This window comes from Veillonella atypica KON, assembly GCF_002959915.1.
Lineage (GTDB): Bacteria > Bacillota > Negativicutes > Veillonellales > Veillonellaceae > Veillonella > Veillonella atypica.
The window spans coordinates 115,344-173,014 of record NZ_PPDE01000008.1 but is presented as its reverse complement, the minus strand read 5'-3'; the positions used below and the strand labels follow the sequence as shown (position 1 = coordinate 173,014).

The window sequence follows — 57,671 nt, the reverse complement described above, 5'->3', positions numbered from 1 at the left end:
TTGCAAAAGCAGTTTCTGGAGCTTGACTTTCTTCTAAAACAGATTTCCCTATATACTTATTTAATAAAGCTGATTTGCCTGCACTAAAACTACCTACTACTAATATATGAGCACAATAATCTCTATTTAATATTTCAAAACAATTTAATTTATCAATAATATCTATTAGATTATATTTCTCAGCAATTTCTTTTAATACTAAAAGACGTTCTTCATTTTTACTTTTATCTATCATTATAATTTCTCCACTATTAATAAAATAAGATCATTAGATTTTTAGAAAATATGACTTATAGAAAATATTATAAATTTTCTAAGTAAATAATTATATTCGGCAGTTATTATCTTAAGCCAAAAACTAATACATCTCCTTACTCGCGATTATAATAACTATCAAACTATTTATTTTATCTATATATTACCAATATAATATAATCTCTTTTATAAATCTTCATTAATTCTTCATAAATTTTTTTCATCTATTTTTCACAAAAGTAAACATAAAAGGCTACATGAATTCATATGTAGCCTTTCTTCTTATATCAATTAACTAACTAATTTTTAGTAAATCATAATATCTCTTATATAACTTCTTTTATTTCCTTTCTTATAATTCTGTTTCTCTCATTTTGCATTTAATATTCTTTAGATTAATTAGAAGGTTGTTAACTTTATTCTTCCTTAAATAACACCCCCCCTTATCTACAAACAGACTTAAACTTATAGAAATTAATAATATTAATATTATCAAGTCAAAGAGTTATATAGCTCTTTACCTTTTTCATTAAATGTATTTACATGTTTATTTTTGATATTCCAATTGATTGACTTCGCATAATACATTACATCACATTCATAAGGACTACCAGGCAATAGAGCAAGTAGTTCTTCTATAGGATTTAAATCATCTAAGTACAAATACTCCCACTCGTCCTCTAAATCCACATAATATTCAAAGGAATGAGCATCACTGTATTCAACTTTTTCTGGCAAATTTCGATCTAATAATGTAAACACATTTGTGTATATGAGTTTTAATTCATCTGTAAATGAGCCTTTCATATAGAAGTCATTAGTTAAAAAGGCTTTCATCACTAGTAATTCTTCACACCATGTTAAAAGTGGTACTACTTCTACATCATAGATATTAAGAATTCTTTGGTCATGGTCTTCTAATGCTTCTTCTAGATTACGTTTTACTTTTTCTTCAGCTTCATCTCTTGAGCCACTTTCAGAGGAGACAAAAATTTTCATCCATGCAGCACATTCGGATGCTTCTCGAGTAATTTCAATTTCACGAAGTTTTAGCTCCTCGTTAATAACAGCAATGTAAGTTGCTATATCTCCCCAGATATCAATGACCCAATCTTTGAAAGTTTCCTTATTGGTAAAAGCATCATTAATTTCCTTACGATATTTCTTTAAGCCTTTTACCTCCCATTCAGCATGTAAACGATCATATCGTTCACCAAAATCTTCATCTTCAATAGGTTCTTCCATAAGTGCATTTAAGATTTCTTCTTTAATGTCTTTTGCTGTAATTACATGTTGTTGTAAAGTTTCCATAATGATCTCCTTTATATAATATAAACAAAACAAATTCATATGTTCTTTGATGATTGTATTATACAAAGTCAAATGTGTAATTTTTTACACAAAAAAAGCCACCCAACCTAAGTTGAGCGGCTTTCACCATTCTGTTCAGAATTGTATGTAGTTTACATAGTCCCAGTACTACCGATACCACCTGTACGTACGCCTGTTGCGTCGTCATCGTTGGTGATAAGGTATTTAGAGAAGATGCCTTGTGCAACGCGTTCGCCTTTTTCAAGGGTAACAGGTTCGTTGCCAAAGTTTAGGAGGGCGATCATGATATGACCTTCATTCTCCTCATTATTGTAGTAATCGCTGTCAATAATGCCTGTGCTATTCACAAGAGCTAGTTTGCGTTTGATAGCCATGCTAGAACGGATGTGGATAGCAAGGTATTCGTCGTATGCCATGAAAGCCTTAAGACCTGTTGGCACGAGAACTACTTGATTTGGTTCTAATGTAACAGCTTCAGCGCATTCAATATCATAGCCTGCGCTTTCTGTGGTTTTACGTGTTGGTAAATTGATATTTTGTTCTTCAAAAGCAGAAACTACTTCAAAGCCACGAATATCCATGTAACACCTCTTATTTCAAACAATCTTTACGGGACAAGTTAATACGGCCTTGTTTATCAATTTCGATAACCTTAACCATAATTTCGTCGCCTACATTTACAACGTCTTCTACATTTTCAACGCGTTCTTTTGCAAGTTTGGAAATGTGTACAAGACCTTCTTTACCTGGTAATACTTCTACGAAAGCACCAAATGCCATCAAGCGAGTTACTTTACCAAGATATACTTCACCTACTTCAACCTCTTTAGTAAGGTTTTCGATGATTTGTTGCGCTTTTGCAGCACCTTCTTGGTCTACAGAAGCGATAAATACAGTACCATCATCTTCGATGTCAATTTTTGCACCTGTTTCGTCAATGATGCTACGGATTACTTTACCGCCAGAACCAATTACGTCACGAATCTTATCTGGATCGATTTTCATTGTAATGATGCGTGGAGCGTATTGGGACATTTGTTTACGAGGTTCAGCAATGGTATCTAACATAATGCCCATGATATGCATGCGACCTTTATGAGCTTGTTCCAATGCTTCATGAAGAATTTCACGAGACAAACCAGAAATTTTAATATCCATTTGGATGGCAGTTACACCCTTAGCTGTACCAGCCACCTTGAAGTCCATATCGCCAAGAGCATCTTCCATACCTTGAATATCTGTTAAGATTGTGTAGTGTTCACCTTGTGTTACAAGACCCATAGCAATACCAGCTACAGGAGCTTTAATAGGCACACCAGCATCCATCAAGGACAATGTAGAACCACATACGGAAGCCATGGAGCTAGAACCATTAGATTCTAATACTTCAGATACTAAACGCAATGCATATGGGAATTCATCTTCGCTAGGAATGACAGGTACCAATGCGCGTTCAGCTAAAGCACCATGACCGATTTCACGACGTCCAGGACCACGAGAGGAACGAGTTTCCCCTACGGAGAAGGATGGGAAATTGTAGTGGTGAATATAGCGTTTTTCTGTTTCTAAACCGATGCCATCAATTGTTTGTTTTTCAGACAATGGCGCTACAGTAGCTACGTTCAATACTTGCGTTTGACCACGTGTGAATAGACCGGAGCCATGTGTACGAGGCAATACGCCTGTACGACAAGAGATTGGACGAACTTCATCAAGTTTACGGCCATCTGGACGGATTTTTTCAACAGTGATCATATGACGAACGATTTCCTTCGTCATCGCATCAAATGCTTTATTTACATCAGCTAAGTTATCTGGGTAGATGTCTGCGAAATGTGCTAATACGTCTTCACGTACTTCAGTTTCTTGTGCATCCCGTTGTTGTTTATCTGCACAACGAACGGCTGCGTCAAGTTTATCGTGACCATATGCGCGAACTGCATCAGCGATTTCAGCAGGTACATCTTTGCTTTCAAATACGCGTTTTTCCTTGCCTACTTTAGCTTTTACATCTTCTTGGAATGCAACGATTTTCTTAATTTCTTCGTGAGCAGTCATAATAACTTCAAGAATTGTTTCTTCTGGAACTTCTTGCGCGCCACCTTCAACCATGAGGATAGCATCTTTAGTACCAGCTACTACAATATTAAGATCAGTTTCTTCTAATTGTGCTTTTGTTGGGTTAACGACAAATTCACCATTTACACGACCCATGCGAACGCCAGCAATTGGGCCAGCCCATGGAATATCGGAAATAGATAATGCTGCAGATGCACCAATCATACCACAGATAGCAGGATCACAATCTTGATCTACGGACATAACTGTAGCTACAACGTGTACTTCGTTACGTACACCTTTATCAAATAGTGGACGAATAGGACGGTCAATCAAACGGCTATTCAAGATAGCAGATTCAGGTGGACGTGCTTCACGTTTAATAAAGCCACCTGGTAAACGACCAATAGCATACATTTTTTCTTCATAATCTACTGTGAGTGGGAAGAAATCGATATCCTTCGCCTCTTTAGAACCTGTAGCGGTAACGAGTACGCGTGTATCGCCATAACCAACCATTACGGCACCGCCAGCTTGTTTTGCAAGTTCCCCAGTCTCGATCGTAAGCGTACGACCAGCTAGGTCCATTTGGAATTGTTCCATTCCTATTCCTCCTAAAAATCTTCTTATACGTATACCTTATTATTATATATCATCAGTAAAAAATAAGCGAATTATTATAATATACGTTTATTCATTCTATTATGCTATACTTAAAATGTTGCTAACTCCTAATCTGGCAACAGAAAGGAGGTGTTTCTATGGTAGATTATGTTGTTTCCCTTATAATCACTATCATAGGTGGTGTAACTTGCCATTACGTCATCAAGTGGCTAGATAGTAGATTTAAATAGCAACTAGCACAATAAAAAGGACAGAGTTGCCGCTCTGTCCTTTTTTCTGTGTTTCCACAATAGATTATCGGCAGTTGTTTCCCTTTGCCTAAATTCATTATAACACAAGGAAATAAAATAAAAAAGCCGTCCAAATGGACGGCTAATTGTATTATTTACGAAGACCAAGACGTTCGATAAGGGAACGGTAACGTTCGATATCTTTACGACGAAGGTAGTCAAGCATGTTACGGCGTTGACCAACTAATTTCAACAAACCACGACGGGAATGATGGTCTTTTTTGTGTTCTTTCAAGTGTTCAGTTAAGTATGTGATGCGGCTTGTCAAAATCGCAACTTGTACTTCTGGAGAACCAGTGTCACCTTCATGAGTAGCGTATTCTTTAATTACTGCTAATTTAGCTTCTGTAGTTAACATTAATGTTACCTCCTAAAAAAATAATAATCCCGATAAGCTTAAGTAACCGTTGGAGATTCGAATACTTCGCTTACGATATGTCTTATGACTTAGTTAAGTATACAGTATAATCCCCATAGTGTAAAGGTTTTCATGAAAAAAGAGAGGATAATATCCCCTCTTTTTTAAACTATATTATTTAGGTACTTATTTTGAACCGAGCATCATACGGTCGCTTAAGGCACCTTCGCCAGCTACTTCAAATTTTTGTAACAAATCAGCAACTGTTAATTTTTTCTTTTCTTCCCCTTTTACATCATAGATGATACGACCAGCGTCCATCATGATAAGACGATTACCAAAGCGCAATGCATCACGCATGTTATGAGTAATCATAAGGGTTGTTAGATTATGTTCTGAAACAAGTTTATCTGTTAATTGCAATACATTTTCAGCTGTCTTAGGATCAAGTGCTGCTGTATGTTCGTCCAAAAGTAATAAATCAGGACGAAGCATAGTAGCCATAAGCAATGTAATGGATTGGCGTTGACCACCAGATAATAGGCCCATCCGTGCAGATAGACGGTCTTCAAGGCCTAGACCTAATAGTGCAAGGCGTTCTTTAAAGAATGCTTGTTCGCTATCTTTAAAAGCCCATTTAAGACCTAAGTTTTTACCACGGCGCATCGCAAGAATCAAGTTCTCTTCGATTTGCATATTGCCTGCTGTACCAACCATAGGATCTTGGAATACACGGCCGATGTATTTAGCACGTTTGTATTCTGGCATTTTTGTTACATCAATATTATTGATGGTAATACTGCCTTCATCGACAGGAAATACACCAGCGATGGAGTTTAGCAATGTACTTTTACCAGCACCATTACCACCGATTACGGTACAGAAATCGCCTTCTTCTAAACGAAGGTCGATGCCTTGTAGTGCAGTTTTTTCATTAATTGTGCCCTTAAAGAAGGTCTTTACCATATTTTTTACTTCTAACATAGTGTCCTCCTTAACGAGCTAACCATTTGGCTTTCAATGTAGGCAAAGAAAGCGCGATGGCAACAAGAATAGCAGTGAATAATTTTAAATCGTTTGGTGGCATACCCATGTAGAGTACAGCAGCGATAACGATACGATATACGATGGAACCAAGTACTACAGCAATGAGGCTACGAACAAAGGATTTTGTACCGAATACAACCTCACCGATAATAACGGATGCCAAGCCGATTACGATGGTACCAATACCCATGCCTACGTCGGCAAAGCCTTGGAATTGACCGATAAGCGCACCGGACATACCAACGAAACCGTTGGAAATTAATAGGCCAAGAACGATCATATTATCTGTGTTCACGCCTTGGGCGCGAATCATTTGAGGGTTAACGCCTGTTGCACGTAATGCGGTACCAATTTCAGTACCGAAGAACCAGAACAGTAATAAACATACAACAACAGCTACGATAACACCAACAATGGCAGCAGACCACATATTTGGTGTATGAAGCACGCTACCAATAATTGTATAAATTGTATCCATGCGAAGTAAGGATACGTTGGCTTTCCCCATAATATGAAGGTTAATGGAATATAAAGCAATCATCGTTAAGATACCAGCTAACAATGCAGGAATCTTTAATTTTGTATGGATCCAACCTGTTACGGCACCGGCAGCCATGCCACCTACGCCAGCAATCAAAATAGAAAGAATTGGGTTCATACCAGTTGTAATCAAGATGGCGGAAATGGCCGCCCCCATTGGGAATGTCCCTTCAACAGTCAAGTCGGCCACATCAAGAACGCGGAAGGTAATGAATACACCGACCGCCAACAAGGACCACAAAAGGCCTGTTGTTATGGTGCCTACCACTAAATCTAACATCAAAATCTCCTCTTTTATTTCATATCTTTACGAAGTGCATCAGGAATTGTGATACCTAATTTTTTAGCACGTTCTTCGTTGACAGTCAATTTAATATCCTTTTGTGTTTCGATGGCCATATCGCTAACTTTTGCTTCGCCAGAAAGAACTTTAGCTGCCATCAAACCTGTTTGATAACCTAATTTATAATAATCTACAGAATATGTTGCTACACCACCAGTCATTGTCATACCTTCATCAGCTGCAAATACTGGAATTTTAGCAGCATCTGTAATTTGTGCTAAGTTAGCCATAGCAGATGCTAATACATTATCTGTTGGTGTATAAATAGCTTGTACATCTTGATTTACAAGATTTGTTGCTGCTTGTTGAATATCGTTTACGTTGGAAACGGTAGCTTCTACAACTGTAATACCTTTTGTAGCAGCATAGGCTTTCATTTTTTCAACTTGTAATTGGGAGTTGATTTCAGAGGATGTGTAAATAGCACCAATGCGTTTTACATTTGGCACTAATGCGATGATAAGATCGACCTCTTTTTCAACAGGTGTCATATCGGATGTACCAGTTACATTGCCACCTGGGTGTTCATTGGATTGAACGAGTTTAGCGGTTACATAGTCTGTAATAGCTGTACCTAAGATTGGCATATCATGAGATGCATTTGCCATCGTTTGAGCCGCTGGCGTTGCAATCGCTAGTACTAAATCCTTTTTATCAGATACGAAACGTTGCGCAATACTATTCAAATTAGATTGGTCAGCTTGTGCATTTTGTTGGTCGATTTTAATGTTTTCTCCATCTTTAAAACCTTTAGATGCAAGACCATCTACAAAGCCTTTATTAGCAGCATCAAGGGATGGATGTTCTACTAATTGAATAACGCCAATTTTCTTTTGGTCACTAGTTGTAGTAGTATTGGAACCACAACCAGCTACCATTGCCATAACAGTGATGGCACTAAGTGCCACTGCAATACCTTTTTTCCAGTTCATGTGTAACTCCTTACCAGTTAAGTATTAAATCATAGTTGCTTTGTTCATCAAATCCTCTGGTAAGGTGATGCCCAATTTTTGTAATTTATCTTTATTTACAACTAATTTGAATTCTTTTTGCATTTCAATCGGCATATCTTCGACTTTAGCTTCACCAGTTAAAACCTTAGCCGCCATCAAGCCAGTTTGGTAACCAAGTTTGTAGTAGTCTACAGATAAGGACATAACCGCACCGCCTTTTACGTGGTTATCTTCACCGCCGAATACAGGAATTTTTGCAGGGTCGGTAATCGCTACAAGATTGCTCATAGCAGATGCTACCACATTATCTGTTGGTACATAAATGGCATCAACACGTTGAGATACAAGGTTTTGTGCCGCTTGTTGAATATCGTTTACATTGGAAACAGTAACCTCTTCAACCTTAATGCCCTTTGTCGCTGCGTAAGCTTTCATCTTTTCAACTTGAATTTGAGAATTTACTTCGCTAGAGCTATAAATCGTACCGATCGTTTTAGCATTTGGCAATACTTTTAAAATCAAATCTACTTGTTGTTCTACAGGGTTCATATCAGATGTACCGGATACATTACCACCTGGATGTTCATTAGATTTAACAAGTTTAGCAGCTTCGTAATCAGTAATAGCTGTACCTAAGATTGGAATATCATGAGTTGCATTCGCCATGGATTGAGCCGCTGGCGTAGCAATTGCTAAAATCAAATTTTTACGATCAGATACAAAACGCTGTGCAATACTATTCAAATTAGATTGGTCAGCTTGTGCGTTTTGTTGATCAAAGGTAATTTTATCAGATAAGCCCTTTTCCTTAAGAGCATCAACAAAACCTTTATTTGCCGCATCTAGTGCTGGATGTTCTACGAGTTGTACAACACCAACCTTATACTCTCCATTAGATGTAGTTTCATTTGTGCCACAGCCTGTGAAAGCCATCAATGCTGCCGCCGTGAGCGCGAGGGCAATGCCTTTTTTCAAGTTCATTGGGTCTTCCTTCCTATATTCGAAATAATAATACTTCTATTATAAACAACTTTGTGCACTACATCAATGTATCAGACTAAAGTATTTTACATTTGTCCTTATGTAGAGCACATATTGTATTCTAACAGATTTATTATTTATCTAGAGAAGCTAGCATATCCTCTGTCAATTCATTGGCTGCTAGAATGTATTCTTTTAGTGTCCCCTTATCGAGGGCCACCTTCATTACGGGCACTTCAAATGGGTCAAGGATGACACACATTAAAATTTCTCCCGTTACATAATAGCCCACAACGGCTTCCCCTTCATCTTCATCTAAGGTTTCCCGTTTAACAGTCACACAATATGGTTTCATGACCTCCATAGCAGCTTTAGCTACCTCTTCGCGGGTAGCGATGTATTCTTTTGCCTTTGTTTCAGGAATATCAAAAATATCGACCTTTACAGTCTTAACCTCTGTTGCCTCTCCCTTCGCAGCCTCGATAGCAGCGCCTAATTCCGTTTGTTTCATCCTATACCTCACATAACATGGACTTTCACCAATGGTGAAAGCCCCATCATACTAGATTGTTTCATCATCTGCATTCAAAAATGCTACGTAACAACGTTTTGCTTCATAAATATCGGCCTTAGATGTAACCTCCCATGGTGCATGCATGCTAAGAACAGCAACGCCGCAGTCGATTACATTCATACCATATAAGGCCATGATATACGCAATGGTGCCACCACCGCCAAGGTCAACCTTGCCAAGTTCAGCCGTTTGGTATGTTACGTTATTAGATTCCATTACACGGCGGATAAAGCCCATATATTCTGCATTGGCATCGTTGGAACCGGATTTACCACGAGAACCGGTAAATTTATTAAATACGACGCCCATACCTAGGTAAGAAGCATTTTTCTTTTCAAAAGCAGATGCATACAATGGATCATATCCAGCACTAACATCAGAGGATAGCATACGAGAATTTTCCAATGTACGGCGCACATTTACTGAATTAGGTTTACCCATCAATGTTAAGATTTCTGCTACCGCATTTTCAAAGAAGCGAGATTGCATGCCTGTAGCACCAACGGAACCAATTTCTTCTTTATCTACCAATAAACAGCAAGTCGTACGTTTTACCTTATCAACTTCGAGCATAGCCACCAAGGATGTATAAGCACAGACACGGTCATCTTGGCCGTATGCTAATACCATGGAGCGATCAAAGCCCATATCGCGCGCCTTACCAGCTGGTACAATTTCAAGTTCAGCAGATAATAAATCGCGTTCTACAAATCCATATTCTTTTTCAAGGAGGTTATTAATAAATTTAGTAACCCCTTCTTTTTCTTCATCTTTAACAGGACGACTACCGATGAGAAGATCAAGAGCCTCACCTTCAATCACCTTGGCTGCATTCTTTTGCATTTGTTCTTGTCCTAAGTGAGGCAATAAATCTGTAATGCAGAATACAGGATCAGACTCTTTATCACCAATATTAATGTTGATGCGTGTACCATCTGTTTTTACTACAACCCCATGAATGGCAAGCGGCATAGCTACCCAGTGGTATTTTTTTATACCGCCATAGTAGTGTGTATCCCAAAACACCAAATTGCTATCTTCATATTGAGGGTTTTGTTTTACGTCAATGCGCGGAGAATCGATATGAGCACCAAGGATGTTCATACCGAGGTCTAAATCATCGGTACCGATATTAAATAGCGCAATAGATTTATCCATATGAGTATAGTAAATCTTATCGCCCGCTTTAATTGGCGTGTTAGATTTAATCAAGTTTTTTAAATCAACATAGCCAGCTTTTTTGGCAGCTTCTACAGATTGAATGACACATTCGCGTTCTGTTTTACCATTATCCAAAAATTGACGATACGAGTCACCTAATGACATCACGTCTTGTAATGTTTGTTCGTCATAATTATGCCAAGCATATTTACGTTCCATAATTTCATCCCTTTCTATATAAGCATACAGCACAATATATCGTGTGTTATGCTTTTGATTTTTCTAATAATTCTTTTTGACGGCGTTCATAGTAGAGCCGCTCTTTCTCTCGGTTAATTTCCGATTTTTCTCTATATAGTTTATCGATTTCATCAGTACTATGACTCAATACCTTTGTTACATAAAACTTGGTAATTCCCGACTTAATCGTATATTTTCCTACTTTTAACTGAATGGCAAATGCTCCATGTTTCGGACAAACGCCAATGGCTAAGTGCTTATCCCCTTGTACCCGCTCAGGGCGTGTTGTTTCCAACCGGCTTTGGCAATAGGGACAAAAGGATAGTCGCACCCGTCTATCATAAACGATGCGTTTCTTTTCTTGAAAGTTATCGTACATAAAGAAGGTCAAACCCGGTGGATATAAAAATGGATTTGGCGCCTCTTTCCGTATGGAATCATAATGCAATAATGCTGTTGGCAAATCTAGCTTTTGGCAGATATGTGCTGTAAATATAGCATCGTGAAGTGCATTATGAGCAGATAATTCTTCAGATGATATGTGTAAATCCTCCATCGCATGAGCTACGGAGTACTGTTGTGTCGTGCCATATCGTTGATAGCTGTATAGCATCTGTGCATCCGCCCAAGAATCATAGTCGATACTCTTTAATTTATGGAGCAATAAATTTTCTCGCAATATAAGAATATCGTCAGCGCCCCAAGATAGGAGCATATAATCCTTGCCACACCATTGTTGAAAATGACTGTAGGCCGCCCTAAATGGGACACCGCGATTCAAATCTTGATTAGTGATTCCTGTAAGGGCCTTTACATGCTTATGCATATGTGGTAAATATTTAGGTTTTACATACATTGTGAACGAATCCACAATCTCTAAATTCTCATTGAGCTTAATAGCTCCGATTTGAATGATTTCACCGGTCAACGGCATCCGTGCTCGTTTCATAAAGCTAATGTCGTTGCTATATGGTTGATTCCACTCTAAATCAAAAATAATATAATCCATAACTTACGATTCCTGCAGTAATGTTTCAGCTGCCTTAATCACTTGTTCTTCGGTAATAACAGAAATACCTTTGTACTTGCCTTCTTTAATAACCTGTTTCATGCTTTTACCAATTTCATAATGGTCCATCGACTCAAGTACAATAGATTTTGCTTGGTACGGACCATAGAAAAATGGATTAGACGGTCCATAAAGGGCTACGATAGGAACACCCTGACTAATGGCTACGTGCATAGGTCCAGAATCATTCGTAATCAGCAAGTCACACCATTTCATGGCCGCAGCTAAAGGGCCCAATTTAAAAGCACCTGTAGCCACGATTGGCGACGTCTTCATCTGTTCTACAACAGGTTTTACCATGTCCAAATCCATGGGGCCCCCAAAGAATACAGTTTTATACCCTTTATTGCCAAAATAATCGGCTACATCTGCAAAGCGCTCTGCGGGCCATCGTTTTTCAGGCACTGCACTGCCAATATTAAAACCAATAATCTTATCACGAGGCATAACGCCTTGGCTTTTATAAAAACGGAATACCTCGTCATTCCATTCCTTACTAGTCTCTATATGTAATCCGTGATTAGCTACGTCGGTGACGCCTAATTGCTCTAATACGTTAATGTACATATCAGCAGCATGACGTGTCTTGCGATCAAGACGGGTATATTTCGTCATAAATGGTCTAAATAAGAAATGACTCATCCCTGTCGTTACCTTACCGTGAATTTTCCATGCCAAATATGATGTACGTTCATTAGGATGCAGGTTGATAACGATATCTGGACGACCTTGGTCGTTAATGCGACGAGCGATCTCATTTAACCCTTTAATGCTATTATGACGTCCTTTTTTATCGACCGTAATCAAATCATCGATATAAGGATTGTATTTCATCACATCTTGTAACTTTTCATCAATCACATAGGTGATATGACTATGAGGTGCTGCTTTACGCAACACCTCTAGAAATGGAGTCGTTAATACTACATCGCCTAAATGCATGAGAAAGGTTACGACAATACGTTTGTAATCAAGTTCCATCATAAATCCTTTCTCAACATTTCAGAATACACATCCCATACCGCATCTACTGGAATTTGTGCCATACAGTGGGGATCATCTACTAGTGGCTGTTCAGGTGTAGCCTTAGATGTAGGGGAAATAATAAGATGCACATGACTGCCCCCATATGGGCCCGTTCTATGCGGTGATGTCGTACCAAACAATGCAATTAATGGTTTCTTTAATGCATTGGCAATATGTAAAGGCCCCGTATCAGCGCTGATGAAAATATGGCAGTGACGAATCAACTCGATTAACTCAGCCATGGTCGTTTGACCAACTAAATTAATGAGATTATCGCTCTTCACATAGTTTTCTATAAATTGACCTTTTTCACTATCATCAGACGAACCTGCAATGACCACCTTTTTACCACTTTCACAAAGGCGAATACATAATTCACCAAAATTTAATAACGGCCATTCCTTAACAATCCATCTCGCACCAGGTACAACGACAACATAATCATCGGTTACACCTAGTTCAGACAGCCGGTTGCGAATCTTCCCTTCTGCTGCATGGTCATGAGGCATTGGAAATTCCACGCCATCCACTTCGCCACCTAAGGCACGTACCGTATCGAGATAGCGCTCAATAACGTGATCATATTTATGAGCTCCTACTAGAGCTTTATTAACTAATTGACTGCCTTCGCGAAGTTCCCAATAGCCATATTTCTCAGGAGAACCAGATAGTAGAGATACAATGGCACTTTTGGCGATACATTGTAAATCTAAGGTCATATCGAAATGACGACTATGTAGTTCTTTACGAAGATTCCATAAATAAGACGGCGATTTTAATTGTTTCTTATCGATGACAATTACTTCGTCCACCCAAGGGGTACCTGGCAAGAGGCTCGCAAATTGTTCATGTATAGCCCAGGTAATTTTTGCGTGCGGCAAATTTTGGCGCAATGCATATAATGTTGGCAATGCGTGAATGACATCACCTAAGGAACTCATTTTTATGATGAGTATATTGGAATAGTCCTTCATAATAACCCCTCTATGAACGAAGAATACACACAAATGTGGTTCATCCAAAAATTAGTGTTTTAAAATCTTTTTCATGAAATGTAATAGATTGGGTTCTGTAAACAGATATCCCTTTACCCCTGCGGCCTCAGCAGCATCTACATCACGTTGGCTATCACCGATAAGAAAGCTATGTTCTACATCAACATCAAAATCCTTGATAGCTTGCAAAATCATACCAGGCTTTGGTTTACGACAATTACAATCGACAGCATAGCGTTCTACAGTGCCATCCTTGTGATGTGGGCAATAATAGAAATGCAAGATAGGGGCACCCGCTTTAAATAGTTCATTCCCCATATAATCATGTAGGATTTGTACATCGGTTTCCTTATAATAACCTCGTGCCACACCACTTTGGTTTGTTACGACTATCAGTTCATAACCAGAATCATGGGCTAATTTCAATGCTTCTTTTGCACCATCAACCCACTGTAGATCCGCTATCTTATAGAGATAGGAAACATCCTTGTTGATAACCCCATCTCTATCGAGGAATAACACCTTTCTCATACTACATCCTTTACAATTATCAAAGAATTGACATTAATCTGTCACAACAAATTAACGCAAGTAACCTTCGTTATTATCTAATAATTCACAATATTCTTTTACGGCATCAGCTAATGGTGTAAAGCCTTTATCATAGCCAGCAGCCATCAATTTAGTCGTGTCTGCTTCGGTAAAGCTTTGGTATTTACCAATCAACACTTCTGGGAACGGAATGTATTCAATGCGACCTTTACCATTATAGTCAATAACAGCTTGCATGAATTCATTGAAGCTATGTGCGTGACCTGTACCGCAGTTGAATGTACCAGAAATTTCAGGATGTTCCCAGAAATAGAAGTTTACATTTACCACGTCTTTGACATAGATGAAATCACGTGTTTGACCACCATTTTCATAGCCATCTGTGCCTTCAAACAAATTGATAACGCCTGTTTCTTGGTTTTTATAGAACATTTGGCGTACTAGAGATGCCATTTTATCCTTATGTGCTTCATTAGGACCAAATACATTGAAATAACGCAAACCTACCACTTGCGCTGTATATTCGCCCTCAAATTTACGTACATAGCGGTCAAATAATAGCTTAGAATATGCATACGGATTTAACGCTTCTTCTGCTTCTGGCGTTTCAACAAAGCCATTTGTACCATTGCCATACGTAGATGCAGAGGATGCATAGATAAATGGAATAGCACGATCTTGGCAATAGTGGAATAGATTTTTGGAACCTTCGTAATTGTTCTTCATCATATATTTGCCATTGTATTCCATCGTATCTGCACATGCACCTTCATGGAAAATGACTTCAATAGGACCTACATTGAATGTGCCGTCTGCAATGGCAGCATCAAAATCATCACAGTCAATGTAATCTAAATAATCTAAATTTTGGAGATTGCGAATTTTACGACCATCTGTTAAATCATCAACGATTAAAATATCATTGCGACCGCGTTTGTTTAAGGCTTTCACAATATTGCTACCAATAAAACCGGCACCACCAGTTACAATAATCATAATTTCCCCTCCTTAGCCATCGTGGCTATTTTCTTTACGATATCCGATGTAGAGTATCCTTCTTTAAATGAAAGTACCTCTACTTCATCTACAGATTCTCTACCAACGATATCCTCTTTTTTATAATCGCCGCCCTTAACAAGAATATTAGGGCGTAAGTACGCTAATAATTCGGCAGGTGTATCCTCCTCAAAAAGGACAACACCATCTACACATTGTAAGGCGCTTAATAAGGCTGCTCTATCCTCTTCGGATACGATAGGTCTTGTTTCACCCTTTAAACGTCTAACAGATGCATCAGAGTTAAGTCCAATAATGAGGTGAGCCCCAAGTTGTGCCGCCTCTTGTAAATACGTAATGTGCCCTCGATGCAGAATATCAAAACAACCATTTGTAAATACAACGGTTTCGTCCATGCTTTGCCATTTATCGATTAACGCCTTCATTTCTTCTTTCGTATATAAAGGACTAGATGTTGTCAATTGTCGTACAGAGCGCCATAACTCAATCAACTCTTGGCGATGAATTGGATATGTTCCCACCTTAGATACGACGATGCCAGCAGCGCCATTGGCGATATGTAGGGCTAAACGCATGGATAAGCCACTGGCTAAGCATGAAATCATCATAGCTACGACCGTATCACCAGCGCCACTCACATCGAATACATCCTGTTGTGTTGCTGGATTATGCCAAGTTCTACCATCCTTAGCCACAACGGTAATCCCCTTAGCGGAACGAGTACCAATAATATATTTAATATTAACCTTATTAAGTACTTCCTTAGCTGCCTCAATAACTGAGGTATCATCATTCGAAATCACACGACCTAAGGATTCACCCAATTCTTTTACATTCGGTGTAATACATGTAGCACCATCATATTTGGACCAATCAGCACCCTTAGGATCTACGATGGTCTGTACTTGATACGTGTTCGCCAACTTGAATACATGTTGCAACAATGTCGGTGTGCATACGCCTTTTCCATAATCGGATATGACGATGCCTTGTAATCCACGTTGACAAAGCTCTTCTAGCCAACTGATTAATTGTTCTTCTTCAGCAGCTGTAATAGGTGTAATCGTTTCAAAATCGAGGCGCATCATTTGTTGACGGTCACCTAAAATACGCATTTTAGTAATCGTAGACCGACTTTCATCATGGATGAGACCGGATGTATCAATATGATCAGCGGCCAATAAGTTATCGAGCACTCTACCATGGTCATCGACACCAGCTACGGCCCCTAAATAGACATGGCAATCGAGATTGGCTAAGTTAGACGCTACGTTACCTGCCCCGCCAAGCACTTCTTTCACAGAGGATACGCGATTGACCGGCACAGGAGCCTCTGGTGAAATACGGCTCACATCGCCAAATACATAACGATCCACCATAACATCACCGATAACTGCAATGTTTAGGTTCGGTAATGAATTTGTCAAAAACTCATTCACTGTTTTTGTAATCATAGGTCCCCTTTCAAGAAATCTGTGATTTCTTCCCTATCTCGATTAATAATCTTCTTCAATAAGTTCGCAAATGATATGACCAGCTAAAATGTGCATTTCTTGAATACGCGCCGTAACAGTACTTGGAATAGCTAGTGTAAGATCGCATAATTCTGCCAATTTACCGCCACCTTCACCGGTGAAAGCAATCGTGTGCATACCTGTATTTCGTGCCATTTCCACGGCTTTCACAACATTTTTTGAATTACCCGATGTGGAAATACCGATAAGTACATCCCCAGAACGGCCTAAGCCTTCAACTTGACGCGCAAACACTGCATCATAATCATAATCATTGGCAACAGCTGTCAAAATAGATGTATCTGTGGTAAGCGCAATGGATGCAAGAGAGCGGCGTTCTTTTTTAAAACGTCCAATAAGTTCTGCTGCAAGATGTTGAGAATCCGCAGCGGAACCACCATTACCACAGAATAAAATTTTATTGCCACTATTCAAAGCCACAATACAGCGGTTAGCAATTTCTTGAATAACATCCATCTGATCCATTGTTTTACTAAACACATCAAGATGGTCTGTAAATCGATCCGCAATGATTGGATTTATATCTGTCATTATAAAATCTCCTTTAGTAGGCGATCCGCGTTTTTCCAAAATAGTTTTTCCGTTTGTTCTTCTGAAAGCCCGGCGCCTCGAAATGCATCATACAAACGATGCATATCTGAAATATCCTCAATTTCTGTATTTGGCTTGATACCATCAAAATCAGTGCCTAGAGCGATTACATCTTCACCGCCCTTATTGATAATATACAATCCGTGCTTCACAATATCATCGATGCGACTGATAGGTGAAGTCCCTAAGAAGGATTGAGCAAAGTTCAAACCTATAACGCCACCCTTTTCGCCAATTAAACGAATCAAGTGATCCGGCAAATTACGACGATGAGCTGTCACTTCTCGCGCATTAGAATGAGATGCAATAAAAGGCACATCAAGAATATCACCTAATTGTTCTGTTCCCCCATCATTAAGATGAGAACAATCAACAATCATGCCTAATTCTTGCATCCGTTCTACAAATGCAATGCCTGTTTTAGTCAATTTCTTATGAGAATCTCCAGTATTAGGTTCCCCCAATTCATTAGGATAATTCCAGGTCAATGTAATAAGTCGAACACCATCAGCGTAAGCCTTGTCTAACTTAGCTAAATCGCCTCCAAGGACTCCACCTTCTTCAATGGATAATAAAGCAGCTACTTTATGATTTTCATAACACGCTGTAATATCATCATAAGAACGCACATGACTGATATAGTCGCTATATTTTTGTATCTGACTATCGAACAATTGGCGCATAGATTCATATCTACCATACGAATCGTCTTGTTCTTCTAAGTCTACAAATAATGCAAAATCCTGCAATCGACTATGCCCTTTGATAAGGCGCTCAATATCAATTTTCCAGTTATTAGAAAATAAATCACCATCATGAGGGTGGTCAATTAATTGCATTATCGTATCACAATGTAAATCAATCATATATTCACGCTATTTCTTTGCTTTTTTAGCATCTAATTTTTTTAATGCTTTAAGTTCAGCCATAAAGCTGTCAATATTATCAAACTTACGATATACTGAAGCAAAACGTACATAGGCAACTTGGTCAATATCTTTTAATTGTTGTAATACAAGTTCACCAATACGATCTGTAGAAATCTCTTGATTTACTTCATTGCGAATGTCTCGCTCTACATTATTGACCACTTCTTCCATAACGGACATAGGCACTGTTCGTTTGTCACAAGAACGTAACAAGCCATTTAACAATTTACCACGGTCAAATAATTCACGGCGACCATTCTTCTTTGCTACCATGAGTGGTACTTCTTCGATGATTTCATAAGTAGTAAAGCGGCGTCCACAATTAATACACTCCCGACGACGACGGATACTATTTCCTTCATCTGTCGTTCTTGAGTCTGTTACCTTCGTGTCTGTATGTTGGCAATAAGGACATCTCATTAGCTAATACTCCTTTTCTAATCAGTCAGTAATCATGAAAAAGGCACAATACGCCTATTTTCTTATACCTTATATAGTACCATATTTAGTAGGAAAAGTCCCCCATATAATACAAAGGAGTATTATATGGGGGACTTTTTTATGCACTTACGCGCTAAATCGTATGAAATTAACGTTTAATAGCATCTTCAATGTGTAACAAGCAATCACCGGATTCGATACGGCTGCCTTCACGAACAAGAATTTCTTCAACGATACCACCGATAGGAGCTGTAATTGTTGTTTCCATCTTCATAGCTTCTGTTACGATTAATGGTTCACCTTTAGTTACGGATTGACCTTTCTTAACTAGAATCTTAACAACGGAGCCAGACAACGTAGCACCAATTTCACCAGGGTTGGATTCATTTACTTTACGACGAACAACGCCAGTTGTTTTAGCATGTTTATCATGAACTTTAATAGAACGTGGTTGGCCATTGAATTCAAAGAGAACGATGCGATTACCATCTTCATCAGGATCGGATACACCATTCATCTTGATAATTAATGTTTTACCTTTTTCAATAGTAACTTGAATTTCTTCACCACGTTTCATACCAAAGAAGAATGTTGGTGTATCTAGTACAGATACATTACCAAAGTCTTTAGTAAATTTAGTGTAGTCTTTAAATACTTTAGGATACAAGCAGTATGCACTTACATCTTCATCAGTAGTATTAGCACCCATTTCGTTTAATTCATTACGAACATGTTCGAAATCAGTTGGAGGTAATACAGCACCAGGACGAACAGTAATAGGGCGAGCACCTTTCAAGATGATTTTTTGAAGTTCTTCAGGGAACCCTTGATATGGTGTACCTAGACGACCTTCGAAGAATTCTACTACTGATTGAGGGAAATCAAGAGTATCACCTTTTTCATAGATATCTTTTTCAGTCAAATTATTTTGTACCATGTACAATGTCATATCACCAACGACTTTAGAAGAAGGTGTTACCTTGATGATATCACCAAACATCATATTAACTTGGTGATATACTTTTTTAATGTCTGTCCAACGATCACCAAGTCCAACCATTTTAGCTTGTTGTTGCAAGTTGGAATATTGACCGCCTGGCATTTCATGTTGGTATACTTCTGTATTTGGATATTTTTCAGCTTTATCAACGCCTCTGTAGTAAGGACGAATACTACCGAAGTAATGAGACATTTCTTCCATGTAGTCAATATTCATTTGTGGTTGACGTTCAGTACCAGCTAAAGCGTAATACATAGAATTCATGCTTGGTTGGCTAGTGCCATTAGCAAATGCAGAATATGCTAAGTCAATAACGTCAACACCAGCATCTACAGCACGTCCATAAGAATAAATAGTATTGCCAGAACCTTCATGAGAATGCAAATGAATTGGTACTGTTACAGCATCTTTCAAAGCGGATACTAAGTTGTATGCAGCTTGAGGTTTCAACAAACCAGCCATATCTTTAATAGCAATGATATTGGCACCAGCATTTTGCAATTCTTTAGCCATTTTTACATAGTAATCAAGATTGTATTTAGGACGATTGCTGTCGAGGATATCGCCTGTGTAGCACAATGCAACTTCAGCAATCTTATTTTGATTGCGAACTTCATCAATAGCAACCTTCATATTGTCAAGGCTATTCAAGCTATCAAATACGCGGAATACGTCGATACCATTTTTAGCGGACAATTGAATGAAATTACGAACTACATTATCAGGATAGGATGTATAACCAACGGCATTAGCACCGCGAATCAACATTTGAAGCAATGTATTAGGCACTTCTTTACGGAACATGCGCAAACGTTCCCATGGATCTTCGTGCAAGAAGCGATAGGATACGTCAAATGTTGCACCGCCCCAACATTCTAAGGAGAATAGATTTGGTACACCTTTAGCGGCATCGCCAGCTACGCGTGCCATATCGATGGTACGCAAACGTGTAGCAAATAAGGATTGGTGAGCATCACGCCATGTTGTATCTGTAAAGAATACTTGTTTTTGGTCAGCCAACCATTTACTGAAACCTTCTGGACCTAATTCGTCGAATTTTTGTTTTGTACCAGGTGCAGGAGATACATCTAATTTAGATGGCAATTGCATTGGTTCAAAATCAGGTACCTCTTGAGGGCCTGCACCGGAGTAACCATTGATTGTAGTATCCGCAATGTAGCGAAGCAATTTAGTGCCACGGTCGCGATCTGGTTTTAATTCGAATAATTCAGGATGGTCTTCAATGAAGTTAACTGTGTAGTTACCGCTTTGGAATTCAGGGTTTTCAAGAACGTTAATCAAGAAATGAATGTTTGTTTTAACGCCACGAATACGGAATTCTTTCAAGCAACGAAGCATTTTACGAATAGTTTCTTCGTTGTTAGGACCGAATGCAGTAGCTTTTACCAATAGGGAATCATAATAAGGTGTTACTACAGCGCCTGTGAAAGCATTACCAGAGTCAAGGCGAATACCAAAGCCGCCGGAACTACGATATGCTAAGATTTTACCAGTATCTGGCATAAAGTTGTTCTTAGGATCTTCTGTAGTGATACGACATTGAATTGCAGTACCTTTACAAGGAATTTCATCTTGTTCAGGAATGCCTATTTCTGGGCTGTGCAAATCATAGCCTTCAGCGATACGAATTTGAGAATGAACAATATCGATGTCCGTAATCATTTCTGTTACGGTATGTTCTACTTGGATACGAGGGTTAACTTCGATGAAATAGAAGGAACCATCAGAAGTTACCAAGAATTCAACAGTACCAGCATTAACGTAGCCAACATTTTTCATGATTTTTACGGCTGCATCACATACGGCTTTACGAGTTTCTAATGGCAATGCAAAAGCTGGTGCCATTTCAACAACCTTTTGGTGACGACGTTGTACAGAGCAGTCACGTTCATGTAAATGAACTACATTACCATGTTCATCACCTAAGATTTGTACTTCAATATGTTTAGGTTCAACGATGAGTTTTTCTACGTAAACATCGTCATCACCAAATGCTGCTTTAGCTTCGGATTTAGCGCGGTCATAAGCATCGCGTAAATCTTCTTTGCGGTGAACTTCGCGCATACCACGACCGCCACCACCGTTTACGGCTTTAATCATCAATGGATAGCCGTGAGTTTCAGCAAATTCTTCTAATTGTGCAAAATCACGCAATGCCCCATCAGAACCTGGAATCATTGGAATGTCTGCCAATTTAGCTTGTGTACGAGCATTAACCTTGTCGCCGAACATATTCAAATGTTCTACGTGAGGTCCAATGAAAATGATACCTTCTTCACCGCAACGACGAGCGAACTCTTCGTTTTCGGATAAGAAACCATAGCCAGGATGGATAGCATCAATGTCATGCTCTTTAGCAATGCGGATGATATCTTCAATATCCAAATAGGCATCAACTGGTTTTTTACCTTCCCCAACCAAATATGCTTCATCAGCTTGGTTACGGTGCAAGGACAATGTGTCTTCTTTAGAATAGATAGCTACTGTTTTAATACCCATTTCGTTACATGCACGAAATACGCGGATTGCGATTTCGCCACGATTGGCTACCAAAACGGATTTAATTTTCTTCATAATTGCCTCCTACCGAGTCCTATCGAATGATAGGTTCGTGTGCATTGATATACATTGTATATATGCATATCGAAATACATGTTTTACTTAAACATTTATCACTTTTTTTGATATCCGATTATGAATCAAATATACTTATATTATACAATAATTTTCAGATATTAAAAGCATTAATCATCAATATGGTTATATTTATAAATTATTTAACCTAATATAGAAATTATTCTATTCATTAATTTTTCATATGTATTTTTACATACACCAGATGTTGAATAAGATTATATTTATGTAATTTATTCATCACCCAAGAAATGTTGCATTAAATGATTCAATTGTTCTTGGTCACGAGCCCCCATCGTTTCAACAGCGGAATGCATAGCCAATAATGGTAAGCCAATGTCCATCGTCCGCATTGGTAACATAGCTGATGAAATAGAACCTACAGTTGAGCCGCCTGGAATATCAGAACGATTAACATAAATCTGGTAGGCTACATTAGCTTCCTCACAAAGGCCTTTCACAATGGCAATAGCCTTTGCATCGCCTGCATAAGATTGGCTACAGGCCTGTTTTAATGTAACCCCTCCATTGAGTACCGGGAAATTGGTAATATCATTTTTCTCTGGATAATTTGGATGCAATCCATGGGCTACATCAGATGAAATCATGAAGCCACGAGCCACATCTAAATCCATATCATCACGGCTTAATCCTAAACTGCGATACACACGTTCTAATAAGTTTGGCAATAACATTCCTGCTCCGCCTTGTTTAGTACGGCTACCCACCTCTTCATTGTCGAATAGGATTGCACAGCGAATACCATCAACTTTATTTTTCTTTGCCTCTACAATACCCGCAAGAACACCGAAGCAAGACGTTAAATTATCAAGTCTTGGAGAACTAATGAAATCGAAATCTGTACCAACTAATGCACCTTCTGTTACAGGATAGAGTGTAATTTCATAGGATAAAATTTCAGATGAATCACAATTAATCTCGTCTGCTAAAAATTGATTCCATACCTCTTCCTCAGATTTTGTCGTATCTCCATCTGGTTTCATCATGATGATAGGTAACATTTCTTTTTGGCGATTTAAGGTTACCCCATCATTCACACTACGGTTCATATGAATCGCTAAATTAGGGATAATAGCGATTGGCCGCTTCGTATCAAATAGAACAGAATCAACATCATATGAATTTTCACCCTTTAAGACAACTGTTCCGGCGGCCCCTAAAGGTCGATCTAACCAAGTATTTTGAATTAATCCACCATACATCTCAACATTGAGCTTTGTGTATCCTTTCACATCTGTAATAGGATTTGGCTTGACCCGTATAGCAGGAAAATCTGTGTGAGCCGATGCAATGCGTAAGGAATGACGATAGTCCTCGCCTATGTGAAAGGCAAATAATGTCGTACCAAATACATTAACCACATAATTTCCAGATGTTAGATTCCAAGGTTCTTCTAAGGATAACTCTGTAAATCCTGCATCTAATAATAGTTGCAAACTAGTATCTACCGTATGATACGGAGATGTACATCCTTTGATATATTTTATTAATTGAGGATTATCAAATTTCATATGACCTCCTACTTAATTATTACATGCAAATTGTTATGTAATATACATAATCTATTGTCATTGTAACACAAAAACGCCGTCCCACAAGGGACGGCGTCATGTATACATAATCGTATACGTTTATGTAATTGTGTTTTACCACATACCAATTGCTTTCATCCAAATAGAACCTAATCCTACAAAGATGATTAAGTTGATTACGGATGAGAAGAAACCAAGTTTCCACCATGCATTTTGAGGAACATATCCAGTATTGAAGATAACTGGAGATGGGCCTGCAGCATAGTGAGTCAAAGACATACACATACCTCCTACATAGGAAAAAAATTAAACTTTGTATGAAAAAAGCTGTGCATCTAAAACTATGCACAGCTTTCATCGTCATATATATCCTATTCAGGCAAAGATACATCCTCTAAATTTGTTTTGTCGATAGACTCAATATCACCTTTATCGCAAAGGTTTGCGATGTTTGGATCAATTGGCAAACGATTCAACAATAAAAGACCGTATTTTTGGAGGATTTCTTCAATGTGGCTTTCACCAAAGATTTGGTAATCCTTACCGTTATCTGGGCAATGGAAGTACGAGTAGTTTTCCACTACACCAATAATAGGCACTTGCATTAAATCAGCCATCTTAACTGCTTTTTCAACAATCATGGATACCAAGTCTTGAGGAGATGTAACAATGATGATACCATCCAATTTCAAGGATTGGTATACAGTAATCGCTACGTCACCCGTTCCTGGTGGCATATCAACGAATAAATAATCGATGTCTTTCCAAATAACATCACTATAGAATTGTTTTACTACATTGCCCAAAATAGGACCTCGCCATAAAACAGGATCTGTATCATTTTCAAGCAACAAATTAACGGACATTACATCAATCCCATATTGCTTAGTTTTAACAGGATACATACCAACTTCGTCAGCGTAAGCCTTTTCTTTGATACCAAACATCTTAGGAATAGATGGACCAGTTATATCAGCATCAAGAATACCTACTTTATAACCTTTACGAGCCATCGTTAAGGCCATCAAGCTTGTAACGGAGGATTTACCTACACCACCCTTACCGGATACAACACCGATAACATGTTTAACGGAACTCAATTCATGCAATGGCGCCGTCATATCTTGAGGCTGTTGTGCACCACCGCAACCTGCGGATTTGGATGGACAACTATTGCAATCACTACTGCTGCTACCGCAACCCATAGTAAACACCTACTTTCTTCGAGGACTTCCCTCAACAATATATAGTTAGAAAATTATTATCTCATTGTAAATATCGTTCATTGTGAAAGCTCTTTCTACAACTAACACACATCATATATTTACAGTGTTATTGTATCATGGTAGTTTAATAATTTTCAATATACCTATACGCTTTAAACGACTAAATTATTCACCACAATAGTCCTTTGTAAGAGCACAGAGGATTTCCATCCCCTTCTCAATTTCTGGAATTGTTGGCACCGTATAGCTCAAACGGAATGCATGACCATTTTGTACACCATCCGCTGCAAAAGCACCACATTTAATAATGCCTACATTTTTATTCATGCACGCTTCAAAGAATTCATCACAATCAACAGTATCCGGCATTGTCATCCATGCGAACATACCACCTGTAGGTTGAGTCAAATGAACCTTGGAACTACCTTTTTCTTTAAAGACACGCATCATAGCATCACATTTAGATTTATATACCTTCCGTACATTTTCTAAATGTGCATCGTAATCGATATGGTCTAGTACGTGTGCTACAACCTTTTGTGTAACTAATGGCATTTGTCCCGCCGTATTATTTTTTAACGCTTGGATAGTGCCGATAACATCTTCTGGGCCCAACAAGAAACCAACACGCAATCCTGCCGATAATGTTTTAGAATACGATCCTGCGTAAAGAACACGGTTTTCCGTATCAAAGGATTTAAAGGTCGGTACATGTTCACCAGCAAAACGAATTTCACCATATGGGTCATCTTCATAGATAAACAAATCATATTTTGATGCTATGGCGTAAATCTCTTTGCGACGTTCTAGTGGCATGGTAATGCCTGTTGGGTTTTGGAAATTTGGAATTAAATAGATATATTTCCCCTTGCCTAATTGAGCCGCTTTTTCCAACGCACTTGGAATCATACCGAATTCATCAGTTTTGATGCCGACTGCCTTAGCCCCCATATTGCGTACAGAATTGATAGCACTTGTGAAAGTATAATCATCCATGTACACTTCATCGCCAGGTTCACACACAGTAATTGGCACCAAGCCCAATAATTGACCAGCCCCATTAGAAATAATCAAACCTTGACCCTCTAAATTCATATGGTGAACTTTTGATAAACGCTGTAAGGTCAATTCTGCTAATCGCGCATCCCCTTGCATCGGACCATATTGTAATAAACTCATAGGATTATCATGAACGATGAAATCAAAGGCATCTTCGATAACTTTCACAGGAATTGCCTCTGGTGCTGGATTACCAATACCAAAACTGATAAATCCAGGTACACCCACACCACGTTCAAATACTTCACGGATGAAATTAGGCCCTTTTAATATTACGCGTTCAGGAAGTGAAAAACTCATAGTATCGCCTCTTTTATTTTAATTACATAGAAATACATGTTTATTAAGCATTAGGATCATGTTCTCGTTCTGCATTACGTTTATTAATATATCGTTTATATACCTTCCATAGAATAAAATATACAATGGCTGCTACGACGACAATAATACCTAGACGCCCCATATTTTCTTGAAAATTTACAATATCTGTGCCAATAGCAACTTCAAGGGCTGTAGACGGAAATTTACCAATTAAATTTGCTAAAATATAGTCACGCGGTTTAATCTTACTGATAGCCCCTAGCGCAGTGATGACACCAGATGGAAAATAAGGTAATGATCTAGCAAATAACATGACCACAAAACCATTATTACCGGAAAAATCATCAACCTTCATCAATGTGGTACTCTTAGAAATTAGCTTATCCGCCGCATCTCGTAAGAAATAACGCATAATGTAAAAGCTGATGACTACCCCAATGGTTTCAGCGAGCCATGAAATAATAATGCCAGGCCACATGCCAAACACAAGGCCATTCGCTGTGGAAATAAAGATGGATGGCAAAAACCCTACAGCATTGACAAAAATATCAAGGAGCATGCTCACCACCATGGCCATAGGACCATAGCCTTGAATATACTCGGCAATTTCCTCCATAGAACCACTCGTTGCTAGATGCCACATAGTTGGGTAAAATGTAGGATCTACAATATTAATGATGATTAGTAGTACGACAAATAATACGCCTGCTATTACCTTCACCAAGCCTTCACCAGAAGGCGAAAATTTTCGTTCTTTCATAGTTACCTCGTTTAATAAAACTAGTACTATTATAGCACGGATTCTATAGAGTCTGTATAATTAAGTCTATTTTAGGAATAATAAATTTTATCATTACAAAATTAGCATATATACTCATAAGAGTTGTATAATACAAATATATTCTAGTTCATTACGAAAGAAGGTTTACTATGATACAAGTTGGTCAATCTGCGACAGCAACAGTTACAGTTACAGAATCTAATATTGCAAAAACAATGAAGTCTGGTTCTCTTGAGGTATTCGCTACTCCTGCTATGTGTGCACTTATGGAAGAAGCGGCACAAGCAGCGGTACAACCAGAATTAAATGATGGTGAAGGCACGGTAGGCATCTCCCTATCCATTAGCCATGATGCTCCTTCCCCAATGGGTGCTACAATTACAGCCACTGCTACAGTAACAGCTGTGGAAGGACGAAAAATCTCCTTTGCCATCGAAGCATCCGATGGTGTTGGAATTATTGGTAAAGGCACACATGAACGATTTGTCATTAACAACGAGAAATTTATGACTAAGGTCAGTGCACGAAAAACATCAAACTAAATCGATAGATCCAATCAAATAAATTCTATAAGCGCAAACATCCTCCACAATCTTCTGATTATGGAGGATGTTTTAATATTATATTATTGTATATTACTTAAAGATTAGCAAATCTTAACTACCCAACCTTCTGGAGCTTCGATTTCACCATGTTGGATACCAAGTAATGTATCATATAATTTTTTAGTTACAGGGCCCATATCATCCATGCCAGCTGGTACATTGATAGTGCCTTCTGGAGTATCGATTTGACCTACTGGAGAAATAACCGCTGCTGTACCGCATAGACCCATTTCAACAAAGTCTTTTAATTCATCTTTATAAACAGTGCGATGTTCTACTTTCATACCAAGATAATGTTCTGCTACATACATCAAGGAACGACGTGTAATGGATGGCAAGATACTATCAGATTTAGGTGTTACTAATTTGCCATCTTTAGTGATGAAGATAAAGTTTGCACCACCAGTTTCTTCTACATGTGTACGAGTAGCCGCATCAAGGTACATGTTTTCTGCATAACCTTTGTTATGAGCATCAGTGATAGCATATAAACTCATCGCATAGTTTAAACCAGCTTTAATATGGCCAGTACCATGAGGAGCTGCACGATCAAAATCAGTGATACGAATTTTGATTGGTTTAGCGCCACCTTTGAAGTAAGGTCCTACTGGTGTAGTAAATACGCGGAATTGATATTCATCTGCAGGTTTTACACCGATAACGGAGTTTGTACCCATCATGTATGGACGGATATAAAGGCTTGCACCATGACCATAAGGAGGAACAAAGTCTTTGTTTGCTTTTACAACTTCTTTTACAGCTTCAAGGAAGCGTCCTTCAGGTAATGTAGGCATTACAAGGCGTTCCGCAGATTGATTTAAACGCTCTGCATTAAGATCTGGACGGAAACATACAATGTGACCATCTTTAGTGTAGTATGCTTTTAAACCTTCGAATACAGTTTGTGCATATTGGAATACACCTGCACATTCATTAAGAACAACGTTAGCATCAGTAATTAATCCGCCTTCGTCCCATTTACCATCTTTATATGTAGTCAAATAACGGTAGTCGGTTTCTACATAACCAAAACCGAGATTATCCCAATCGATATTCTTGCTCATAACAATAACCTCCATGCTTATTAATATACTTATAATCTTAACACTATGAGCAAGTTATTTCAACATATTCTATAGAGGTCGGAAGTTTATCTATAATAAATTTAGTACGATTCAAATCATAAGGTACGTCGTAACGCGTATGATATGAAATAGATTCTACACGACCAGTACGAACCGCATTATCGGATCCAAACGGAACTTTTACAATATCTCCTTTATATATATCATTTCTATCAGTACGATAATAAAATTCCTGGTTTATCTTAAAAATATATACAGAACAATACGTATAAATTCTTCTATCAGATGTATGATTTGATTGTAAAAACTCTTGTAAAGATTTATCTCTTGTATGAGCATGTATAAAATTAATTAGATTTTTATACCAAGTTGGCACATACTGATTAGTTATATTTCCTATAAACAATGTATCCTCTTTATGCGCCCATTTAATACGTACTGTTACTATACCACCACGAGCAGGGTCTCTATCAAGGTCATGACTTTCACTAAGACTAAAGGAATCTAGACTATATAGCGTTTCGCCAATGTGAAAGTCAATATCTTGCTTCAATTGATGAATCATTTGATTATCTACATACTCGCTATGACTATGGCTAGAGTGACCAAATTGCTTACTATTACAATCAATGAAAATAGACGGATCATTCCAATTAAAATTCAATGTATTTACGTCACCATATTCTTGGTACATATTTTTTTGCACTTCAATATGAATCTCTTGAATTCTATCTTTTTCTCGATTTCCATCAAATAAAAGTAATATAGACATACCTAGAATTTGTCTGAATAGTATAGACATGGCCCTCAGGGTATTATCAAAAGGAAATTCATATATAAATTCCTGATCCTCGGTGTTGATGAGCTGCACTTGGACAGCACACTCATCCTCATCATATAGGTCAATATCATCGGAAAATCTACGCCCCATAAGCTCTAATAGATATTGTTTTTTAGATTCGTCAATTGAGTACTCCTTAGTAGTTAAGGATTCTATTTTACCCTCTACAGGTTTCGAGATATGCTCCCATTTAATGCCATAGGTAACACTTATGGTTTCCTTAATAGAAATATGTTGTATCTCTTCAATATAGTAATCTTTACGATTTAATTTCACTTCCTTTGGAACGCCATCTGGTAAATCACCATACCAGCTACCCGTACTTATAATGTCACAAGATACTACGGTACCTATAAATTTATCTGTCACATTTCTATGCATATACATAGGGACTCCTCCTTTTATTACTTTGTTTAAGTATAACAAACAGGATGTGACAAAAATGCCTCTATATAATTATTTCGTCAAAAATATTCTTTACATACCGATTTATATTATAATTAACTTACAATATATGTATCTCATCTCGTAAGGAGGTATCTCTCATGAAAAAATCTATGACGATTTTGATTTTGAAAATGCTACCATTACCACAACAGTAAATGGTGAAGTGCGTCAACAAGCTAAATTAGAACAAATGCTATTTAAACCAGATGCGATTATCGAATTTGTATCTCAGTATATTACACTACAGGAGGGTGACATTATCTTTACCGGTACACCTAGTGGTGTTGTACTTGGTAAAAATGAAAAACGATATGGTTGGTTAAAATCAGGAGATACCGTATCTATATCGATTAGTGGCATTGGTACCTTAGTAAATCAATTTAAATAGTCCCCCCTATATATACCAAAAGAGATTACCTATGATGTGTCTATCCATCATGAGTAATCTCTTTCTTCTTTTTCTATAAGTCTATTTAAATATGATTTTACAATCTAATATGTACTATTTATGTTTCGCTTCAAGATCTAGCAAATATTTCTTACGTTCAATACCACCTGCATATCCGGTCAATTTACCATTACTGCCAATTACACGATGACACGGAACAATGATAGATATAGGATTATGTCCTACAGCACCTCCTACAGCTTGAGCAGACATTTTATCTTTTCCTTGTTTTTCAGCAATCTTCTTACCTATTTCACCATAAGTTGTCGTTTCACCATAAGAGATAGTTTGTAATACAGACCATACAGACTTACGGAACTCTGTTCCTTCTAATTGTATTGGTGGAGTAATAAATGGTTTTTGACCTTTAAAATATTGATCTAGCCACATAATGGTCACTTCAAAAGGGCCTGTTAGTTGTTCAATATATTCTGCATCATCATAAGTAGGAGCATGGCTTTCATCTACAAAAAATAAATCTGTTAAATACGTTAATGTACCAAGCATAATCATAGTTCCTAATGGGCTTTCATAGGTGTATTTATAATTCATAGTACATTAACTCCTTTTTAAACTAACAAATCATTCATAACCTTTTGTATGTCATTATTAAATGATACAGTATTTTTATGAATTTCAAAAGGAGTATATTATTTATCCCAATAATTTGTTGTAGATGTCATAATCTATATCCTTAAACACATTAAATACCACTTGTATTTTACTATTTGTTTCTTTTAAATATGTTCGTACCGTATCTATGGCAATCTGTGCTGCTTCTTCATTAGGGAATCTAAACTCACCAGTAGAAATACAACAGAATGCAATGGAGTGTAAGTTAATGGCATTATCGATACATTTATGATTTGGAGCAAAACATCCTAATAATTGATTATTGGCTGCATTTACAATAGCGTCTACAGATAATCGAGTAATGTCTCCTTGCCACAGATAAATCTGAGTCTCTCGCTCTTCCATATCATTAATGGTTACGATGCCCTTTTCATGAGCCAATATATTTAAATATTCAGCCTCTATCTTCATCCATTCAAGAGGCATTCCACCAGCAGGGCGAATATTACATAAAGATCTAAAGAGAGTAAATTGCTCTTCTTCAATCACAGGGATCTCTATATGTTCGTTATGCTTCTCTTTGTATTCTGCTACTAAGCCTTCCACCAAATAGCGTAACCGTTTTTGCTGTGTCATATGTAACTCCTTTTAGTATAGACTATACGTTCATCTATTATGTAACAAAAAACTGCTAGCACATACATATGCATACGCTAGCAGTAACTTTACTGTTTATAATATATCAAAAGTTATGGTCTTACAAAATCTTGACCACCATGATTGACCAAGATATCCCCATCTAATACTTTTGTGGTAACGTTTTGTAGATTACCTTGAATTTGGCTCATCATGAAACGATATCCCGGACTATTTACATGTTTATTGAAAGCTGATTCATCGCTATAAATTTGAATTACATACCAGTGAGTTTTATTATTTCTTTCACGTAATACATAACCTGCCTTATAACCCGCATCATCACGAACGGCACGTTCAATATCTAATTGATATTGTTTTTGTACTGTATCAACTTCATTACCGTCTACTGTAAAATCTGTTAAGGTCACAACAGATTGACCGTCATTAATCAAAGATAACGCATTTGGTTTTTCAATCAATAACAAAGGCTGTACATCATACAATTTACGATTTGTCAGTTTAGAACCAACCTCGTTAATATAGTTTTGGAAATGCTCGGATTTGCGGTGTGTTTCTAAGGCAGCCGTATCTTTATATACCTCCACTACGTATGACTCAGATGGATTACCTTTTACATGAGCCACATTCATAGATAATGTATTAGATTCTTTCTCCATAGAGGTTGTTAAATTCTGAACACCTACAGTATTATACGCACCTTGTAATTCAGCAGGTACTTGGAAACGATACAAACCTACAATAGGAGCTGTATCGACTTGTTCTTGTTTATCAAATGTGAATGCTGCTAACGATGTGCTAACGCCTAATATGGCAATAGCAGAAGTTAGCAAAATTCGTTTTATCATTCTCTTATTCATTAGTGACTCCTTTACATATATCTTGATAATTTTTCAGCCCATAATCCAATACGTTTATAAGTTAAAAGTTCACATACTTTTGATGTAAAATGGCCAAATCTACGATAAAAGAAATTAAAGGTCAAATAGGCTGGTATCGTTCCGATAGTCTTAGGCATACGACGGAATATATTTCTTATGGAATATAACTCTTGATATATCCAAAGATATCCTTCTTCTAATTCCTCTTTAGACATACCAAGCGGCGTTACAACTACATGAGACGTATTGTATTTAGATAAATCATGATCAAAAATTCTATTCTGAGCTTCCATTCTCTTGTAAAATTCAGTCCCCGGATATGGAGTTACAATATGAGAGGTAATGGTATCAATTTTCTGGCTAATAATCCAATCTAATGTATTTTTAAATGTCTCTGGCGTATCTCCATCTAGACCAAATACAAAGCTAGCATTGACCATAATGCCACGCTTATGTAATTCGTTAATAAGTCTTTCAAACTCTTCACGATTGTTTTGCATTTTATGAACACTAGATAAAGACTGAGGACTGATACTTTCAAAACCAATAAATAAACTCTGACAACCAGTTTCTTTCATCAAATCCATTAATTCAGGGTATTGTCCTATTTTCATAGTAACCGCTGCATTCCAGTTTAATTTTAAAGGTTTAATACGCTCTAAAAACTGTTTAGTCCAAGAAATATTACCAATAAAATTATCATCAATAAACATAATATGCTTTGTGCCTAAACTTTTAATATCTGCTAACACATCATCTATATTACGATTTATATATTGATGAGTTCCAGAACTATTATAGCAAAAATCGCATTTATGAGGGCAACTGCGACTTGTAGAAACAACGTTATACCATAAATAATCGGTCTTATCTATCATGTCATATGCAGGCGCTACAATATCATTCCCAGAAGTTAAAGGCTTAGATACATATTCAGATTGTAATCTATTATGTTTCATGTCCTCTATAATTTGAGGCCATGTATTTTCTGCAAAACCAATACATAAGCTATCAAATGCATCCTTTGGCACAGAACTAGATGCAGTGGTAATATGTATACCACCAGCAATAACCTTAACACCTTTTTGTCTATATATAGATGCAATTTCAATAGCTCTAGGTAAAACATCTACAGTAACTGCTATGCCTACCAAGTCAGGCACATCATCAAAATCAATGGGTCTAATATTTTCATTTTCAATTGTAACTTCACAATCATGTCGAATAATATTAGCCACCGTCAACAAACCTAAATGAGGGGACATGCGTATTTTTAAATCTGTATCCATAGGACGTTTTAACATACGCGGTTGAATCAATTTAACTTTCATGTAAAACCTCTTATGTTACATCTATATTGTTATATATTCAATTATTGTACCATGCTCCTCTATAAGCTTAACAAGGTCTTTTCCTTGTAACCACACGATCGCATCATTTTGATTTGGATGGATACCAATGAGATTATCCTTATAATCCGCATCAATGTAGTAATGCACCTTACGCTCCTCATCGTGGAGTAAGCAGAATGGTGATACATGACCTGGTTTAATCTTCAAAATCTCCCATAACTCTTCTTCAGAACCAAAGGAAATCTTTTTAAGATTGTGTTCCTTACGGAATTGTTTTAAATCTACACGCTTTGAACCGCGTACAGTAATTAAATAGTAATGCTCTCGCTTATGGTCTCGGATAAATAAATTCTTCGCATCCCATTCTGGATATGGCAGTTCTACATCTGGTTTATCGTCCATACTAAATAGCGGTGCGTGATCCGTAACTTCAAAATCGATATGATGGTCACGCAAACAATCATATACGCCTTGTTTATCTAACATGTAATACCTCTAATACATATATTGTTAGTGAAAGTAGCACTTATATGCTATATCACTACATTTATTCTGGAACTTTATAGGTCCCATCAAATACAAATAATTCAGGATGTGCATGTACGAATGTGTCTTCATAGATTCCATCATATTCATATACTACATCATCTTTTTTATCAAGGAAATCGAACAGTTCATCCTCATTTTCCCAATCTTTTAAAATGTTCCATCGTTCTTCCCTATCAAATGGAACTGAGCCACCAAAATAATCGATGACAGATTGTAAATTATCCGCTAGTATATCCATCTTAAATAGTCGTAAACCTTCTAGAGCATCTTCCCATACAATACCGGTAGAGTTATAGAAGAATTGATGATGACCACCATTATTAACCTCTGCGAAGTACCAAGATATAGCATTAAGATAGCGTTGCTCTAAGGTGAAAGGTTTTGCGGATTCTATATAATCATCATAAGATCCATATATATTGATGGTCCAATACATGGGTTCATTAATGGTCCATACATCATCGGTAGCTTGTATCTCTTCAACAGTGATTGTCCGATGACGAGGTACACCTTTACGTTTCTTCTTTTTCTCTGCTACGTATTCATTATAAGCAGAACACAAGTCAGGATAATCAGATTCACATGTTTCAAAATCCATTTGCAAATAGCACATATCAATGACTTCAAAACAGTACGATTTTATATCATCTAGTTTCGCTTCTGTAGCTAAACGTACACCTTTATCTACTAATCTTAGCATCTGTTGCATAGTATTCGATGTGTACCCGTCACTATTATCCAAAACAAGGGCTCCATACGCATAGGCACAGCGATAATACCACACCGCATCACGATACTCTTCATCAATAGTTTCTAATACCTTAATAGCCTCTTTTTCATTGCTATTATTGTTATAAGCTCTACCAAGCTCACCTAATAGAGGTACGGATAAATTTTCCATGCCCATATCAGTTAATATATTAATAATAGTTTCTACATTCCCAGAATTATTAAGCTCTTTAATGGTTTGTAATTGCTCCGCATCAGAAAATGCTTTAAATTGTTCAACCGTTAATGCCATTATGTCACATCCTATCATATTTCATATATAGTCTTAAAATAAACATTATCTAGAAGCTAGCTACCACAAACAATATAGAATACAGGTATACCGTCTTCGTTATCTATGAGGCCATACCCTTCACATTCATGGCCTTCGTATTCAATACCTTCAAAGAATACATGATCGCCCAATTCTTTATTGGCCATCAAATTGTGCAATTTAAAGAGTAATTCTTCTCTAGTAAAATATGTGCCATTATCCGCCACAAGATGAGCCATAATTTCTACCTGCCACATGCCATCTTCTTTATCTTCTTCCAGTAATTCTTCGTCGGTAACACGTTCATTATCAAAAAGTTGGTCTTCACTTTCAATCCAAGCTTCATAGGTTACTAGAATTTCAGGTTCTTCTAATCTATCATCGTCATCTGCTTGATTATCATCTACATATTTCTTTACATTTTCATTGTATTCTTTGGAAAATGCTTCTCTGCTATATGTTTGCTTATTAAATACCCAATGTGCTACATCATATGTAGGATAGTTATCTTCTTCGTATTCATTATCGTCTTCAATATGGTTATCTTCTATAGTCTCTTTATTATTTTTATTATCAAAGAGATTCTTAATGGTTTCAAATATCACAGGATAATCCTCCTTGTACTCTTTTGGCTTGATTTGAGTTAATAGGTATTTTACAACTTCACAGCACCAACCAAGTTGTTTATCTAAATGGGCTGCTTTCGTCATTTTTATGCCCGTCTCTATTAACTGTAATGCTTTTTGTACATGTTCAGAATCATAGCTTTCACCACACCCTAAAGATGCATGAGCATAGCCACAACGATAGTACCAAGACCAATCGCGATGTGCCTCATCTATACGATTAAATAAATCGATAGCCTCTGCTGCGAGGCCATTATTGTTATACATACGTCCTAAGGCACTTAACAATATAGGCGACAAATTATCAATGCCTATGTTAGTTAATAACTCCATCGCACGCTTGAAATCGATGCCCTCTTGTTCATTAAGGAGCTTAACCTTTTCTGTATCACTTAATTCTTGAAACTCTGCATCCGTAATTTCTTCTATACTGAAATATAAGTTCTTAATAAAGTCACCAAAATTATCTGCTAACGGCGTAATTGAGTAATCACATTCTTGATCTACACGTACAACCTTAGGCTCACCGGTAGGACCACACTCACGATAATCGAGGAAAATCATGTCGTGACCGCCGGAAATTGTATCGGCTACAACGATACCGATAGGGGGATATTTTACTTTTGAAATCCAAAATTCATTACCCATCTCACCTAAAAGAGAGTATTTTTTATCTCTATCGATGCCATATATTCCTGTTATATATACACAATCGTCATCATCGTTAATAAAACAATTCTTATTTACTACACCACCATTATGGTTTTTAAGTAGTTCAATATATGCTGCAGGCAATGTATAGCCTAGTTCAGCTTCAGCATTCTTAATATCCTCATCGTTAACAGGTTTACCGATATAGGACTCAAATGCATAATCGGTGTCTTTCCAAAATCCAGTCCAATTGAAATCTTTTAGATGACTCATAATACTCTCTCCTATTTTAAACCGATACAATCTAAATTTTTAAATACTCCTTCATAGAATATGTTTTGATTAAAGCTTTCACCTCGCGTCGTATCAATATAGTATCTACAATATAGGCAATAATTATATAAGGAAATGAATTTATAATCGCTAGGGGCATTAATATGACTGCTGCCCGCAATAGATCTAAAGAATAGGCATACCACGTAATATCTATGGTATTTAAAATGGGTATAACATTGTATATTACCCGTATTTCCCATTGCATTAACGGGTTTAATTCCTCACTGGTTCCTGCTATCCAAGCGAAAGTGACTCCAAAAATCAAGAAATATAATATACCAATAGGAATTAATATTTTTGCTCTCTTTTTTAATAGATTGCGATAAATTTCATCTTCTTCCTCTGGTGCTATATCATATAACATATTACATTGAATCTGAATCCGTCTAAATCGATAGCGAATATACTTATACAAAAGGTTATTCGGTGTATATAACATAATAGACTCCGCATGCTATTGGTAGTAACTAAATCATTAGAGAATATATTATCCATCTATGGCAAAGTAATGTAAATCTTTGAATTCATCATCCCAAAACGTAAAGGAAAAGATGTGTGTATCATCAAAGGTTTGCTCACAATAGGTCACAGCATCTCGCTCTGGCTCAATAATAGGCATACCTATCCGTGTTTTCACTTCATCAATAGTGACATCGCCATACCAATCTAGAATTTCGTTATGAATGAAAGTAACAATGGAATCTATATTCTTATGATAATTAGTAGCTAATAATTTAGCAGTATCTACATTAGCATCTGTTGGCTTCTCATCCCAACAAAATTGTATGCCTTCATAGGACCAGGTATATTGCTTTAACCGTTCATCATATTTTACATCATTAGTCATTTTCGGAACCCTTTACATAACTTTCCATCTTAGGTCTTAAATCTAACACGATGTCCCAATCATCTAATGTTGGAACCTTATGATGTGCAATAAAGTCTTCTATGATCTGTAACACCTCTTGGTGGCCTAGTTCATTTTTACCATATATGATGGCGCCTCGGTCACCATCATTAGTTACACTAAGCTCTATATGTAATAAATCGGTATCTCGATCACTACAAACCTGTACAAAGCTATATAGTTTATTATCTATGGAGATTGCCTTTGATGGAGAAATAACTACAAAGTCTTGCTCTTGGTCCTCAATAGCATACAGATTTTGTTCAACTTCATTCAGTGTAATACCTTCATATTTATAGGTGCCTACATCAATGGACCAATCCGTATATGTTTTCTCAAATGTATCTGTCATATGTATTGCCTCTCCTTTACGATATACATTAAATAAGGTTTCTAATTGACCTGCCATATCTGCTATAAACTCATCAAATTTACAGAGCTCTCGTAGTTCTTGATGTTCCATATCATAACAGGAAATCTTTTTAGATTTATGGTCCCAAACAATTTGATAATCGTTGTACTCACCTAGCTCTTTAGATAAACGTAATAGTTTACGACGACCCCATTTAAATGGAACTGTATCAAGTAAAGGTAAGAACTCTATAGAGATAAAATCTGAGTCTGGCAATTCAAAGTAAAGATTATCTCCCTCTAAAAAGGATATTAACACTTTTGGTAGTTTAAATGGTTTTAATTGATCCATTTTATTCTGTTTATCATGGTACTCAGCAGGCTCTAAATTTTTAAAATACTCTGCCATTTCCATATCGCCTTTTTCAATGGCAATACTATAGGGACGCATTCCATCCTTTTCTGTGATGGTTACATCTGCACCATGTTCGACCAACCATTTTACACTTGGCAAACAGTCCATTACTAATGCTAATTGTAGAGGTGAATACTCACTATATTTACCAATTTGTACAGGTTCATCTATATCCCAACCACTATTTAATGCGCTTTCAAGAGCAGTTATATTTCCATTTATAATATCTGTCACTAAATCTGGTACAGATTCAAAACTGCCTAAGTCCTTAAGATGTATCATATCCCTCTCTCCTATATACTATTTACTTATACCACAACTGGTATAAACTTCTCTTCAAAGGCAGTCAATATACCTAACAGTTTAGTATCTAAAAATGACAGAGCCTGTTTTCTAATATCCGTTGGAATACCATAATATGCCTGTGCTACACCACCACAAATAGCAGCAACAGTATCACTATCACCACCTATTGAGATGGCATTACGAATGGCAGCTTCAAAATCAGTGGATTCAAAAAAAGCTTGCAATGCTTGTGGCACGGTTCCTTGACAACTTTCATTAAACCTATAGGTATCTCTGATTTCATCCAATGTGAAATCCATGGTGTAATAATGCTGATTAATATAATCTCTGATTTCTTGTATATCTTTACCAGTTTTAGCTAAGTATACGGCAACTGCTGTCGCCTCTGCACCTTTCATGCCTTCTGGATGGTTATGAGTGACCTCAGTAACTAACTTAGAAAGAAGCTTTGCTTCGTCCAAACTATGTGCTGCAAATCCAGCAGCACTAACTCTCATAGCAGAACCATTACCATAACTATTATATGGCTTTGGATTCTCTGCAAAAATCCATCTATAGAACCGATCGCCATATCCATAACCTGGATAGCATCTCCCAATCGTCTGCATACATTCCACTGCATTTTTTGAAAGATTTCTGTAATTTGGTTGACTCATAAGAATTGCCTTTGCTACAGCAAGTGTCATGATACTATCATCAGTTAACACACATTGATCTGTAAAGAAATCAAAGTCCTTCCGTCTAATATTATTAAATTCGAATCGTGAACCAACTATATCACCAATGATTGCTCCTAACATGTTAATCCCTCCCTGAATTTGTTGAATTTATTATTTAGCTAATTTTTATCGTATTAACTATATACATAAATGTTCCGCCAATACTATCCATTTAGTTTAATTATATTACATTTATAAGTATGAGTGTATAGTAAAAGCCCTTTGCACAAGCAAAGGGCTCTATTTATATAATCCTTATTTAAGCTTTAATGTATATAGAATTATTTCTTTGAACGCTCTAATTCTTGAATACGTTTTTCTAATTGAGCAATTCTTTCATCGGTGGATGTTGTATTTGATTTAGATTCAGGGCCTACTTTAAAGCTAAGCCCACCATTAAAGCCTTGGTTACCATTGCCTACCACAGTACCTACATTAAATTGTACATTGCGGCTTGGGCGATAGTAAGCGCCTAAAGCAGTAGCTGTTTTTCCATGATAATGACCAAAACCAACGGCTACACCTAATCCAGTTTCTCCTTCAGAGAAATTTGGTTGTAATGCAGCTAATGCATAACTTGAGGCTGTTGCCTTATTAACTGTAGTTTCTAAATTCGATCCTACCGATTGAACTTGGCTTATAGTAGATTCTAATTGACCTACTGTAGCTGCATCATGTGCATCAACGCCATCAGCTACTTTCACCAAACGATTATATTTAGCATCTGAGTATGTAGTAGGTGTTACTGTCGGTTCTTTATCATAATCTGGCACAGTCTTTTTATAACCTAAGTGTGTGGTGATTTCTTTATCTGGATATTTTACTGTGTAACCAGAAACATCACCAGCATCATGACCAAATGCAATAGTACCTTCTTCGGTAGCTACGCTTTCATAACCAATGGCAGTGCCATATTTGACAGTAGCACCTGCCTTATGACCTAATGCCAAACTGTTCTCGGCCTTAAAACCTGTAAAACCACCACCTACAGAAGTAGAAGCAAGACCAAGTGTTAGACCATTAGATCCACCCACAACGGCACTACCATTTCCTACGGTCATAGCATCTCGTGATCCAACAATGGTGCTATACTCACCATTGGCAATATTTTTATGGGTCACAAATTTACGACCTGTAAATTCACGACCGCCACCACCAAGGATAGATGCTCCAGTGCCTACGGCTTCATTCTTACTGCCCCCAAATACGGATGACCACATACCAACACCAGTATTCCCTAAACCGCCTGCAAGTGTACTCCCTTTACCATCTGCATTGTTTTGAGAACCGCCTATAACAGAACCAATTTCACCAGCTGCATTATTGCCACGACCACCAGCAATAGAACTATGTAATCCATACGTACCATTGGAATTACCACCTGAAATAGATGAGGACTCACCATACGCAATATTATCCTCCCCACCGCTGATAGTTGCATAATTTCCTACTAAGGTTCCTACTGCTTCAATTTGATTTTTCGTACCACCAAGGATGGTACCATTTTTTATTTCTTCGTGAACAATATTTTGAAAGCCCCCTACAATAGCGGTATAAGGGCCTTCGGTCATATTTTTTGTTCCTCCAAGGACTGCACTATTTTCACCTTCTGCTAAGTTAGGTGCCTTATCCTTACCACCACTGACAACCACACTACCATCGCCTAACGCTTGGTTACCAGCCGTATAACCACCAATTACTTGGCCTGCAGCCCCTACAGTTAATATATTTAACATAACACCTACACCAAATGTTAATGCAATTACACAAGCAGTTGCGGTTGTACTAAAGCACTTTACATTCTTAGGATTATAATTTTGGGAATTCATCTTACCAGTTAACATCTTTTGTACTTTATTCATTTTCTCTTCTCTCTCATCTCTCTATGAATATACAAAATCACAAACAAAAACAACTATACTATTACCCCCTTTCATACTATACACAAGATTTCATATGTATTTTCATTCATGAAAATATAATATTTAAATTAATTATAAACTAATTTCGCTATTTTTATAATTATCATTACTTATAATCATATAACTAGTATTCATAATGTTTTATTTTTTTCAATGCTATACTAAAAATGATGTGTTTTAACTATTTATCAGTGTAGAGGGTCATAAATATGAAAAAAGGTAAACGAAAGAAAACAGTAACTAGTTTTAAACAAACTAATACATCAAAAATCATATTATTTTCAATGATTTTAACGGCTATGAGCGCATCCATTGTATATGCAGCAGATACCAACGTGGCCGATGAACCTAAAGTATCACATACCATCACGGTAACTGCTACTAGAACTATGGAGGATATCATAAAAACACCAAGTGCTGTATCTGTTGTAACAGACAAAGATATTGAAACACGAAGAGTTGATACCGTAACAGATGCCCTACAAATGTTACCTGGCGTGTATAAAAGCCAAAAAGCAAACGGTGGATTACAAATTCGCGGCTTTGATTCTACTGACACCTTAGTATTACTCAATGGTGTACCAATGAATAACACCTTTAATAATGGTGTTGATTGGGAAGCTATACCAGTACATTCTATTGAAAGGATTGAATTAGTACGTGGTCCTAGCTCCTCTTTATATGGTGGCAGAGGTGTTGCTGGTGTTATCAACATTCAAACAAAACAACAACAACCAAAACAATCTGTAAAAGATATCCATTGGCATGGACAAATTGGATATGGATCTCATGGGACACTAAATAATGAGTTAGGGTTTGATGCACAAGTATCTAATCGTATTACTGTCGGTATGTCTGCAGAGCAAAGAAAAACAGATGGTTATCCAGGTTTCTTTATTACCGGCAGAGCTGCCAACATAAGGCCGTCTACTGTAACAGTTACACCAGATAACCCAGTTCCACAAACCAAAGATGGTTCCTATCTATTAGGTAGTCGAGGAGATAAGTCATTTAATAATAAGAATCTATCTGCGTATGTAACGATGAAACTCCGTGATAGAGAATCATTAACCTACTCTTATCTATATACGAAAAATAGATATGCTTATGAGAATCCAATGAGTACCATAACCGTAAATGGTGCACCTATCTTCTCTGGAAATGTCAAAATTAACAATCAAAAATATGTAGCACTTAGAACAAGTAGATACTTAGGCTATGATGGATTAAAAGAATATCATGCTCATAACCTACAATATAAAAATGACAAAAATAAGCTACAAGTTACTTTCAATATATTAGATCGAAAAAAAGATGGATTCTCTAGCCCTAGCAATCCAAATACACCTAACTACAGCGGCCCTGGTGATGATTCATTCTATCCTGGAAAAACAATTAATTTTGATGCACAAAAAGTATGGGATCGTATGGGGAAACATAGCGTTGTTGCGGGCATTAACTGGAAAAAGGAAAGCTTTGAGCAAAAACGAAGAGAATTAACTAATTGGAGAAATCATTCTTCCTTTGATTCAACCACATATCCTGGTGGATTGTATGAAATCAACAAAGGTGCTACAAATAATTTAGCCCTATTCGTCCAAGACACATACCGTCCTAATTTCAATTGGGCTATTTATACCGGACTTCGTATAGACCGATTCAAAAAATTCGATGGTCAACATGTTACCTATGATACGACCAATAATAGATACGACACCGTAAATCATGGTGAAGGTAGCTATACTGAATGGAGTCCAAGATTAGCAATTGAACATTATGTAACCGATTCGCTAAATGTATATGCTTCCTATGGTCACTCTTTTAATCCACCACCACTTAGTCAAGTATATCGTTACACAGATGTAGTACGAGCGAATCCAAATCTTGATCCAGAACGTTCAGATACATTTGAAGTTGGTATGAAAAAAGAATGGGGCACAAAAACTGCATTAAATCTATCTGCATTCTATGTAAAAACAAAGGATAAGGTTAAATATGTAACACATTATGATAATAATGGTGATGTAGATTATAAAATGTATGAAAATGTAGACCAAGAAACTCGTCGCGGCATAGAATTAGAACTTCGCCACCAACTATCCTCAAAATGGTCTGTATTTGGAAACTATACATGGCAAATGGGTCGTATAAAACATAAAGATCTTCCTAACACAAATGCAAGCGGATATGAGGAAATCAATTATGATATACCTAAACACATCTTCCATGCAGGTCTTGAATATACTAATGGTAAATGGAATGCCCTTTGGGATGCTCAATATGTAAGTCGTCGACAATCAGTAGATGATATTACAGGTCAATACGGTTCCTCAGATAGCTACTTTATCTCGAATGTAGCAATGAATTACAAATTCTCCAAAGAAGCGACATTACAATTAGGTATTCAAAATGTGTTTAATCGTGTTTTCTTTGATGATGAAGCTACCGCAGGACGAACATATTCTGCAAGTATGAAGTTTAAATTTTAATAATCATTCATCAAATTTTACTATATAACTTCTATTTGCTTTAACCACAACCATATAAAATCTATTTAAATTTAATATATAAAAGCAAATCATAACCACCCGTAGAACGGGTGGTTTGCTCTGACCCTATAAGGGTCTTTCTCTAGTGGTGGCCCTCTAAAGAGGGCTTTGAATGATCTGACAACCACTCTATTACCACTGGCTGCCCCCTACTCGGGGGCTTTTATTTTGCCTATTTTACCGGCTCACCCGTAAACGGGTCGGTATATTCTTTAAAGTTTAATGTATCTTGTGCTATATCTTCTTGTAATTGATTGCGAATATACTCTTTTATCGCTCCTTCGTATCTTCCCACTGTATCCACATAATATCCTCTACACCAGAAATGTCTATTTCCATACTTATATTTTAAATTTGCGTGTTTATCGAATATCATGAGGCTACTTTTGCTTTTTAAATATCCCATAAAACTTGATACACTTAAATGTGGTGGAATAGTTACTAACATATGAATATGATCCGGACAGCATTCTGCCTCTATAATCTCTACATTTTTTCTATTACATAAATCTCTTAAAATTTTACCTACATCAGCTTTTATCCGTCCATAAATTATTTGCCTTCTATACTTTGGTGCAAAAACAATATGATATTTACATCTCCATTTACTATGTGATAAGCTTTTTACGTCATTCATTGACATTGAACCTCCTATGTTGAAATGTTGTGGTTGCCAGACCAACTTCATTTTACCACTAGGAGGTTCTTTCCTTTTCTCTAAGAATTTTTTACCGACCCCCAGTTTAACTGGGGGTTTAGTCATGCCTATTCGGCGTACAAAAAAGGTCCATCGCATATCGTTTCTATGCGATGGACTTATTTATTCTTCTTCAATTATTATTCCATTTATATATGCAAATTCAATCATAGTGGATCCATAAAATTCACTCACGCCTAATGAAATATTTTCTTTAGGAATTTCTTTCAACTGATTATAAAAGTCAATATACATACTTCTTAACTCAGAATTTTTGATTATTTTATTAAAATATTGTTGAGCTTTATCTTTTCCACCATAATGATAAATATAATACGGTAGATTATAATCGTTTATATCTCCCTCTATAAGTTTTTCAATATTACGTTCTGTATCTTCAAAACCTTCAAATAGCGGTATTATATATTCCTCACATAACTTGCTAACTTCATCTACAGTATATTGATAGCTAGCACCTGCTAATTGATACCAATGCCATTCCGTTCTATTTAACAAACGACCTAATTCTCCGCCATATACAAACCCGTTATGAATATTAGCTTTTTTCATAGATTTAGAATAAATGGCAATATGTGGAACAAACTCTACGCTATCTGCATAGTTATTTCTATTAGCTTGAAAGTAGATTTCAAAGATAAGGTCTTTATTCTTAGAGGTTTTCTTTAACTTCTGACCTTTACTAACTACCTTAAAATCAGGAAATTTACTTGCTATCTCCTGCCAAGCTTTTTCACATAACTCTCTAGGTTTCAAAATTGTAAAAGTCCTCCTAAATAATACTGTATTTCTTTTAAAGATTACTTTCAATAACTATATCAGATGTATATTAAAGTATTTACTTTTCCCAAGTAATACATGAGTTTAAAACTCTAATGCATCTTTACTAAAGTTTATAAAATCAACTTCAATATTATGAATTATTTTAATCCAGTAATCTTTCTTAATCCAATTATCAAAGCATACATCAAATCTATCTCTTTCAGTATTATCTGATGCATCTATAATAGGATACACTTGATTAAAGTAAGAAACTAAGATATCAAAATCTGGACTATAAACCCGTAATGGATATCTATAATAATGCCAATCCTTCATACTGGCTTGCTCTACGTGTAAATGTCAATATAAGAATGTACAAAAATGATGATATAAGAATGTACAATTATTTTAATACACTATTCAATTACCAGCTCTACATAATCCCCATCTTCCTTATTGTATACATGCTTATTTACGATTCCAAGTAGTTTCTGTATATCTTCCATATCTGAAGCCGAAAATTCCAAATAACAAGTCTCATCACTGGTATAATTCAAATCTTCATAAAAATCCTGAATCGCCACATAAAATTTTTCTAAAACATCTTCCAATGGATATTGGGAAATATTCCTCGGACTATCTCCTTCTCCTAATTCTGGTTCTTGAACAAATTTTAATGAAGTAACAAAGCAATCACTTTTCATAAAATCGTCATACGTTTTATAGATATGTTCTGCTACCTTTTCGTAATCAGCTTTGTTATATCTTTCATGTACAAAAATATCTATATTTTTCATCTCAACCTCCTTAATGTGGTGTGAAAATTATCATTAGTCCCCTACAAATTCAAATTTACGTATTCACATAAATTTATATTTTGTACCATTTCAATATTATACAATTATTACTTATTCGTTTTCCTTATAGTAACTGGGATAAAGAGGGTGTTCAAATACACCATCATCAATCATTTTCTCAATCTTCGATGGCAAATCAACTTTATATACTTTTTTATAAATAGCTGTGCTTAAACATTCAAATCCTCCTCCCGAAGAAATATCACCTAAAAAATTTTGAATTGCTTCTATATCGGGATAATGATCAGGATTATGTAGATAACGCATATATTCCTCTAAAACTCGTCTAATGTATAGAAAGTCTTTCAGGCTCATTGTTATTTTTTCCTTATCAGAAATATTATTTAACCCATATTCAATTATGTCTTTTATATCTGCATATTTTCTCATATCTGAATTCAATATATCTTTTCTCCAAATAAACCGAGAGTTTCATTAAATTTCTAATGAAATTATCTCCATAAATTTTGATTTCTCTTTGCTTAAAAATAAATACCATTATATAATTCCATAAACTCTTTAGCAAACTTTGCGATAAGTTCATGATCAAGTGTAGTAGCTAAGATTTCTTCACTATCATTAGCTGTTGATGTCCAAGATTCGCTGTTACAGAAACGCTATCGCATAAAGCATTCGTAATTAAGGACTTCGGTCTATTCCCTTGTCATTAATACAACCGTCTCCTCAACAAATTCAAGTTAGCAAGTACACATTATATCAATAAGAACTTCACGAATGTCCATTATTGGCTATTTAATTTGGTTGTCAAGCTCAATACCCTGTTCCGCTAAACCAAAAACTAACTCCTTAAAACTTTCTGCAATAATTTCTAAATCATCAACCGATGTCACATATACATCATGTGGCAAAACAACAATTTTGTCTGTTTCCTTTAAAATACAAACTAAACTTCCATCACCTAAACCGCCAATAGGAAAAACAGTATTATTTGATATGTTGCTTTCTTCGTCGTCGCTATAGTTTGCAATAAAAGCAGGGTATTCATAACCTAATTCCTCTAAAGTGAAAATCCATGGATCAACAAAATGGCAGCCACCAAATTCCTTGAGTAAATATCGATATTCTGACGGAATTGGTTCGAATTTGTTTTCAAACTCAGATATGTCTTTTTCGGACTCCGGGTGATATTTGCTGTGCGTGTCAGCCATAACGCTATAAGCTTTTCTTAGTAATTTAATCTCTGCTTTTGTTAATTCCATATGCTTTCTCCAATCAATACGATGAATTATCTTTTGTTCACCTTATCCACCTTTGAAAATCAGCCCAAACAAACGGGAATTGGTTATCCTTTTCCGCAAGCTCCTTTTCCAATATTGCCCTCAACATTATGATAAAATATCCGGCACTTTTCCTGCGTAAATGCTTGCATAATTCCATTCAACTACTGAAAATCCATATTCTTTAATAAAATCTTCAAATTCCTTTTTATCCCATTCTTGATACATCTTAAATCCAAAAATAGACATCAAACTTTTTATCATTTTTCTTTGCTTTCCCTCTTTCCATAGAAAAGTGGGGGCGAACAAAGTCCCATTAGGTTTTAACACCCTATATATTTCTTTCATCGCCTCATCCGGTTTAGGCATAATATGAAGTGCATTAGCAATTAACACACAATCAAATTTTTCATACGAATAGGATAATGCTACTGCATCGGCTGTTTCAAATGAGGACGAATGTATTCGCAAACTTTATCATATACTCCTTTGTCTTTTTTCATGAAAGGAGCATATAGCTTAGCAAATTTATCCCCAAATTTTTTATTGCTTTTATCAATCATTTCAACGCTCCTTTAAATATAAAAATGATCCTATCAATCTATATATTGAGCCTATTTTCTCATTGATACCTTGCAAGAAAGGAATAATAGCTGTTCCTATACCAAGTAGGAATGTCATAAATGCAGAAAGTCATATGCTGTCATTCTTTTCTATTCAATCATTTTGAAGTGTCTCAAGGCATCCATGATAGCTTCTTCTTTTTCAGGTGTACACTGTGGAATAATTTGTTTCTCCTTTTTAGACTTGTTGTAATGTTCTCGTAATTCTATTCCACATTTCCTTTTTATCTGTGCAATATATAATGTCGGAACTTTTAATTCAAATTTATTCCAAACATATTCTTTGATTTGAGCATATGTTGCCTTACTTTCAGCACTGGTCAAATCAAGCTCATCCAGCTCAATTTCAACTTCTATATGCTTATCGACATCGAGTTTGGACAAAAGTGCTACCGTCTCAACATGCGCTGTCATTGGAAACATGTCTACAGGTTGTACTTCTTTTAGTTCATAGCCGTAGTGTGTAAGGATTTCAATGTCTCGAGCCATAGTTGCTGGGTTACAGGATACGTAGACAATGCGGTTAGGTTCCATACTAGCTGCAGATGTCAATACCTCTTCTTTACAGCCTGCTCGAATTGGATCGAATACAATCACGTCTGGACGTACGCCGGCTTTATAGAGTTTTGGCATTTCAACAGCCGCATCAGCGACGATGAATTCAGTATTGTCATAGCCATTACGTCGTGCATTTTCACGAGCATTAATAATGGCTGGTTCTACGATTTCTATACCGATAACATGTTTTGCCTTATGAGCCAAAAACAATGAAATAGTACCCGTACCACAGTACGCATCGATAACGATTTCATCCCCTTTTAGGTCTGCATAAGCTAATGCTTGATCGTAAAGTACTGTAGTTTGTTCCGGATTCACTTGGAAGAAGGAGTGTGGAGATAAGGTAAACTGTAAATCCTTAATGTGATCTGTAATCGTCCCATCACCATAAAGGATATTATTTTTAGTGCCTAAGATAACATTAGTACGCTTACCATTCACGTTATGAACGATGGTTTCCACTTGTGGTATACGATTTGTTATGTTCTTAACCCATTCTTCGTGCTGTGGTAGATAATCAGTAGCAGTTACGAGAATAACCATCCATCCAGATTGCCCAATGCGACCGATTACATGTCGTAATACACCTTTGCCTGTATGTTCATCGTACGGCTCAACATCAAGTTCTTTAGCAATGTCATAACACACTTGAGCAATTGTATTATTTCCTTCATCTTGGATAGGACAATTCGTCCCCTGTACGATATCGTGAGACCCCATTGCATAGAATCCCATTTGAATGTCGCCTCTAACACCACCGACAGGCATTTGCATCTTGTTTCGATACGCCCAAGGTTCTTTTGGTCCGAGTGCAGGTTTTACAAGGTTGGGATTTTGGTGACCAATTCGTTCAATAACATCCTTCACCTTTTGTGTTTTTAGTGAAAGCTGTCCTTCATAGGTAATATGTTGCAATTGGCACCCACCGCATACACCATATAAGTTACAGGTAGGCTCTATACGATTAGAAGCTGGTGTTACAATATCTATTAACTTGCCGGTAGCATATGTCTTTTTCACCATGTTGATAGATACTTTCACAATTTCACCAGGCAAAGCAAAGGGAACAAAGACGGTAAAATCGTCTACGCGACCTACACCTTCTCCACTACTGCCAATACCGTGAATGGTTACCAAAACCTCCTCACCAAGTTTAACAGGCGCATTTAGAATGGCCTGTTGTTTTTTAGAAAGTTTTCCACCTGTATGTTGTTGTCTACCTTTAGATTTATGTTTACGAGATGTACGACCTGTACCGTTCATTACGCGTCTCTTTTCTTCCAAATTTTAATGATACCAGTCACGATGAGTACAAAGAATACCGCACCAAATTTAACGAGTAATTCTTCCCCTTGAATATATGGTAAAAGAAGTGGATCTTCTACGATCATTTCACCGGCAACCCATCCAAGTAGTGCACCGCCAGCCCAAAGAATGGCTGGGAATTTGTTAATAATACGAGCGAATAGTGTAGAACAAAATACGATGATAGGTACCGTAATTAGCATACCAACGATAACAAGCTCTAAATGACCTTTTGCAGCGCCCACAACACCGATGACATTGTCGATACTCATCATAGCGTCGGCAACGATAATCGTCCAAATAGCACCCATTAAGGAATTTTTAGCCTCAATGTGTGCCTCTTCGTCATCACCTTTCAAAAGCTGAACGGCAATCCATATGAGCACAAGTCCACCGCCTAAATGAACGAGAGGAATCAAGGTTAACGCTTCTACCAAAACGGTGGCAAACAGAAGGCGCATTAAAATGGCACCTACCGTCCCCCATATAACGGCTTTCTTTTGAAGTTCTGGTGCTAATTTACCGGCTGCCATACCGATAACTACAGCATTATCTCCGGCTAATAAAATATCTATCAATATAATCTTGCCAATCGTAACCCACGTGGCCGCTTCTAAAAATTCCATTATATGCACCTCAACTATAATTAATTCTATAACTATCCCTTAACTATACCATATTTTATGTATTTTCTCATCTAAAACAAATGCTTTAATATCTTTCATAATCTACTGCAAAAAAATATCTCTCCTCCTGTAAAAAAGAGAAGAGATATTATACATTCCAATTATTTTTTAAGTTGTTTTACTACTAAAGATGCGCCTACTACAAGGATAACGGCAGCTATTTTAATATACAGCGCATACGGTTCAACTGTATGAGCAATTAATGTATCTTCCACACTCATGCCAGCGCCGACCCATCCTAGGATACCACCACCAACGTAGAGAATAATTGGGAAACGCTCGATGACTTTCACAAATAATGTACTACCATACACGATGATAGGCACCGTAATAAGCATACCAATAGCAACCATTGTCATGTGGCCACCTGCAGCGCCTACTACGCCGATTACATTATCGATACCCATGATACCATCAGCAATGACAATCGTCATGATTGCAGCTCGCAAACTATCCTTGGCCTCGATATTATGCTCACTGTCATCATCAGCAACAAGCTTGTACCCAATCCATAACAAAAGGATACCACCTACCAAACGAAGCGCTGGAATTGTATTTAAAGCCTCAACGAAGAGGAATGCCATAACGAGACGTAAAATGATAGCACCTGCTGTGCCCCAGAAAATTGCTTTCTTTTGTAAATGAGCCGGTAAATTTCGTGCAGCCATGCCAATCACAATGGCATTATCGCCGGCCAACAGAATATCGATGACAATGATTTGTAACATTGCCAACAAACCTTGAACAGATACAATGTCCAATTCGTACCTCCTATAACGAAAATATTTAATATACTTATTATACTAAAGAGCATCTACCTTGTACAATACTGTAATGTATCCATCTATTCGTAATACGAATACCTGTATATAACTATATTCTATAGTTTTTAATACACCTAGCCATAATAGATAGACTATGTTAAAATATATCATCAATTTAGGAGGTCATTATGTATCAAACATATTCTATACTACAAAAATTATGGTTGTTCATTAAATTATTTACTCCTATGTGCATCACCCAATTTTCTCTTGTAGGGGGCACATTTATCGCCATCTTCTTAACAGGACAATATAGTACAATTGATTTAGCTGGGGTTGCTACAGGGTACAATCTATGGTTATTATTCTATATCTTTGCACAAGGGACCCTAATGGGTATCACCCCGATCATTGCACAGCTATTAGGAGCCAAGAAAACAGATAGTATACCTACCATCGTCTACCAAGGGTTTTATATTGCAACAACCCTAGCACTTATTATATTATTAATCGGTGTTTTCGGATTAGTACCATTACTAAATTTCCTTAATTTAGAACCTGCTGCTACGGCTGTTTGTATCAATTATTTGAAAGCTTTCGCACTTGGCCTATTCCCTCTGTTATGGGTTAATACATTGCGTAACACCGTTGATTCCCACGGGTTAACTCACTATTCTATGGCCATTGTAGTAACGAGTTTTGTAGTGAATGTATTCTTAAACTACTCACTGATATTTGGGCACTTCGGATTGCCTGAAATTGGTGGTGTCGGTGCTGGTTATGGTATTGCCGGAGCATGTTGGACAAACTTTATTTTATTTAGTGCGATGGTGCTCTTCCATCCTAAATTAAAGGGATATCGTATCTATAAAGATTGGGTAAGCCCCAAATGGCAATACATACGTGAGCAATTACAAATCGGCTTGCCAATCGGTTCTTCTATTTTTTTTGAAGCCAGCATTTTCAGTATTGCCGGCCTATTGATGGTACACTTTGGTTCCGCTGTCGTAGCGGCTCACCAATCGGTCATTGCCTTTACCAACGTGTTCTATTGCTTACCACTTAGCATTGCCATGGCTTCCACCATTGCTGTAGGCTATGAAGTCGGTGCTGAGCGACATAAAGAAGCTATTCAGTACTCCTACATTTCTCGCGTGTTAGCCATTGTCATTGCAATTTTGATTTGTGCTTTCACATTTACCCATATGGAAAGCATATCCGCATTATTTACAAATGATGAAGAGGTATATAATCTAATTTATAGATTCCTCGGGTATGGCGTTTTCTTCTCCGCCTTCGATGCCATTGGTACACCATTACAAGGTATTCTACGGGGCTACAAGGATGTAAAAATTGTATTCTATATTTCTCTCATTTCCTATTGGGGCGTTTGCTTCCCTATTGCATACATTCTTGCCAACAACCCAAATTACGGCCCATTTGGTGTATGGATAGGCCTATTAGCTAGCGTAATTGTAGCAGGCATACTATTCACCATTCGAACATGGTATATTCAACACAAACAAGTACATATAAAAGCATAACGCACAAAAGCAGCACTGCAAGTCATACTCAGCAGTGCTGCTTTTCTACTATAAGGTATTAACTATTTTTGTATTACATTGTATTACCTTGTAATACATCTTGTTTTTCAACATTCGACATGCGGAAAAAATTGTATAATGTTTCCGCCGTCTTATAGTTCATAGAATCGACCTTAGCTAATTCATCTATACTGGCTTTTTTCATGGCCTCTAAGCTATTGAAATGAGCCCATAAAGCCTTACGTCGTTTAGGACCAATACCATCAATGTGATCGAGTAGGGATTCTAAGTTACGTTTGCCCCGCAATTTACGATGATAGGTAATAGCAAATCGATGGGCTTCATCACGAATTTGTTGCAATAATTGCAACTCTGGTGAATGATGACTCAAAATGATGCTATCCGATTGCCCCTCTACAAAGACCTCTTCTATCCGTTTTGCCAAGGATATAACAGGCACATCTGTAACACCTACAGCGCGTATGAGCGGTATAGATGCATTGAGCTGCCCCTTACCACCATCGATAATAATGAGGTCTGGCATAGGCCAATCCGTTTCATTACCATAGCGGCGTTCCATGATTTCTGCCATCGATTTAAAGTCATCGGGCTTTCCCTGTGTAGTCTTTAATTTAAAGCGTCTATACTCCTTCTTAGCTGGCTTGCCGCCTTCAAATACAACCATGGAGGCTACGGTTTCAGAGCCTTGTGTATGGGAAATATCAAAGCACTCCATACGCTCTGGTAATCGAGGTAAATCGAGGACCTCCGCCAATTTCTTAACGGCACCTCCACTCTTATCGATTTGGTATTGCCATTGGCGGCGACGTTCTTCAAGGAATGTTTCAGCATTTTCATGAGCCATTTTAATCATGTCCATCTTATAGCCACGTTGAGGCACAAGGACATCGACCTGTTGGCCCTTCATGTCACTGAACCAATCCTTAAATAGATGTTGCTCAGAACTTTCCATAGGCAATAATAGCTCTTTAGGAATAAAGGTAGTATCCCCATAGTACTGCTTAATAAAATCAGTCATAATGGTTTCTTCCGAGTCACCTTCATTTTGCACGAAGTAGTTTTCTCGGCCTAATAGACGGCCACCTCGAATAAAGAGTAATTGTACACATGCCAATTGACCATCTACAGCTATCCCCAGTACATCTAGATCACCACGTTGCGTTACCATCCGCTGTTTTTCTTGAATTTTTTCAATGCTCGTCAATTGGTCTCGATAACGTGCTGCATCTTCAAATCGAAGCTCTTCCGCAGCTTCTTCCATCTTTTCCTTAATTTCTTTAAGCAAGGGGATTGGTTTGCCCTCAAAGAGTTCTATAATTTCATCGATATATTTACGATAATCCGGTACTGATATCTTATGAAAGCATGGCGCTTCACAATAGTGCATATGATATTGCAAACAAGGGCGTTCTACCTTCATCGATTTACAGGTACGCAATGGAAAATACTGACGAATCAACTTGAGGACTACATGAACGGCTGTTACATCGGTAAAGGGCCCAAAATATTTAGCCCCATCCCGCTCAAGGCGACGTGTCATATATACGCGAGGATAGTCTTCTTGAACAGAGATTTTAACATAAGGATACGTTTTATCGTCCTTAAGGGAAATATTGTATTTCGGCTTATGTTCTTTGATAAGCGTATTTTCTAATATGAGGGCTTCCATTTCCGTCTTTGTTTGAATAATCTCTACATCGACGGCACGCTTCATCATCGCCGTTACCTTAGGCGCTCGATTCGCATCATTACGCACATAGGATCGCACGCGATTGCGTAAATTAATCGCTTTACCCACATAGATGATGCGGTTATATTGATCACGCCATAAATAAACCCCTGGTGTGGTCGGTAAATGGCTAACCTTTTCTAATAACTCTTCAGACGGCATATATCCTCCTTTCTTCGTCAATTCTCCATACCATTATAATTAATACTTCATTGTCGCAACCATGCAAGGCAGTGCCATACAAATTATTTCTTTTTCTTTGCAGCATTCATAAATGTATTAGTCTGTTTTAATACAGGACCTAAGAATTTTCCTGTATAACTTTCTTTCACATTTGCAATCTGTTCCGGTGTACCGGTAGCCACGATGGTACCACCGCGGTTACCACCTTCAGGACCTAGATCAATAATATAATCAGCCGTTTTGATAACATCTAGATTATGTTCAATTACGATAACTGTGTCGCCACCATCTACCAATTTCTGCAATACATCTAGAAGCTTTCTAATATCTTCCGCATGAAGGCCTGTTGTAGGTTCATCAAGGATATATAATGTTTTACCTGTACTGCGACGTGCTAATTCTGTGGCCAATTTAACCCGTTGTGCTTCACCACCAGACAATGTGGTTGCCGCTTGGCCTAAACGAATATAGCCAAGACCAACCTCTTGCAATGTTACCATTTTCTTGTAGATTTTAGGGATAGCACTAAAGAATTCTACTGCATCATCTACGGTCATATCTAACACATCGGCAATAGATTTGCCCTTATATTTAACCTCTAGTGTTTCCCGGTTGTAGCGAGCCCCCTTGCAGACCTCACAAGGCACGTACACATCTGGTAAGAAATGCATTTCAATTTTGATGATACCATCACCACGACAAGCTTCGCAGCGACCACCTTTTACATTGAAACTAAAACGACCCTGTTTATACCCGCGCATCTTAGCCTCTGGTGTTTGACTATATAATTCACGAATTGCATCAAATACACCCGTATATGTGGCAGGGTTAGAGCGAGGTGTGCGACCGATAGGGCTTTGATCAATATTGATGATTTTATCGATATGCTCAAGGCCGCGAATTTCTTTATGGGCCCCCACCTTGTGATACGAACGATACAACTGATTAGCTAGCCCTTTATACAGAATTTCATTGATTAAGGTAGACTTACCAGAACCGCTGACACCTGTAACTACTGTAAATAGTCCAATTGGGAATTTCACATTAATATTTTGTAGATTATTTTCTTTGGCACCTCGAATTTCGATGCAGTTTTTACCAGGTTTACGTCGTTCGTCAGGAAGAGCTATAAACTTGCGGCCGCTCAAATATTGACCGGTAATGGAGCCTTTCACCTGCATAACCTCATCTACAGTCCCTGCAGCAACGACTTGACCACCATGCTCGCCCGCACCTGGTCCAATGTCTACAAGGTAATCTGCGGCGCGCATCGTATCTTCATCATGTTCTACAACGAGCAGTGTATTACCAAGGTCACGCAACCCTTTTAAGGTATCGATAAGTCGATCATTATCCCGTTGGTGTAGACCGATGGATGGCTCGTCAAGAATATACAACACACCAACAAGACCAGAACCAATTTGCGTTGCTAACCGAATACGCTGTGCTTCACCACCGGATAAGGTGCCTGCACTCCGATTCATAGTAAGGTAATCAAGGCCTACATTATTGAGGAAGCCTAGTCGAGCATTAATTTCTTTTAGAATCTGTGCACCAATCACTTGTTCTCTGTCAGTTAACTGCAAATGACTAAAGAAATCTAGCGCTTCTTTAATCGTCAACTGGGTTACTTCATTAATATTCTTATCCCCAACGGTAATCGCTAATACCTCGGGTTTTAAACGGGCGCCATGACAGGTCGTACATGGTTTAATGGACATGAATTTTTCAAATTCTTCGCGCATAGAATCGGTAGAGGCTTCGCTATGGCGGCGTTTCACCATCGGCAAAATACCTTCGTATTCGGTGAAAAATTCCTTTTCTTCGCCACGCATATTTTCATAGGTAAAAGCCACCTTGTCCGTAGTACCGTACATGACCTTTTTCTGTAATGCCTTAGGCAATTCATCATAAGTAG

At 37.2% G+C, this 57,671-nt stretch carries 54 protein-coding genes and 4 pseudogenes (2 of these 58 cut by a window edge); 4 read left to right on the top strand and 54 right to left on the bottom strand.

All coding sequences use genetic code 11. The features are described from left to right. From VAHSUH02_RS04735 to VAHSUH02_RS04610, 26 genes and pseudogenes are all read right to left on the bottom strand, one after another. Positions 1-235, bottom strand: the 5' end (the start) of a protein-coding gene (locus VAHSUH02_RS04735; RefSeq protein ID WP_005383861.1) for a dynamin family protein. The gene continues 1,457 nt to the left of window position 1, outside the view; the window shows 235 of its 1,692 coding nt (coding positions 1-235); its start codon is at positions 233-235; its stop codon lies beyond the left edge, outside the window. A 512-nt stretch (positions 236-747) separates the two neighbouring features. Next, positions 748-1,566, bottom strand: coding sequence for a hypothetical protein (locus tag VAHSUH02_RS04730; protein WP_038148910.1), 819 nt, complete (start codon positions 1,564-1,566; stop codon positions 748-750). A gap of 152 nt (positions 1,567-1,718) precedes the next feature. After that, positions 1,719-2,168: a dUTP diphosphatase gene (gene dut / locus VAHSUH02_RS04725; RefSeq protein WP_005379026.1), complete on the bottom strand. Its 450-nt coding sequence runs from the start codon at positions 2,166-2,168 to the stop codon at positions 1,719-1,721. Between the two features lie 10 nt (positions 2,169-2,178). After that, complete coding sequence (locus VAHSUH02_RS04720) at positions 2,179-4,248, bottom strand: polyribonucleotide nucleotidyltransferase (protein WP_005383864.1); 2,070 nt, start codon at positions 4,246-4,248, stop codon at positions 2,179-2,181. Positions 4,249-4,650: 402 nt separating this feature from the next. Continuing rightward, positions 4,651-4,917 carry a 30S ribosomal protein S15 gene (gene rpsO, locus VAHSUH02_RS04715; RefSeq protein WP_005379030.1) on the bottom strand — a complete coding sequence of 89 codons (267 nt, stop codon included), beginning with the start codon at positions 4,915-4,917 and terminating at the stop codon, positions 4,651-4,653. Between the two features lie 186 nt (positions 4,918-5,103). Continuing rightward, on the bottom strand, positions 5,104-5,901 hold the full coding sequence (locus tag VAHSUH02_RS04710; RefSeq protein ID WP_005379071.1) for an ABC transporter ATP-binding protein: 798 nt from the start codon (positions 5,899-5,901) through the stop codon (positions 5,104-5,106). Between the two features lie 10 nt (positions 5,902-5,911). Next, positions 5,912-6,784 carry an ABC transporter permease gene (locus VAHSUH02_RS04705; RefSeq protein ID WP_005378866.1) on the bottom strand — a complete coding sequence of 291 codons (873 nt, stop codon included), beginning with the start codon at positions 6,782-6,784 and terminating at the stop codon, positions 5,912-5,914. Between the two features lie 14 nt (positions 6,785-6,798). After that, positions 6,799-7,779, bottom strand: a complete 981-nt coding sequence (locus VAHSUH02_RS04700; RefSeq protein ID WP_005383866.1) for an ABC transporter substrate-binding protein — start codon at positions 7,777-7,779, stop codon at positions 6,799-6,801. 24 nt (positions 7,780-7,803) lie between these two features. Next, positions 7,804-8,781: an ABC transporter substrate-binding protein gene (locus VAHSUH02_RS04695; protein WP_005378884.1), complete on the bottom strand. Its 978-nt coding sequence runs from the start codon at positions 8,779-8,781 to the stop codon at positions 7,804-7,806. A gap of 133 nt (positions 8,782-8,914) precedes the next feature. Further along, positions 8,915-9,292 carry a hypothetical protein gene (locus tag VAHSUH02_RS04690; RefSeq protein ID WP_005383868.1) on the bottom strand — a complete coding sequence of 126 codons (378 nt, stop codon included), beginning with the start codon at positions 9,290-9,292 and terminating at the stop codon, positions 8,915-8,917. Positions 9,293-9,343: 51 nt separating this feature from the next. Further along, positions 9,344-10,735, bottom strand: coding sequence for an aminopeptidase (locus VAHSUH02_RS04685; protein ID WP_038148912.1), 1,392 nt, complete (start codon positions 10,733-10,735; stop codon positions 9,344-9,346). Positions 10,736-10,781: 46 nt separating this feature from the next. Continuing rightward, entirely contained in the window at positions 10,782-11,765 is a 984-nt protein-coding gene (locus tag VAHSUH02_RS04680; protein ID WP_005383872.1) for a 3'-5' exonuclease, read from the bottom strand. A 3-nt stretch (positions 11,766-11,768) separates the two neighbouring features. Further along, entirely contained in the window at positions 11,769-12,806 is a 1,038-nt protein-coding gene (locus VAHSUH02_RS04675) for a glycosyltransferase family 9 protein (RefSeq protein WP_005380800.1), read from the bottom strand. Next, positions 12,806-13,825, bottom strand: a complete 1,020-nt coding sequence (locus VAHSUH02_RS04670; protein WP_005383874.1) for a glycosyltransferase family 9 protein — start codon at positions 13,823-13,825, stop codon at positions 12,806-12,808. Before VAHSUH02_RS04670 ends, VAHSUH02_RS04675 begins: the two co-directional genes overlap by 1 nt. A gap of 51 nt (positions 13,826-13,876) precedes the next feature. Beyond that, on the bottom strand, positions 13,877-14,377 hold the full coding sequence (locus VAHSUH02_RS04665; protein WP_005383875.1) for a D-glycero-alpha-D-manno-heptose-1,7-bisphosphate 7-phosphatase: 501 nt from the start codon (positions 14,375-14,377) through the stop codon (positions 13,877-13,879). Positions 14,378-14,428: 51 nt separating this feature from the next. Next, positions 14,429-15,394, bottom strand: coding sequence for an ADP-glyceromanno-heptose 6-epimerase (gene rfaD / locus VAHSUH02_RS04660; protein ID WP_005383876.1), 966 nt, complete (start codon positions 15,392-15,394; stop codon positions 14,429-14,431). Continuing rightward, entirely contained in the window at positions 15,391-16,869 is a 1,479-nt protein-coding gene (rfaE1, locus tag VAHSUH02_RS04655) for a D-glycero-beta-D-manno-heptose-7-phosphate kinase (RefSeq protein WP_005383877.1), read from the bottom strand. Before rfaE1 ends, rfaD begins: the two co-directional genes overlap by 4 nt. A 42-nt stretch (positions 16,870-16,911) precedes the next feature. After that, on the bottom strand, positions 16,912-17,481 hold the full coding sequence (gene gmhA, locus VAHSUH02_RS04650; protein ID WP_005381034.1) for a D-sedoheptulose 7-phosphate isomerase: 570 nt from the start codon (positions 17,479-17,481) through the stop codon (positions 16,912-16,914). Then, positions 17,481-18,407, bottom strand: coding sequence for a dipeptidase (locus VAHSUH02_RS04645; RefSeq protein WP_005383878.1), 927 nt, complete (start codon positions 18,405-18,407; stop codon positions 17,481-17,483). Before VAHSUH02_RS04645 ends, gmhA begins: the two co-directional genes overlap by 1 nt. Positions 18,408-18,416: 9 nt before the next feature. Further along, positions 18,417-18,890: a transcriptional regulator NrdR gene (gene nrdR / locus VAHSUH02_RS04640; protein WP_005379058.1), complete on the bottom strand. Its 474-nt coding sequence runs from the start codon at positions 18,888-18,890 to the stop codon at positions 18,417-18,419. Between the two features lie 169 nt (positions 18,891-19,059). Next, a complete protein-coding gene (locus tag VAHSUH02_RS04635) occupies positions 19,060-22,506 on the bottom strand; it encodes a pyruvate carboxylase (RefSeq protein ID WP_005383880.1) in 3,447 nt (1,148 codons plus the stop codon). 293 nt (positions 22,507-22,799) lie between these two features. After that, positions 22,800-24,098, bottom strand: a complete 1,299-nt coding sequence (locus VAHSUH02_RS04630) for a M18 family aminopeptidase (RefSeq protein ID WP_005383881.1) — start codon at positions 24,096-24,098, stop codon at positions 22,800-22,802. A 135-nt stretch (positions 24,099-24,233) separates the two neighbouring features. After that, positions 24,234-24,404, bottom strand: a pseudogene (locus tag VAHSUH02_RS04625) (anion permease); the annotation flags it as partial. Between the two features lie 86 nt (positions 24,405-24,490). Next, the gene (locus VAHSUH02_RS04620) at positions 24,491-25,324 is read right to left on the bottom strand and encodes an Mrp/NBP35 family ATP-binding protein (RefSeq protein ID WP_005383883.1); all 834 of its coding nucleotides are present in this window, start codon (positions 25,322-25,324) and stop codon (positions 24,491-24,493) included. A 186-nt stretch (positions 25,325-25,510) separates the two neighbouring features. After that, a complete protein-coding gene (locus VAHSUH02_RS04615; RefSeq protein WP_005383884.1) occupies positions 25,511-26,704 on the bottom strand; it encodes an aminotransferase-like domain-containing protein in 1,194 nt (397 codons plus the stop codon). A gap of 43 nt (positions 26,705-26,747) precedes the next feature. Then, a complete protein-coding gene (locus VAHSUH02_RS04610) occupies positions 26,748-27,485 on the bottom strand; it encodes a TVP38/TMEM64 family protein (protein ID WP_005383885.1) in 738 nt (245 codons plus the stop codon). A 170-nt stretch (positions 27,486-27,655) separates the two neighbouring features. Between VAHSUH02_RS04610 and VAHSUH02_RS04605 the strand changes: the two genes are divergently transcribed. Beyond that, positions 27,656-28,048, top strand: coding sequence for a thioesterase family protein (locus tag VAHSUH02_RS04605; RefSeq protein ID WP_005383886.1), 393 nt, complete (start codon positions 27,656-27,658; stop codon positions 28,046-28,048). A 104-nt stretch (positions 28,049-28,152) separates the two neighbouring features. Here the strand turns inward: VAHSUH02_RS04605 and VAHSUH02_RS04600 are convergent, their stop codons facing one another. Then, the gene (locus VAHSUH02_RS04600; RefSeq protein WP_038148914.1) at positions 28,153-29,175 is read right to left on the bottom strand and encodes a branched-chain amino acid aminotransferase; all 1,023 of its coding nucleotides are present in this window, start codon (positions 29,173-29,175) and stop codon (positions 28,153-28,155) included. A gap of 43 nt (positions 29,176-29,218) precedes the next feature. Beyond that, positions 29,219-30,424 (bottom strand): hypothetical protein, encoded by a 1,206-nt coding sequence (locus VAHSUH02_RS04595; RefSeq protein WP_005383888.1) that lies wholly within the window; start codon positions 30,422-30,424, stop codon positions 29,219-29,221. A 172-nt stretch (positions 30,425-30,596) separates the two neighbouring features. Here VAHSUH02_RS04595 and VAHSUH02_RS04590 point away from each other — a divergent pair. Continuing rightward, positions 30,597-30,872 (top strand): annotated as a pseudogene (locus VAHSUH02_RS04590) (fumarylacetoacetate hydrolase family protein); the annotation flags it as partial. Positions 30,873-30,986: 114 nt separating this feature from the next. Here VAHSUH02_RS04590 and VAHSUH02_RS04585 read toward each other — a convergent pair. From VAHSUH02_RS04585 to VAHSUH02_RS04525, 13 genes and pseudogenes are all read right to left on the bottom strand, one after another. Further along, positions 30,987-31,484: a methylated-DNA--[protein]-cysteine S-methyltransferase gene (locus VAHSUH02_RS04585; RefSeq protein ID WP_005383892.1), complete on the bottom strand. Its 498-nt coding sequence runs from the start codon at positions 31,482-31,484 to the stop codon at positions 30,987-30,989. 102 nt (positions 31,485-31,586) lie between these two features. Then, a complete protein-coding gene (locus tag VAHSUH02_RS04580; RefSeq protein ID WP_005383894.1) occupies positions 31,587-32,141 on the bottom strand; it encodes a macro domain-containing protein in 555 nt (184 codons plus the stop codon). 113 nt (positions 32,142-32,254) lie between these two features. Beyond that, positions 32,255-33,022: an antibiotic biosynthesis monooxygenase gene (locus VAHSUH02_RS04575; RefSeq protein ID WP_005383896.1), complete on the bottom strand. Its 768-nt coding sequence runs from the start codon at positions 33,020-33,022 to the stop codon at positions 32,255-32,257. An 11-nt stretch (positions 33,023-33,033) separates the two neighbouring features. Next, positions 33,034-34,374 carry a B12-binding domain-containing radical SAM protein gene (locus VAHSUH02_RS04570; RefSeq protein WP_005383897.1) on the bottom strand — a complete coding sequence of 447 codons (1,341 nt, stop codon included), beginning with the start codon at positions 34,372-34,374 and terminating at the stop codon, positions 33,034-33,036. A 21-nt stretch (positions 34,375-34,395) separates the two neighbouring features. Further along, positions 34,396-34,881, bottom strand: coding sequence for a prolyl-tRNA synthetase associated domain-containing protein (locus tag VAHSUH02_RS04565; protein ID WP_005383898.1), 486 nt, complete (start codon positions 34,879-34,881; stop codon positions 34,396-34,398). A gap of 61 nt (positions 34,882-34,942) precedes the next feature. Further along, entirely contained in the window at positions 34,943-35,965 is a 1,023-nt protein-coding gene (locus VAHSUH02_RS04560) for a DMP19 family protein (RefSeq protein WP_038148916.1), read from the bottom strand. A 56-nt stretch (positions 35,966-36,021) separates the two neighbouring features. After that, the gene (locus VAHSUH02_RS04555; RefSeq protein ID WP_005383900.1) at positions 36,022-37,536 is read right to left on the bottom strand and encodes an SMI1/KNR4 family protein; all 1,515 of its coding nucleotides are present in this window, start codon (positions 37,534-37,536) and stop codon (positions 36,022-36,024) included. A gap of 31 nt (positions 37,537-37,567) precedes the next feature. Next, positions 37,568-38,038, bottom strand: a complete 471-nt coding sequence (locus VAHSUH02_RS04550) for a hypothetical protein (protein ID WP_038148921.1) — start codon at positions 38,036-38,038, stop codon at positions 37,568-37,570. 48 nt (positions 38,039-38,086) lie between these two features. After that, complete coding sequence (locus tag VAHSUH02_RS04545) at positions 38,087-38,446, bottom strand: hypothetical protein (RefSeq protein ID WP_005383904.1); 360 nt, start codon at positions 38,444-38,446, stop codon at positions 38,087-38,089. Then, complete coding sequence (locus tag VAHSUH02_RS04540) at positions 38,439-38,858, bottom strand: hypothetical protein (protein ID WP_038148924.1); 420 nt, start codon at positions 38,856-38,858, stop codon at positions 38,439-38,441. Before VAHSUH02_RS04540 ends, VAHSUH02_RS04545 begins: the two co-directional genes overlap by 8 nt. Before the next feature lie 30 nt (positions 38,859-38,888). Next, positions 38,889-39,554 (bottom strand): annotated as a pseudogene (locus VAHSUH02_RS04535) (ankyrin repeat domain-containing protein); the annotation flags it as partial. A 26-nt stretch (positions 39,555-39,580) separates the two neighbouring features. Beyond that, positions 39,581-40,378, bottom strand: coding sequence for an ADP-ribosylglycohydrolase family protein (locus VAHSUH02_RS04530; protein WP_005383907.1), 798 nt, complete (start codon positions 40,376-40,378; stop codon positions 39,581-39,583). 200 nt (positions 40,379-40,578) lie between these two features. Further along, positions 40,579-42,159 carry a YadA-like family protein gene (locus VAHSUH02_RS04525; RefSeq protein WP_005383909.1) on the bottom strand — a complete coding sequence of 527 codons (1,581 nt, stop codon included), beginning with the start codon at positions 42,157-42,159 and terminating at the stop codon, positions 40,579-40,581. A 269-nt stretch (positions 42,160-42,428) separates the two neighbouring features. Between VAHSUH02_RS04525 and VAHSUH02_RS04520 the strand changes: the two genes are divergently transcribed. Continuing rightward, the gene (locus VAHSUH02_RS04520) at positions 42,429-44,708 is read left to right on the top strand and encodes a TonB-dependent receptor (RefSeq protein ID WP_005383911.1); all 2,280 of its coding nucleotides are present in this window, start codon (positions 42,429-42,431) and stop codon (positions 44,706-44,708) included. A 232-nt stretch (positions 44,709-44,940) separates the two neighbouring features. Here the strand turns inward: VAHSUH02_RS04520 and tnpA are convergent, their stop codons facing one another. From tnpA to VAHSUH02_RS04470, 11 genes and pseudogenes are all read right to left on the bottom strand, one after another. Continuing rightward, the gene (gene tnpA / locus VAHSUH02_RS04515) at positions 44,941-45,405 is read right to left on the bottom strand and encodes an IS200/IS605 family transposase (protein ID WP_005375295.1); all 465 of its coding nucleotides are present in this window, start codon (positions 45,403-45,405) and stop codon (positions 44,941-44,943) included. A 183-nt stretch (positions 45,406-45,588) separates the two neighbouring features. Next, on the bottom strand, positions 45,589-46,239 hold the full coding sequence (locus VAHSUH02_RS04510) for a DUF4304 domain-containing protein (protein ID WP_038148992.1): 651 nt from the start codon (positions 46,237-46,239) through the stop codon (positions 45,589-45,591). 108 nt (positions 46,240-46,347) lie between these two features. After that, positions 46,348-46,581 (bottom strand): hypothetical protein, encoded by a 234-nt coding sequence (locus VAHSUH02_RS04505; protein WP_005384185.1) that lies wholly within the window; start codon positions 46,579-46,581, stop codon positions 46,348-46,350. 80 nt (positions 46,582-46,661) lie between these two features. Then, positions 46,662-47,042, bottom strand: coding sequence for a hypothetical protein (locus VAHSUH02_RS04500; protein ID WP_005384186.1), 381 nt, complete (start codon positions 47,040-47,042; stop codon positions 46,662-46,664). A gap of 111 nt (positions 47,043-47,153) precedes the next feature. Then, complete coding sequence (locus tag VAHSUH02_RS04495; RefSeq protein WP_012864208.1) at positions 47,154-47,504, bottom strand: hypothetical protein; 351 nt, start codon at positions 47,502-47,504, stop codon at positions 47,154-47,156. Between the two features lie 347 nt (positions 47,505-47,851). Continuing rightward, positions 47,852-48,322: an SMI1/KNR4 family protein gene (locus VAHSUH02_RS04490; RefSeq protein ID WP_005384190.1), complete on the bottom strand. Its 471-nt coding sequence runs from the start codon at positions 48,320-48,322 to the stop codon at positions 47,852-47,854. 126 nt (positions 48,323-48,448) lie between these two features. Continuing rightward, positions 48,449-48,811 carry a class I SAM-dependent methyltransferase gene (locus VAHSUH02_RS09820; RefSeq protein ID WP_415749075.1) on the bottom strand — a complete coding sequence of 121 codons (363 nt, stop codon included), beginning with the start codon at positions 48,809-48,811 and terminating at the stop codon, positions 48,449-48,451. Next, positions 48,769-48,903, bottom strand: a complete 135-nt coding sequence (locus tag VAHSUH02_RS09815; protein ID WP_005384194.1) for a hypothetical protein — start codon at positions 48,901-48,903, stop codon at positions 48,769-48,771. Before VAHSUH02_RS09815 ends, VAHSUH02_RS09820 begins: the two co-directional genes overlap by 43 nt. A 429-nt stretch (positions 48,904-49,332) precedes the next feature. Continuing rightward, a pseudogene (gene rlmD, locus VAHSUH02_RS04480) lies at positions 49,333-50,784 on the bottom strand (23S rRNA (uracil(1939)-C(5))-methyltransferase RlmD); the annotation flags it as partial. After that, positions 50,784-51,452: a TerC family protein gene (locus VAHSUH02_RS04475; protein ID WP_005384198.1), complete on the bottom strand. Its 669-nt coding sequence runs from the start codon at positions 51,450-51,452 to the stop codon at positions 50,784-50,786. The gene VAHSUH02_RS04475 and the pseudogene rlmD, both read right to left, overlap by 1 nt. Before the next feature lie 161 nt (positions 51,453-51,613). Continuing rightward, positions 51,614-52,273, bottom strand: a complete 660-nt coding sequence (locus VAHSUH02_RS04470; protein ID WP_005380893.1) for a TerC family protein — start codon at positions 52,271-52,273, stop codon at positions 51,614-51,616. A 191-nt stretch (positions 52,274-52,464) separates the two neighbouring features. Here VAHSUH02_RS04470 and VAHSUH02_RS04465 point away from each other — a divergent pair, with 191 nt between their 5' ends. Further along, complete coding sequence (locus tag VAHSUH02_RS04465; RefSeq protein WP_005381033.1) at positions 52,465-53,820, top strand: MATE family efflux transporter; 1,356 nt, start codon at positions 52,465-52,467, stop codon at positions 53,818-53,820. Positions 53,821-53,893: 73 nt separating this feature from the next. On the opposite strand, the gene uvrC is transcribed toward VAHSUH02_RS04465, so the two are convergent. After that, positions 53,894-55,732, bottom strand: coding sequence for an excinuclease ABC subunit UvrC (gene uvrC, locus VAHSUH02_RS04460; protein WP_005380857.1), 1,839 nt, complete (start codon positions 55,730-55,732; stop codon positions 53,894-53,896). A gap of 83 nt (positions 55,733-55,815) precedes the next feature. Beyond that, positions 55,816-57,671, bottom strand: the 3' portion of a protein-coding gene (uvrA, locus tag VAHSUH02_RS04455; RefSeq protein WP_005384206.1) for an excinuclease ABC subunit UvrA. The gene runs 997 nt beyond the window's last position; only the last 1,856 of its 2,853 coding nucleotides appear in the window; its start codon lies off the right edge, out of view; it ends in the stop codon at positions 55,816-55,818.

What these genes read in the sequence shown, in the direction of transcription:
- VAHSUH02_RS04730 (WP_038148910.1), bottom strand. Translation starts at nt 1,566, where the DNA reads ATGGAAACTTTACAACAACATGTAATTACAGCAAAAGACATTAAAGAA.
- dut (WP_005379026.1), bottom strand. Translation starts at nt 2,168, where the DNA reads ATGGATATTCGTGGCTTTGAAGTAGTTTCTGCTTTTGAAGAACAAAAT.
- VAHSUH02_RS04720 (WP_005383864.1), bottom strand. Translation starts at nt 4,248, where the DNA reads ATGGAACAATTCCAAATGGACCTAGCTGGTCGTACGCTTACGATCGAG.
- rpsO (WP_005379030.1), bottom strand. Translation starts at nt 4,917, where the DNA reads ATGTTAACTACAGAAGCTAAATTAGCAGTAATTAAAGAATACGCTACT.
- VAHSUH02_RS04710 (WP_005379071.1), bottom strand. Translation starts at nt 5,901, where the DNA reads ATGTTAGAAGTAAAAAATATGGTAAAGACCTTCTTTAAGGGCACAATT.
- VAHSUH02_RS04705 (WP_005378866.1), bottom strand. Translation starts at nt 6,784, where the DNA reads ATGTTAGATTTAGTGGTAGGCACCATAACAACAGGCCTTTTGTGGTCC.
- VAHSUH02_RS04700 (WP_005383866.1), bottom strand. Translation starts at nt 7,779, where the DNA reads ATGAACTGGAAAAAAGGTATTGCAGTGGCACTTAGTGCCATCACTGTT.
- VAHSUH02_RS04695 (WP_005378884.1), bottom strand. Translation starts at nt 8,781, where the DNA reads ATGAACTTGAAAAAAGGCATTGCCCTCGCGCTCACGGCGGCAGCATTG.
- VAHSUH02_RS04690 (WP_005383868.1), bottom strand. Translation starts at nt 9,292, where the DNA reads ATGAAACAAACGGAATTAGGCGCTGCTATCGAGGCTGCGAAGGGAGAG.
- VAHSUH02_RS04685 (WP_038148912.1), bottom strand. Translation starts at nt 10,735, where the DNA reads ATGGAACGTAAATATGCTTGGCATAATTATGACGAACAAACATTACAA.
- VAHSUH02_RS04680 (WP_005383872.1), bottom strand. Translation starts at nt 11,765, where the DNA reads ATGGATTATATTATTTTTGATTTAGAGTGGAATCAACCATATAGCAAC.
- VAHSUH02_RS04675 (WP_005380800.1), bottom strand. Translation starts at nt 12,806, where the DNA reads ATGGAACTTGATTACAAACGTATTGTCGTAACCTTTCTCATGCATTTA.
- VAHSUH02_RS04670 (WP_005383874.1), bottom strand. Translation starts at nt 13,825, where the DNA reads ATGAAGGACTATTCCAATATACTCATCATAAAAATGAGTTCCTTAGGT.
- VAHSUH02_RS04665 (WP_005383875.1), bottom strand. Translation starts at nt 14,377, where the DNA reads ATGAGAAAGGTGTTATTCCTCGATAGAGATGGGGTTATCAACAAGGAT.
- rfaD (WP_005383876.1), bottom strand. Translation starts at nt 15,394, where the DNA reads ATGATTATTGTAACTGGTGGTGCCGGTTTTATTGGTAGCAATATTGTG.
- rfaE1 (WP_005383877.1), bottom strand. Translation starts at nt 16,869, where the DNA reads ATGATTACAAAAACAGTGAATGAGTTTTTGACAAATTCATTACCGAAC.
- gmhA (WP_005381034.1), bottom strand. Translation starts at nt 17,481, where the DNA reads ATGACAGATATAAATCCAATCATTGCGGATCGATTTACAGACCATCTT.
- VAHSUH02_RS04645 (WP_005383878.1), bottom strand. Translation starts at nt 18,407, where the DNA reads ATGATTGATTTACATTGTGATACGATAATGCAATTAATTGACCACCCT.
- nrdR (WP_005379058.1), bottom strand. Translation starts at nt 18,890, where the DNA reads ATGAGATGTCCTTATTGCCAACATACAGACACGAAGGTAACAGACTCA.
- VAHSUH02_RS04635 (WP_005383880.1), bottom strand. Translation starts at nt 22,506, where the DNA reads ATGAAGAAAATTAAATCCGTTTTGGTAGCCAATCGTGGCGAAATCGCA.
- VAHSUH02_RS04630 (WP_005383881.1), bottom strand. Translation starts at nt 24,098, where the DNA reads ATGAAATTTGATAATCCTCAATTAATAAAATATATCAAAGGATGTACA.
- VAHSUH02_RS04620 (WP_005383883.1), bottom strand. Translation starts at nt 25,324, where the DNA reads ATGGGTTGCGGTAGCAGCAGTAGTGATTGCAATAGTTGTCCATCCAAA.
- VAHSUH02_RS04615 (WP_005383884.1), bottom strand. Translation starts at nt 26,704, where the DNA reads ATGAGTTTTTCACTTCCTGAACGCGTAATATTAAAAGGGCCTAATTTC.
- VAHSUH02_RS04610 (WP_005383885.1), bottom strand. Translation starts at nt 27,485, where the DNA reads ATGAAAGAACGAAAATTTTCGCCTTCTGGTGAAGGCTTGGTGAAGGTA.
- VAHSUH02_RS04605 (WP_005383886.1), top strand. Translation starts at nt 27,656, where the DNA reads ATGATACAAGTTGGTCAATCTGCGACAGCAACAGTTACAGTTACAGAA.
- VAHSUH02_RS04600 (WP_038148914.1), bottom strand. Translation starts at nt 29,175, where the DNA reads ATGAGCAAGAATATCGATTGGGATAATCTCGGTTTTGGTTATGTAGAA.
- VAHSUH02_RS04595 (WP_005383888.1), bottom strand. Translation starts at nt 30,424, where the DNA reads ATGTATATGCATAGAAATGTGACAGATAAATTTATAGGTACCGTAGTA.
- VAHSUH02_RS04585 (WP_005383892.1), bottom strand. Translation starts at nt 31,484, where the DNA reads ATGAATTATAAATACACCTATGAAAGCCCATTAGGAACTATGATTATG.
- VAHSUH02_RS04580 (WP_005383894.1), bottom strand. Translation starts at nt 32,141, where the DNA reads ATGACACAGCAAAAACGGTTACGCTATTTGGTGGAAGGCTTAGTAGCA.
- VAHSUH02_RS04575 (WP_005383896.1), bottom strand. Translation starts at nt 33,022, where the DNA reads ATGAATAAGAGAATGATAAAACGAATTTTGCTAACTTCTGCTATTGCC.
- VAHSUH02_RS04570 (WP_005383897.1), bottom strand. Translation starts at nt 34,374, where the DNA reads ATGAAAGTTAAATTGATTCAACCGCGTATGTTAAAACGTCCTATGGAT.
- VAHSUH02_RS04565 (WP_005383898.1), bottom strand. Translation starts at nt 34,881, where the DNA reads ATGTTAGATAAACAAGGCGTATATGATTGTTTGCGTGACCATCATATC.
- VAHSUH02_RS04560 (WP_038148916.1), bottom strand. Translation starts at nt 35,965, where the DNA reads ATGGCATTAACGGTTGAACAATTTAAAGCATTTTCTGATGCGGAGCAA.
- VAHSUH02_RS04555 (WP_005383900.1), bottom strand. Translation starts at nt 37,536, where the DNA reads ATGAGTCATCTAAAAGATTTCAATTGGACTGGATTTTGGAAAGACACC.
- VAHSUH02_RS04550 (WP_038148921.1), bottom strand. Translation starts at nt 38,038, where the DNA reads ATGTTATATACACCGAATAACCTTTTGTATAAGTATATTCGCTATCGA.
- VAHSUH02_RS04545 (WP_005383904.1), bottom strand. Translation starts at nt 38,446, where the DNA reads ATGACTAATGATGTAAAATATGATGAACGGTTAAAGCAATATACCTGG.
- VAHSUH02_RS04540 (WP_038148924.1), bottom strand. Translation starts at nt 38,858, where the DNA reads ATGACAGATACATTTGAGAAAACATATACGGATTGGTCCATTGATGTA.
- VAHSUH02_RS04530 (WP_005383907.1), bottom strand. Translation starts at nt 40,378, where the DNA reads ATGTTAGGAGCAATCATTGGTGATATAGTTGGTTCACGATTCGAATTT.
- VAHSUH02_RS04525 (WP_005383909.1), bottom strand. Translation starts at nt 42,159, where the DNA reads ATGAATAAAGTACAAAAGATGTTAACTGGTAAGATGAATTCCCAAAAT.
- VAHSUH02_RS04520 (WP_005383911.1), top strand. Translation starts at nt 42,429, where the DNA reads ATGAAAAAAGGTAAACGAAAGAAAACAGTAACTAGTTTTAAACAAACT.
- tnpA (WP_005375295.1), bottom strand. Translation starts at nt 45,405, where the DNA reads ATGAATGACGTAAAAAGCTTATCACATAGTAAATGGAGATGTAAATAT.
- VAHSUH02_RS04505 (WP_005384185.1), bottom strand. Translation starts at nt 46,581, where the DNA reads ATGAAGGATTGGCATTATTATAGATATCCATTACGGGTTTATAGTCCA.
- VAHSUH02_RS04500 (WP_005384186.1), bottom strand. Translation starts at nt 47,042, where the DNA reads ATGAAAAATATAGATATTTTTGTACATGAAAGATATAACAAAGCTGAT.
- VAHSUH02_RS04490 (WP_005384190.1), bottom strand. Translation starts at nt 48,322, where the DNA reads ATGGAATTAACAAAAGCAGAGATTAAATTACTAAGAAAAGCTTATAGC.
- VAHSUH02_RS09815 (WP_005384194.1), bottom strand. Translation starts at nt 48,903, where the DNA reads ATGATTGATAAAAGCAATAAAAAATTTGGGGATAAATTTGCTAAGCTA.
- VAHSUH02_RS04475 (WP_005384198.1), bottom strand. Translation starts at nt 51,452, where the DNA reads ATGGAATTTTTAGAAGCGGCCACGTGGGTTACGATTGGCAAGATTATA.
- VAHSUH02_RS04465 (WP_005381033.1), top strand. Translation starts at nt 52,465, where the DNA reads ATGTATCAAACATATTCTATACTACAAAAATTATGGTTGTTCATTAAA.
- uvrC (WP_005380857.1), bottom strand. Translation starts at nt 55,732, where the DNA reads ATGCCGTCTGAAGAGTTATTAGAAAAGGTTAGCCATTTACCGACCACA.